This is a genomic window from Sphingopyxis sp. GW247-27LB (assembly GCF_002277025.1).
Classification (GTDB): domain Bacteria; phylum Pseudomonadota; class Alphaproteobacteria; order Sphingomonadales; family Sphingomonadaceae; genus Sphingopyxis.
In genome coordinates this window covers 350,748-405,636 of record NZ_NIWD01000015.1, presented here as the reverse complement: position 1 = coordinate 405,636, position 54,889 = coordinate 350,748, and the positions used below count along the sequence as shown (strand labels likewise).

Below are 54,889 nucleotides of genomic sequence, written 5' to 3'. Positions count from 1 at the left end.
GTTATGTCTCCACCCGAGGTCCGCGCCACCGCCAAGGAAGCAGGGGCGCGTCACGATTGGCAGGGGTTGGTGGCCAAGATGCCCGCACAAATAAAGCGCAGGGGAACGGGTAAGCATGAACCCGAGAGCGATCCCGAAAATGCTGGGATTCGCACCGAACCCGAACTGCCGATCCACGAGGACATCGCGCCACCGCCCAAACCGGTTGCCAAGGAGTTCGACTTTGATCGTGACGAGCAAACCGACGATGATGCCGTGCGGAACCGCCGCCTGCAGGACCGGATGCGCGGCAATGCACGGCGGGCGTCGCTCGATCCCGGCGACGGAATTGAGCTGTGAAGTCCGGCAACCGTATCAAACACACATTCCGCCTGCCGCCGGACATCTCCCGGCAACTCGCCGAATTTGCTATCCGCAAGCGTGCGACGCAGGCGTCGATTGTCGAGACCGCAATTGCGTCGTTCCTTTCGCCCGATGGCTCCGAACGCATGGAGGCGGCAGTCACTCGGCGCCTTGACCGGCTGACCAAGCAGAATGAGCGGCTGGAATTTCAGATCGAAGTGACGAATGAGGCCTTGGCGCTGTTTGTCAGGTTCTGGCTCACCGCCAACCCGCCGTTGCCGGAGTCCGCGATGGCGGCTGCGCAGGCCCAGGGTAAGGAACGCTATGAAGGGTTTGTCGAGGCGCTGGCACGAAAGCTGGAAACAGGCACCCGGCTCTTCAAGGAGGCTGCGCCGAAGGGACATAGGAGCTAATTCCAGATTTCTGGCTTTCCGGGTTGCAAGAAAGCCAGAAATCTGGGATTCTGGGAGAAAATCAAGGTCGGACTGGGCCGACCGCGAAGGTGAAGGGGGCTCGATGGCTAACAGACAAGCGGCTGCGCCCGCCAACGATGCAGGCACGGACTCCGGCAAAGGTACTTCCCTCAACTTCAAAGTCGATCCGGAGTTCAAGAAAGAATTCAAAGGGTTCGCCGTGGCCCAAGGGATAAGCATGACCGATCTTCTCCGGGAAGGTTACGCACTCTCGAAGAAGCAGCGGCAGAAATGATCATGCATGAGGGTCAGCCGAGGCACGCCGCACCAGCATTGTGGTGCCAGCTATGACATGGGAGGTAGCTGCTGCCACTCAGGGTACGGCCGATTGGCTGTTTTCAATCAGCGATGGTCGCGGTCTGCCCAGCCTTGATGGCTTGGTGGCAGTCGAAGATTATGATCGCAGCGGTCGACCGCCTGAAGAAGTCGCCATCATGGAGAAGGCGCAATCCTATGGCGCGCGAGCGGTATTCTTTGAAGCTGAGCGCCACGGGCGAGCGCCTGTGCCGCAGGCCTTCATCTACGATGCGAGCGATGATCTGGACGACAACAGCTTCGCAGAACTCCACAAGCGCCTCTGGAGCTGGGGCGGTGTTCCCCTCGTTTATCGCACCGTACCGGGGTGCATCCAGCTCTTCCGCTGCGCCCACGAGCCTGACTTCGCCGGGGCAGACGACGTACTGATCTGCAAGCCTATTCGAACGCTGCTGATTGGTGCCAAAATCGCCGCGCAGGACGTCTGGTGGGATGCTGCTCGCATCCAGAATGGAACAATCTGGGACGATCCCGGCGCCTGCAAGCTCATGCTCTCAGCCCAAAAGGCAGCGCATCGCACGCTTGTCGAAGAGGTGCGCGCGCTGGCCAAGCAGCTCACGGAACAAGAGCTTCTCACGCCGCGCCTTCGCCGACGCTTGCTGATCCTATCGTTGTTGATCGCCTATCTTGAAGAACGATCAGTTCTCTTGCCTGCAGATTTCGCAAGGGCCCGCGAAGGTGCTAGCCGTTTTTTCGAGGTCTTGGGCGACGGCGCAGCGCTGGTCAGCCTGCTCGAAGCGCTCGAAGAGCGTTTCAATGGCCACGTCTTCAAGTTGACAGACGAGGAACGCGCTGCCCTCGCGGTAAGCACCGAACTCACGAGCTACGCGCGTCTCGTCGAGGGCTATGAGGACAGCACGGGCCAGCTCAGCCTCTGGCGGCTTTATTCGTTCCGTGACCTGCCGGTCGAACTGATCAGCAATATTTACCAGCTTTTCGTGAAGGATGCTTCGAGTTCCATCTACACCCCACCCGCTCTTGTCCGGCTGATGCTGGAGGAGACGCTGAGCTGGGATCGGCTCGACAAGCTCATGGCTGGAGACGGTGTAATTCTCGATCCGGCCTGCGGGTCAGGCGTATTTTTGGTTGAAGCCTATAGGCGGCTCGTTCTGCATTGGCGTTGGCGGCATGACTGGGAACGGCCCGGCATCGACGAACTGCACCCGCTTCTCCAGCGCGTGCACGGCATCGATCTAGAGGACGGCGCTGTCGAGCTAGCTGCGTTCAGCTTGTGCCTCAGCCTCTGCGACGCGCTTCAACCTGAAGAAATCCGATCCAGCGTGAAGCTATTCCCACCGCTGGCCGACGTGACCCTGCACCATAGCTGTTTTTTCGACGCGAAGGCGAAAGGGTTGGTCAAAGCGCCGGTGGCGGCGATCGTCGGCAATCCGCCTTTTGAATCTTCTTTGGCGACGGATGGGTCGAAACGGAGCTATGCTGCCTACACGAAGGTGCATGGCGCGTTGGCAGACAAACAGCTCGCCTATCTTTTCCTGCACGATGCGATGGAGATGCTGGCGCCGAACGGCGTGCTGGCGATGGTCGAACCCTCGGGCTTTCTCTACAATCAGCACGCCCTCGCATTTCGCCGGACATTCTTCGCTCGCTGGAGAGTCCGGGAGGTTCTGGATTTCGTCTCTGTCCGCGGGCTGTTTAAGAAGGGCGAGGCTGACCCAAAGATTGTGGTGGTGATCGCCGAGGCTGAGAAGCCAGGCCCCAACAGCCGTCTGCTCCATGCGGTTTTTCGGCGTAATGGCCGTGCCACGGCGGAGCAAGGCTTCGACATTGACTATTACGACCTGCATTGGCTCAAAAACGAAGACGCCGAACGGTCACGAGACATTTGGCGTGCCAACCTACTCGGCGGCAGTCGTGTCCACGATCTGATCAAGCGGTTGCGCGGTTATCCGACGCTAAGGGACTTCGCGGCGGAACGGGGTTGGGACTTTGGGGAAGGATATATTGCCGGTCTCAAGGGCATTTCCCGACCGGCAGACCATCTCATTGGCAAGCCGCTGCTGCCGACGGAAGCGTTGTCCGAAGCTGGTATTGATGTTGAAGCGTTCGAAACCGTACCCAATCGACCGATTAAGGACACCAAGACAGCTGCGAGGTTCACGTCGCCATTTCTCTTGATCAAGGAAAATGAGGATCTTCATCACGCGATGTGGACTGGTCATTATCTGACCTACAAGCATCGCATTCTGGGCTTTGCAGCTGACCAAACTGACAAGGAACAGCTCGCGGCGATTGAGGCTTGGCTACGCCGAGAGCAAACCGTTCTCAGGGCATACGTCGCTGGCATCAGCGCTAGTCTGTTTGTCCAGCGAGCGACTGCGATATTGGGAGCTGACATTCTCGCCCTACCCTATCCGGAGGACGAGAATCTCGATCTCAGTCAAAACGAACGGATAATCGCTGAGGATATCGTCTCGTATCAACGTGAATTCATCCGGCTTGGGACTGCCGCTCCCGTGATGCAGGCGGCGCCCGCCGAAGCGCTCGACGGTTTTGACGAGGTTTTCACCAACCAGATCAATGCTATCTATTCGCGCAACCCGCTACGTACCCTTCAGTTCCAGCACTGGTCGGGCGCCATTTGCAAGGCCTATGCATTTGGTGACGGTGCCATCGACTGGTCAGGTGCCGACGAACTGCGCGATCGCCTTGATGCTCTTCTCCATGAGCGTCGCAGTTCCGGTCTGACGGTCACGCGCATCACCAGAATTTACGACAAGGGCTTCGTGTTCTTGCTGAAGCCTGACCGCCATCGGTTCTGGACACGATCGATCGCGTTGCGCGATGCGGATGACGTCCTCGCAGATCTTCGCGCACAGGGTTTCTAGCGTGCTCGCGGATGACGGCGATGGCCGAGCTCAAACGGGATCGCTTGATAGCGGAGTTCACCTTCCTGACGAATGGCTCTCGTCGCTTGTAGACTTCATCGGCAGCGTTCTCCCTGGTTGGCGGAACGATCCGGCCAGGCCTGCGCAGACTGGGGAAGTAGGATTGACCGCCCAGCTTTGTTCGCGCCTAACAAGTGCAAGCCGCCACGCTCCCGGCTGGGATTTTCTGCAATTCAGGCGAGAAGAACCGGATGAAACCGATGCTCGGCGTTCGATCGACCTTGTGGTAGCGCCAAGCGGATCAGTCATCTGGATCAACGGCCGTCAGTATACTGAATACCAAGCACTCCTCCCCATCGAATGCAAGCGGCTGCCGACGCCGATCGGAACTGGCCGTGACGAGCGAGAGTATCTCTACAGCCGCTTCAGCACGACGGGCGGCATCCAGCGATTCAAGGCGGGGCATCATGCCGCGAACCAAATTCGGGCCGCCATGATCGGCTATGTGCAGGCACGAAACATCGCTGCATGGGCCGTTCAAATCGACGAATGGATTGACGGGTTGGAAAGAGATGCCGTCGAAGGCTGGTCAGCCGCTGACAAGCTCAACATCGTGGAGCACAATACGGTCGCGAGAATTGCGTCATTGCAATCCAATCACGCACGGTTGGCCGGCCAAAACAGCATCCGGATCGACCATCTCTGGATCGAAATGTGAGCATTGAGTTCGCACCTAGCCAATATGCTGAAACAGCTGGGACGCTTGGCAGGCGAGCCTTAGCGAATCACGCGCCCGAAAGGTCGGCTGGCCCCAGATAAATGATGTCGATCTTGCTGACGTCTTGAGCAACCTGAGCGCGCAGCAATCCGGCTCGGCCTGGGTTGAGCGCACCTTGCACCGTACCAAGCGGGGTTCCGTCGGCCGAGAGCACCCGTGGTTGGCCTGTCCAATGGTGAACCTGGACCGGCGTGCCGGACGGTGGAGGGGCGTTCAGCCATGTTACGTTCGCCCAATATCGCCGGTCGGCCCAGGTGCGATTGTCACGCGGCGTGAAGCTTTGCACAAAGTCTATCCACATCGCTTTGGTTTCTGCGGTCGGCCAATCGGGCAGTGCACTCCATGCCTCGACTGCCTCGGAGTTCAGCCAATGCCGAAGCTCCTGCCCGGTATGGAAGGTTGCGCCGGTATCCGTGACGGCCTTGATTGCGGCGAGCCTCGAATTGAACCCCGCCTGGATCAGTATCGATGCAGAGCGATTCAGGGTCCCGGTTTCGACTGCGGGAACAGCAAGGCCAAGTTCGTGATCTTCGAGAGGAAGATCGAAGACGCCGATCGTATCGCCGTTGGCGGCTGCCCGAACTCGGATCGCCTCCATGGCCCAGGGAAGGCGGTACACGAGTCCGCCCTCAATGAACTGCAGCGTCTCTGATTCTTGACCGGCCGCGATCATCGCCATCGGCTGACCGAGTAGCCAGGCTCGCAGGATGTCCCGCCAATTTGCCGGCATGGAGTCTGGCATGAAGGGATAGAAGCCGAAGACCAGCTCGGCGAAAGCCGTGATCGCTACGATGGCCGCGTCCGCGTCGTTTTGGAGGATTGCACCGTTGGCCTGAACCAGAAGATTATTCGCGTCTGCGGCAATCGCGTCCAGTGCCTGGCCGGTCGAAAGGCCCACCCCGGCCAGGAAATAGCCCCGGCGGCGCTCGGCAGTGGATTGGCTCCAGATGAGCCGGCTACGCGAGACGAGACCCGCTTTGAGGGCCTGCTGCACTGGCTCGTTCTGCCGTAGAAGGCGGCGCTGCCAGAGGGAGGACTGAAGGATGGTGTCCAGCGCCGCTTCGATCCCCTCGTCCGGGATGTCGTTTTCACCGATCAGGCTGAGGACGGCCGTGTCGAGGGTCGCGACATGTCGCTCCCAGTCGGCAAGCGCGCGCGCACGGTCTTCTGGTTTCTCGTTCGCGACCTCGGGGAAAGTCCAGGCTGCGGCATTGTTGACCACATATTCGACGAGTAGATCGAGGTCGCCGCCGATACGTTCACGCATGCGAGCCAACAGGGCTGCAACAAGCCGGACCAAGCCACTCTCCATCTCCCGTGCGCCGAGGTCAGTGATAAGGGCTTCCCAGTTGCGCCGCTTTTTGGCGATGTCATCGAACATGGGAAAGAGCACCATGCCTTCGACATCGACATAGGCTCGGCCTGCCCGCCCGATGACATTCTTGAACTCGGAGACCTCAATCATCTCGCGGTTGCGGTGCAGCGAGTGCATGATGACGGCTGTCGCCGACAGGTTGAGGCCTTGCGCCAGGGTGGGCGAAGAGATTGTTACCTTGAGCACATTGTCGCGTAGAAGGCGCTCAACCTCTTTGCGATACGCGGTTGGCAGAGCGCCGTGGTGAAGGGCGACCCCCAGGCGCAGGCATTTGAGAATCGCGCTGTCCGGTCCCAGCCATTCTTCTCCGAGCGCGATTGCCGTGCCGAGAACTGCTGGGTCGGCTTCGAGCAGTGAACGCAGTGCGCCACGCTCATGAAGATCGACGATGACATCCGCGAAAGGCTCTACGCTTCGCCGTAGCGGGCAGAAGATCAGGACGGTCTGTCCATCCTCAATTAGTCGCCAAGCGGTGGCAAGGCACAGTTCACGCTGGTCACCGGGAAATAGCTTGGTCCGCCGTCGCTTCGGCGGAATCCAGTCGGGAGGGGCGAACCCGGTCAGGAAGCGTTGAACCCAGGGCCGTTCGTCCCCGACGCGAAGGTTGAGACGTGCCGTGGGCGATCCCCAGATCACCTCGCCAAAGCGCAAGCGGGTCGGGCGCCAGTCATTCTTGATCAGGCCGCCAGGATGATCCCGCCGTAGCCAACCAGCGAAATCGTCGAGTTGATTGCCGTCGGGCAGGATAGCGGAGAGGCAGACGATCCGCCGTTCGTGAGCATCGGGACGGCGAAGGAGCCGCTGGATCTGCACTTCATAGCGAACTTCGCGCTCATTCAGGCCGATCATGTGGCCTTCATCGAAGACGAGGAGTCCCACATCGTCGAGTAGGGACGGATCATTGCGCAGCGCGAAGTCGAGTTTTTCAGGCGTGGCGACGACAATATTGCGTTCGCGGATCGCGTCTTCGTCAAAACCGCTAACGCCGATGCTGCCGTAGAGCGCCGAAATCGTCTTCCCAAGCGGCCCGAAGGTTCTGAGCAGGGTCGTTTCGGTCTGGGCCGAAAGCGCGCGCAGCGGAGTTATGAAAAACACCCTCTTCCCACCGGCAAGGCAACGCAGGATGCACAGTTCGGCGATACGGGTCTTGCCAGCGCTGGTTGGCAGGGAGACGACGAGGTCATCTGACTGGTCGACAGCACGGGTAGCGGCCTCGATCTGGGACGGCCAGAGGTCGATTTCGGCTTTGGGCCGCCGCTGAAGCAAGGTGATGAACAGTTCACGAAGCTGGGGCCATTCGGCGGCTTCGCCGCCGATGGGGAGAAGCGGCACCTTTTCGTGGAAGCTGTTCGACCACAAATCGGACAGGAGATGAATCGCGATCCGGTGCGCCCACCATTGTGGCAGCAGGTTGAGTTCGCTGCAGATGGCAAGACTGACGTGCAGCCTTTCGAGCGCCTGATCGAGCAACACCCGCTCACCGCGTTCCAGAGCGAGGATGAACAGGGACATGGCGGCCAGGAAGGCATCAATTAGCGCTGTATCGAGGCCCTCGAAGAGAAAGTCATGGCCACCGTCAATGGGATCGGTTGCGTCCCCTATCTGCTCGAGCTTGGCCTGGATGGCAGCGGCAATGCGGGCGTCACTGCCTTCGCCTGAAGCTCGGTAGTCGAGGACACTTGCGCGAAGGGCCGCGAAATTCCGCCGCATCAACTGGGCGAGCACGCGCTCGATCGGCGAGAAATTTTCGTCGTCCTCCACGATTCCGAGCAGAGAATAAGCGCGGGCGGAAAGATGTGCGAGGTGGTAGCTCGATGCCGCCATGACGAAGTGGAAGTCACGATCGACCTCCTCGCGATTGCCCTTGGCGATAACGGCTTCAAGGGCAGTGGCCGCCTGCTCGAAAGCGACACGCGCGCGCGTCTCGTCACCGCCAAGCTCACGCAGTCGCAGACCAAGCCCGAGTAGCGCGTAACCATGGGAATGGAGGTCATAGCTGAGTTGGGGAGCAAAATCCGGCGCATCAGGCGGCAAGATACCGTCGCGCCAGATGATCGCGCGCGCCTGCCCACGGGCTATGAGGCGCCCACGGAAGCCGGCAGTGGCGGCTTCGGCAATGTCCGCGGCTATGGCTTCAGGGGTTGTTGGCATTGGCAATTACCTGATCATAAACGGCGCCGATGAAAGCGGCATGGCCCGCTACGCGCAGGCCAACCCCCCATTGGTTGAATTGGCCCGGATAGGCCTGAAGGGACGCGGCAAGCATGGCGTCAGGCGCGTTGCCAGAGAATGTGAAAAGCAGATGCCAAACGTTCTGCGGCGGGATGCCATGCTTGAGCAGCGCATCGTCAATCGCATCCGCAAGGGGAAGATTGTTAAGCTCGAGTAGACGTGCCGAAATGAACGAGAGGGCGTGGGCGGACGGCAGACCACCGTCCTTATCTAGGCCGGCGCGGGCTTCAACGAGAACTTGCGCGGTGAGTGCCACCCTGCTTTTCGCCTCGGTCTTGAGAAAATGCAGGCGCTGGGTCTGAGGGTCCTGGAGGATGCCGATCACATCCTCTCCGCGCATCGCCATGTTGCGATGATCTTTCCAGCGCAGGCGCTTGATCGGCGCACGATAGCCACCGCTATGTGCGTCGATCCATTCGGTAGCATATATCTCGCCAAGATCGCCGGAGCGGATTGCCTTGGTCGTCGGGAGCTTGCCCTGGATGAGCGCGGCCGCGGCCGGCTTGCCGAGACGGGCAAGCGCCCGCGCCACATGTTCCTCCGACGCGTAGTGCGCTGGGACGATTGCGGCGGTTGCCTGAATGCCAGTTGGGAGGTTCGCGGTCTGGCCGGTCATGACCCGGCGGAAGTGGTTTCCGACCGGTTCATCGACCGCAACGCACCAATCGTTGAACTGCGCCATGCCCCTCACTCCCAGTCAATGAAGCAACAGGTAACCTCTGAAAACGAAAGCGGAAAGGTCCATTGTCTGACACTGGGTCGATAACAAGGATCAGACTTCATTCTGGTTCTGCCGCAAAAACGCCTGCCAAGGCTGTCCTTGGGGCTTTTAACTTTGACAGAATAGCCCGCCGTTTCTTTCTGCTGCTTCGCTAGCCGACGCCGACAAAAACCACCTGTTGCCTTCCTACATTCTGATGCCTTTTTGCTCTGCCTCGTGAGCGCAGCCAGTGGTCGGCTGCCTCGCAGACACGAGGCAATTCATGAGCGTCATCCCGATCCAATCGCAAGCATCGGCGCGCGGCGCGCGCATGCTGCGCACGGCACTCGGGCCGGAGATCGCGGCCTGGCTTGAGGACGCCTCAGTCATTGAGGTCATGCTCAATCCCGATGGTCGGCTCTGGATCGACCGGCTGGGTGCCGGGATCGCCGATACGGGACGGGAGATGTCCGCTGCCGATGGCGAGCGGATCATCCGCCTAGTCGCGCACCATGTCGGTGCCGAGGTCCATGCCAAGGCACCGCGCGTTTCAGCTGAGCTTCCCGATACGGGGGAGCGGTTCGAAGGGCTGCTGCCGCCGGTCGTGGCCGCACCGAGCTTCGCGATCCGCAAGCCTGCTGTCGCGGTGTTCACGCTCGCGGATTACGTCGCGGCCGGGATCATGGCCGTGTGGCAGGCCGATGCGCTGGCTGAAGCGGTTGGCGCGAAGAAGAACATCCTCGTCGCGGGCGGTACCTCGACCGGCAAGACCACCCTTACCAATGCCCTGCTGGCCGAGGTCGCAAAGACCGACGATCGCGTCGTCCTGATCGAGGACACGCGCGAACTGCAATGCGCCGCGCCCAATCTCGTCTCGCTGCGCACCAAGGATGGCGTGGCGACACTGTCCGACCTTGTCCGCTCGGCCCTGCGGCTTCGGCCAGACCGCATTCCCATCGGCGAGGTGCGCGGTGCCGAGGCGCTCGACCTACTCAAGGCTTGGGGCACTGGCCATCCCGGCGGTGTCGGCACGATCCATGCCGGATCCGCACTCGGCACGCTGCGGCGCATGGAGCAGCTGATCCAGGAAAGCGTGGTCACCGTGCCGCGCGCGCTCATCGCCGAAACCATCAACGTGATCGCCGTGCTGGTCCGCGACGGCACCGGGCGGCGGCTCGCCGAACTCGCCCAAGTCACCGGGCTCGATGATCGCGGCGACTACCTGATCCTTCCCATCACCCCCCAAACCAAAGGAATTATCTCGTGATCCAGACCACTTCACGCGCCCGTGCCCGCATTTCTTCCGCCATGCTCGGCAGCTTCGTTACCCTTATCATCGCCACGCCCGCCCATGCGGCGGGTTCGTCGATGCCGTGGGAAGCACCGCTCCAGTCGATCCTCGAATCCATCCAGGGGCCGGTCGCCAAGATCGTCGCGGTGATGATCATCATCGCCACGGGGCTGGCGCTCGCGTTCGGCGACACCTCGGGCGGCGCCCGCCGAATGGTCCAGATCGTGTTCGGCCTGTCGATCGCGTTTGCCGCCTCGTCCTTCTTCCTGTCGTTCTTCTCGTTCGGCGGCGGAGCGCTGGTCTGATGGACGCTGCGCCGCCTGAAGCCGTGCCGGGCTACGTGGTGCCCGTCCATCGCGCACTGACCGAGCATATCCTGCTCGGCGGTGCGCCGCGCGGGCTAGCGATCGCCAATGCCACGCTGGCTGCGGCGATCGGGCTTGGTCTGCGCCTGTGGATCGCCGGCGTCGCGATCTTCGCCCTCGGCCACATGGTCTCGGTCTGGGCGGCGCGGCGCGATCCCCAGTTCGTCGATGTCGCGCGGCGGCATCTGCGCTTTCCCACCTATCTGAGGGTTTGAGCCAATGCTCTCGCTTCGCGAATACAGGAACAAGGCCGACCGGCTTGCAGACTTCCTGCCCTGGGCGGCGCTGGTCGCCCCCGGCGTGGTGCTCAACAAGGACGGCAGCTTCCAGCGTTCGGCGCGCTTCCGCGGCCCCGACCTCGACAGCGCCACACCCGCCGAGCTGATCGCAACGACCGCCCGGCTCAACAGTGCGCTGCGCCGATTGGGCTCAGGCTGGGCGATCTTCGTCGAGGCCGTGCGCCGCCCAGCGCATGACTATCCTGACAGCGACTTTCCCGACCCGGCATCGGCACTGGTCGAGCGCGAACGCGCGGCGCAGTTCGCCGAGGAAGGCGCGCATTTTGAGAGCGGCTATTTCCTGACGCTGCTGTGGATGCCGCCGGCCGAAGATGCCGCGCGTGCCGAGAGCTGGCTCTACGAGGGCAAGGCCGAGAAGGGCATCAACCCGAAGGAACTGCTCGACGGCTTCATCGACCGCACCGATCGGCTGCTGCGTCTGGTCGAAGGCTTCGTTCCCGAGGTCGCCTGGCTTGATGACAGCGAGACCCTTACCTATCTTCACAGCTGCATCTCGACCCGCAACCATCGGGTCCGCGTGCCCGAGACGCCGATGCACCTCGATGCGTTGCTCGCTGACGAGCCGCTGACCGGCGGACTCGAACCCCGTCTGGGTCGCGCGCATCTGCGCACGCTCACCGTGGTCGGCTTCCCGAGCGCTACCTTTCCCGGACTGCTCGACGAACTCAACCGGCTCGCCTTCGCCTATCGCTGGTCGACCCGCGCGATCATGCTCGACAAGACCGATGCCACTCAGCTGCTCGGCAAGATCCGGCGGCAATGGTTCGCCAAACGCAAGTCGCTGGGCGCGATCATCAAGGAGGTGATGACCAACGAGGCTTCGGTCCTGGTTGACAGCGATGCCTCCAACAAGGCGGCCGATGCTGACGCGGCGCTGCAAGAATTGGGCGCGGATCATGTCGGCCAGGCCTATGTCACCGCAACCGTCACCGTCTGGGATGAGGACGCAAGCCTCGCAGCCGAGAAGCTGCGCTTGGTCGAGAAGGTCATCCAGGGCCGCGATTTCACGGTGATCGCCGAAGGCATGAACGCGGTCGAAGCCTGGCTCGGGTCGCTCCCCGGCCATGTCTACGCCAATGTTCGGACACCCCCAATCTCCACGCTCAACCTTGCCCACATGATCCCGCTCTCGGCGGTGTGGGCCGGGCCGGAATGGGACGAGCACTTCCGCGCACCCCCGCTGCTCTATGCGCGGACCGAAGGCTCGACCCCGTTCCGGTTTTCGCTCCATGTCGGCGATGTCGGCCATACGCTGATCGTCGGGCCGACCGGAGCGGGAAAATCTGTGCTGCTCGCGCTGATGGCCTTGCAGTTCCGCCGCTACGCGTCCGCCCAGGTCTTCGCCTTCGATTTCGGCGGTTCAATCCGGGCAGCCGCACTCGCCTGCGGCGGCGACTGGCAGGATCTGGGCACCAGCCTGGCCGATGACAGCGCTGGCGCTGTGCTGTTGCAACCGCTGGCGCGGATCAATGAACCTGCCGAACGCAACTGGGCAGCCGAATGGCTGCAGGCGATCCTGGCAGCCGAGGGCGTCACGGTCGATCCCGCCACCAAGGAGCATCTCTGGTCGGCGCTGTCTTCGCTTTCGACCGCGCCGGTTGGAGAGCGGACGCTGACAGGGCTTACCGTGCTGCTTCAGTCGCAGGCCCTGAAGCAAGCGTTGGCGCCCTATTGCATCGGCGGGCCGTTCGGACGGCTGCTCGATGCCGAGAGCGAGCATCTGGGTGAAGCGAGCTTCCAGGCCTTCGAGACCGAAGGGCTGACCGGTTCGGCGGCAGCGCCCGCCGTGCTGTCCTACCTGTTCCACCGGATCGAGGGGCGGCTCGACGGCTCGCCGACGATGATCATCATCGACGAGGGCTGGCTGGTACTCGACAGCCCAGCATTCACCGCGCAACTGCGCGAATGGCTGAAGACGCTGCGAAAGAAGAATGCGAGCGTGGTCTTCGCGACCCAAAGCCTTGCCGACATCGAAAGCTCCGCGATCGCGCCCGCCATCATCGAAAGCTGCCCGACCCGCATCTTCCTGCCGAATGAGCGCGCGGTCGAGCCGCAGATCCTCTCCATCTACCGCCGCTTCGGCCTCAACGACCGGCAAATCGAGATCGTCGCCAGGGCAACGCCAAAGCGCGATTATTACTGCCAGTCGGCGCGCGGCAACCGCCTGTTCGAGCTGGGCCTGGGTGAGGTCGCACTCGCCTTCACCGCCACCTCGTCGAAGACCGACCAGCTCAGCATCGCAGAACTGACCGAGGCCCACGGCACGGCGGGCTTTGCCGCTGCCTGGCTGCGCCATCGCGGCCTCGTCTGGGCTGCTGACATGCTTCCCCCAGATCACGTTCCCCCCGCCCAAATGGGCAAACCCAAGGAGTAGCAGCCATGAAGTCCTCCCGTATCCGAAATGCGCTCGCCGCCGGTGCTGCCGTGTTGTCGATGACCGCTTCCGTCCTGGCCCCGGCACCCGCCTATGCCCAGTTCGGCGGGATCGTTTACGACCCCAGCAACTATTCGCAGAACATTCTGACCGCGGCGCGCACGCTCGAGCAGATCAACAACCAGATCCGTGCATTGCAGAACCAGGCGACCTCGCTGATCAACGAAGCGCGCAATCTGCAATCGCTGCCGCTGACCATGCTCGCGCCGATCCAGCAGCAGCTCCAGCAGACCCAGCAGTTGATCGGCCAAGCCCAGCGCATGGCCTACGACGTCCAGGACATCCAGACGAAGTTCGGCCAGCAGTACAAGTCGATCGATCTCACCCAGTCCGATCGGGCTCTGGTCCAGGGCGCGGAGAGCCGCTGGCAGAACAGCGTTGCCGCCTTCGAAGACGCACTCAAGGTCCAGGCTGGTGCCGTCGGCAATATCGAAGGCGCGAGGACCGCGGTGCAGAGCCTCGTTACCGCGAGCCAGTCGGCGACGGGAGCACTGCAGGCGGCACAGGCAGGAAACCAGCTGCTCGCGCTGCAATCGCAGCAGCTTGCCGATCTCACAGCGACCATTGCTTCGCTCGGGCGCGCCCAGACGCTCGATGCCGCAAATGCTGCCGCTGCCAAGGTGCAGGCGCGCGAACAGCTTCGCCGCTTTCTCGCGCCCGGCCGCGGCTATGTGCCGACCTCGGCCCAGATGTTCCGGAACTGAGCCGATGGACACCAAGCTCTTCGCGCGGGTCGGAGCCATCGCCTTCGTCGGCGTGGCCATCACGATGACCGCGCTCCAGCTGCGCGAAGAGCCGGTCCGGGCGGTGCCCGAGGTGATCGACGTCACCGATCCCGACAGCGATCCGCTCCCCGAATTGCTGCGCCAATGCAACGCGATGGGTGAGGCGGCAGCGCGCGATCCGATCTGCCACGCAGCCTGGACCGAAAAACGCCGCCGTTTCCTTGGCAAGGACAGGCATGCCGCTCCCGGCCTGGGATCGTCCGGCGACGGTTTCAGTCCGCCCCTGCCGGCGGTCTCGGGCACCGCGCAAGCCGGAGAACAGTGACATGGGTGGCACCGGCGTCGTCGACCGCTTCCTCGACATATTCTCGCGCTACATCGACAGCGGGTTCGGCCTGCTTTCGGGCGAGGTGGCGTTCATCGCGACCACGCTGATCGTCATCGACGTGACGCTGGCCGCGCTGTTCTGGTCATGGGGCGAGAACGAGGACATCATCGCCCGCCTCGTCAAGAAGACGCTGTTTGTCGGCGTGTTCGCCTATATCATCGGCAACTGGAACAGCCTGGCCAGGATCGTGTTCGAGAGCTTTGCTGGGCTCGGACTCAAGGCGAGCGGGACAGGCTTTTCTACGGCCGAACTGCTGCAGCCAGGACGTGTCGCGCAGGTGGGCTTGGATAGTGCGCGCCCGCTGCTCGATTCGATCTCCGACCTCATGGGGTTCATCAGCTTCTTCGAGAACTTCCTGCAGATCGTCATCCTGCTGATTGCCTGGGCGATTGTCATCATCGCCTTCTTCATCCTGTCGATCCAGCTGTTCATCACGCTGATCGAGTTCAAGCTGACCACGCTTTGCGGCTTCGTGCTCATTCCCTTCGGCCTGTTCGGCAAAACCGCCTTCATGGCCGAACGGGTGCTCGGCAACGTCGTATCGAGCGGCATCAAGGTGCTGGTGCTCGCGGTCATCGTCGGCATCGGCTCGACCATCTTCAGTGAGTTTACCAGCGCGATTTCGGGTGAGCCCACCATCGAGGACGCCTTGTCGATCATGCTGGCGAGCCTGACGCTGCTTGGCCTTGGCATCTTCGGCCCCGGCATCGCCAATGGCATCGTCTCGGGTGGACCGCAGCTTGGCGCAGGGGCCGCAGCTGGAACCGCGCTGCTCGCAGGTGGTGCCGCCGCAGGCGCCGTTGCTGGCGCCAGGCTTGCCGGCGGCGCGGTGGCCAGCGCTGCTTCCAACGTCGCGCACGGCACCTCGCGCGCCGCCGGCGGCGCGACAATGGCCTATGCCTTGGGCTCGGCGGGCAAGTCGGGCGCAGCCGCAGTTGGTTCAGGGATGGCGGCGGTCGGCGATGCCGCTGTCGGTGCCGCGACGTCGCCACTGCGCAAATCCGCTGACGGCATGAAGCAATCGTTCCGCGAAGGTAGCCGCGCCGCAATCACCAACACTGGCGGCAGTATTACGTCTTCTGGCACGCCCGGACCCAATTCCTCGGCACCGTCACCGGCTGAAGCCAATGCCGGCCAACCTGCTTGGGCCAAAGCAATGAAGGACCGGCAGACCATCACCCATGGCGCAAACATCGCCGCCCACACGCTGAAGGCTGGCGACAGCCATGGCGGCGGCAGTTCCATCGACGTTAGCGAAAAGGACTGACACACATGTTTCGACGCCCCTCGATCCGCTACGGCAAGACCCCCGAACCCGACACACCCTATCAGCGCGCCGCCCAGGTCTGGGATGACCGCATCGGCTCGGCCCGCGTCCAGGCACGCAGTTGGCGGCTCGCCTTCTTCGGCGCGCTCGGTCTTTCGACCTGTCTGACCGCCGGGATCATCTGGCAGGGCGCGCGTGGAAGCATCGTGCCCTGGGTAGTCCAGGTTGACCGGCTCGGCGAAGCGCAGGCCGTGGCCCCGGCGGACGCAGGCTATAACCCCAGCGACCCCCAGATCGCTTTCCACCTTGCGCGGTTCATCGAGCAGGTTCGCGCCGTGCCCGACGACGCAATCATCGTCCGCCAGAACTGGCTGCGCGCCTATGATTTTGCGACCGACAAGGGCGCGCTGGCTTTGAACGACTATGCCCGAACCAACGATCCGTTCGCGCTGATCGGACGAGAGCAGGTCGGGGTCGATGTGACGAGCGTCATCCGCGCTTCGCCGACGAGCTTCCGCGTCGCCTGGGTCGAGCGGCGCTACCGCGACGGCAGCCTTGCCGAGACGAGCCGTTGGACGGCGATCCTGACCATCGTCGTCCAGACTCCGCGCGCCCCCGATGCCTTGCGCAAGAATCCGCTCGGCATTTTCGTCAACGCCATCAACTGGTCGAAGGAACTCGGATCATGATCAGCACCCTCCCAGCGGCAGGCCGCCGCATCGCCATCGCCTTGCTCATCGCGAGCACCGCGCTTGCTTCCCCCACGCAGGCCCAAACACAAGCCACGCACCAGCCTGCACCGCTTGGCGAGCCCAACGAGGTGCCGCAGGCGGCCTATCCTACCGACAGGGTCGTCGTCATCCCGGTGCCGCTTCCGCTTCCCGGCCAACTCAAAGCCTTTCCGCAGCGCGTTCCTCCCCGCGCCGCGGGCCGCTCCCGCCCGTCCTTGCCCCGGGACAGGGTGGGAGCGGCAAACGATGCCGCGCGCGTCGAGCCCGATCGCACCGGGTTCGTCAACGCAATCCAGCAATACCCATACGCCGATGGTGCACTCTATCAGGTCTATGCCAAGCCCGGACAGGTGACCGACATCGCGCTGCAGGAAGGCGAACAACTGGTCGGCTCAGGCCCGGTCGCTGCCGGAGACACGGTGCGCTGGATGATCGGCGATACTGTGAGCGGTATAGGGTCGGCTTCGCGCGTCCATATCCTGGTGAAGCCGGTCCGGCCCGATATCGCCACCAACCTCGTCATCAACACCGACCGGCGAACCTATCATCTCGAGCTGCGCGCCAATCCCAGCGTCTACATGGCTTCGGTCTCGTGGAACTACCCGCAGGATGAACTGATCGCGCTCCGGCAATCGCGTGCGGCAGCAGATCGAGCCGCGCCGGTGGCGGCAGGCATGGATCTCTCCAGCCTAAACTTCCGCTACGCGATCGAAGGCGACCGGCCCGACTGGCGACCGCTGCGCACGTTCGATGACGGAACCCGGGTGTTCATCGAGTTTCCGGAAAGCGTCGCCCGGGGCGAACTGCCGCCGATGTTCGTCATCGGACCCAAAGGCGAGGCCGAGCTGGTCAACTACCGCGTCTCGGGCCGCTACATGATCGTCGACCGGCTCTTCGCCCAGGCCGAGTTGCGGCTTGGCGGGCGCAAGGGCCAGGACAAGGTGCGGATCGTCGCCAACCGGAGGGCGCGGTGATGACCTCAAACGCTGCTCAAGAACCCGCCGACGCACCGCTCGCCGATCCCGACAGCGCAGTGCGCTTGCGCGGCGATCCACCGCGCGTGATGCGGCTTTCGCGCAAGGCCATCGGCATGGCCTCTGCTTGCGGTTTTGCGCTGGTCGGCGGCGCGCTGATTTATGCGTTGCAGCCCCAGGGCCGCAAAGGCACGGAGGAACTCTATAACACCGATGGCGTCGCGGTGGCCGACAACCTTGCCGGTGCGCCCAAGGATTACGGCCAGGTGCCCAAGCTCGGCCCCGCGCTGCCAGGCGATCTCGGAAAGCCGATCCTCGACGCACAGCGACGCGGCGACATCGCGGCCTTGCCGCCTGTTGGCACGCCGCAGCCTGTACCTCCCAATCCCGCAGCCAATGCCGCAGAAGCCGCGCGCCAGCGCGCAGAACAGGAACGCGAGGCCGCGCGGGCGAGTCGCCTGTTCTTCGGAGGCGGGACGCCGGGGAATTCCGGCGCGGGCTTCGCCAGCCTGCCAGCGCCTGCCGAAAATCCCGCTGCAGCGCCAGCTGCGGCACCGCAAAACGATGCCGGGCGCAAGCAGGCCTTCTTGGAACGCGCGAGCGACCGGCGCACTGTCTCGGGCGAGCGGCTCACGGGTCTGGCTTCGCCGTCGATTCTGCAAGCCGGCTCGGTCATCCCGGCAGCGCTGATCACCGGCATCCGCTCCGACTTGCCCGGGCTTGTAACCGCGCAGGTGACGCAGAACGTGTATGACAGCCCGACCGGACGGATACTACTGATCCCGCAAGGCTCGCGACTGATCGGCGACTATGACGCCGATGTCGCGTTCGGCCAGAGCCGGATACTGCTCGCCTGGAACCGGCTGATCCTTCCTGATGGCCGCTCGATCGTGCTCGAACGCCAGCCCGCGTCTGACCCACGCGGCTTTGCCGGACTACAGGACGGTACCGACTATCATTGGGGCGGCGTGTTCAAGGCGGCGCTCGTATCGACGCTGCTGGGCGCTGGTTCCGAGCTGGGCTCTGGTGACGACGGCAATCTCGCCCGCGCATTCCGTCGCGGCACGCAGGACAGCATCAACCGTGCCGGCGAGCAGATCGTCAGTCGTGAACTGAATGTGCGGCCGACGCTGACGATTCGACCGGGGTTTCCGGTGCGGGTGCTGGTGACGCGCGATCTGGTGCTGGGAGATGGGCAGTGACACGGTTGAAATTGGCCGACCTTGCCGATCAGAAGCCGGTGCGGCTGACGGTGGAGGTATCGGTGAGGTTGCACCGTGAGTTGCTGGCCTACGCCACCGCTCTCAATGGCGGCGATGCCAAGGGTGCGCCACCGCCCGAACGCCTGATCCCGCCTATGATCGAGCGGTTCATCGCGACCGACCGCAGCTTTGCCAAGACGCGGCGCGGCGCTCAGCCCGGATAGCGTTCCTCGATCAGCTTGAAGAAGCGCTTGAGCGCAGGGTTCTCGTTTTCCTCGCGCCAGTAGAGGGCGTATTCCAGACGGGCCGGACCATTGGGGTCGTAGATCTCGCGGAAATGCAGGTCCGGCCAGGTCACGCCCTGAGAGGCTTCCGTGGCAATGGTCACAAAGCGCTTGGCCGTGATCATGGCGAGCACGCTTTCGAGACTTGTGTCCTGATAGATGATGTTGGGGCGATAGCCTTGTTCGGTCAGCCGCGCCGAAAGCAGATTGCCGAGGATCGGTCCAAGGCCGCCGCTGGGAACGACGAAGACTTCCCGGCGCAAATCCTGCCAATAAATGCGCTCATTCCCGGTCAGCCGGTTGTCGCCGAGAAGCACAACCATGAGCCTCTCAGACCAGAGCGGTCGTGAGAGGACACCCGAATCCTCCAGTCCGGCCGGTGCAACAGCTACGTCGATCATACGCGACTGGAGGCTGTGGAGCAGCTTCTCGGGACCGGCTTCGACTCCATCGAACTGCACATCGGTATAGCGGGTCAAGTAGTCCGTGAAGGCGTGTTTGAGATGCCCACCCATGAGTGTAGAGCTGTACCCGACAGCAACGCGGCCCTGTTCGCCGTAGCTCACAGCCCGCGCGGTGGTCTGGAGGTTTTCAACGTCGGTGACAATGCGCCGGGCTTGTTCGATAAAGACCCGGCCGTTTTCTGTGGGCTCGGCGCCGCGAGTGGTGCGTTCGAACAGTTTGACTCCAAGCCGATGTTCCAGCTGCATGACGCGGCGGCTCAGCGTGGACTGCTTGACATTGAGCGCGGCTGCCGCGCGCGAGAAGCTCTGCGTGTCGGCGGTCATCACCGCATACCGCAATTGGCGAATTTCTATGCCCATGTGTTACCGCGCCTCCTCTCACCAGCGGTGATCAGTCGCGGCAGGCGCCCTATCCTTACAGCGACGGCTCACATTAATTGTCGTGCGCCTGATGGTGCAGCAGCAGTGGGAGGGCCTCGCGTAAATTAGTATTGAACGATCATTCCAAACAAGCTAGATGGTTGTTCATGCCTTGGGAAAAACGATTCGATATCGATGAGACGCTGACACGCGCCATGCAGACGTTCTGGACGCATGGCTATGAAGCGACCTCGATGCAGGACCTGGTCACTGCGACCGGGGTGAACCGTGCCAGCTTGTATGCAACCTACGGTGACAAGCGCGAGCTTTTCCTGACTGCGCTTCGCAAATATGACGGCGAAGTGCGTCAGCGTACTCTGGCCGAGCTTGGTCAGACTCTGTCACCCTCCGGTGCGATCCGCGCCATCTTCGACAAGTTCATTGGCCAGACGCAGGTGACCAACGGCAACTGGGGCTGCTTCTTGGTCAATACCGCGCTTGAACTGGCGGCGCATGACCCCGAGCTGGCCGAGATGGTCAACCGTGCGCAGGACGAGATCGAGGCATTTCTTCTCGCCATGATCCGCAAGGGACAGGCCAGCGGCGAGTTCAGCGCCCAGGGTGATGCTGCGATGTTGGCGCATCAGGCGCTCGCGGCATTCCTGGGCATGCTGGTGATGATCCGCAGCCGGCCAAAGCCCGAATATCTTGAGGCTATCAGGGACGGAGTGCTCAAATCGCTGGCCTGAGCCGCGTCCCCTTTTTTGTCCAGTTTGGAATGATCGTTCAACACTATAGGAAGGAGTACAACAGTGCCATTGGTCCAGATCAAGGGAGTGGGCGGCTACCTCTCGCTCGAACAGAAGCAGGAACTCATCCGCCGCGTCACGGATGCGGTGGTCTCCGTCGAAGGTGAGGGCCTGCGCAAGGTCACCTGGGTAACCATCGAAGACGTCTCTCCCGGCGCCTGGGGCGTCGGCGGTCAGCCGGTCACTGCTGACGATCTGCGGGCCATGGCTGCAAGCGTCGAAGCCGCCTGAACCAACAACCCCCAACGAAAGGAAAACTGTATGTCTGAAGTCTTCAAGACGAGCCTCCCGCTCCGCACCGCCGAGGATGCCGATCCGGCTGTGAGCGCTCCGCTCAAGGCGGCGCAGGCAGGGATGGGCATGGTGCCCAACATGTATGCAGCGATGGTCAACCTGCCTGCGCTGCTCGACACTTACAATCATGGTTATGGCAAGTTCCGCGCCGAGGCGGGCTTCACGCCTGTCGAGCAGGAAGTCGTGTTCCTCGCGATCAGCAGGTTCAATGGTTGCCACTATTGCGTTGCCGCGCACAGCTTCGTTGGCGACATGATGTCGAAGGTACCGGCCGAGGTGACCGACGCTATTCGCGATGGCCGTCCAGTGCCGGATGCCAGGCTTGAGGCCCTGCGAACTTTCGCGCACCAGATGACCGAAAGTCGCGGCAACCCGACGCCCGAGCAGGCCCAGGCCTTCCTCGCAGCGGGCTACACCGAAGAGCACATTCTCGGGATTGTCCTTGCGATCAGCGTCAAGGTGATCTCGAACTACTCCAATCACATCTTCCATACCGAGCTCGATCCTGGCTTTGCCGCTCGCGCCTGGTCGGCTGCCGCCTGACTATAGTGCTCCCCCTTGGCCCGGCGTCGTGACAGCCGGGCATGGCCGGCGAACCCACCCCCCTGCCTCGCCGGCCGGGGCCGCGTCGCCCTTCGGGTCGCCCACCGAATGACGCGGCCCCTCCGGGTGCCAAAAAATACGATTGTCTCGTGTAACCGATCGCTCCCTTTCGCCGAATTATGACGAGAGGGAGTTGGTCCTTCTGCGTGGATAGCAGACTCAGGGCTATCGCGCTCACTAAGGCCAATCCCCCTCACTCCGCTGGCCGGGATCGTCCGGCCGGGCTTCGCCTGTCTACCGGATGCGGCAGGGTGAAGGGGGAAGTCTTGCGTGTCCGATAATGACGAGGGGGTCTGACCCATGAAGAAATCCAAACTTGCTTCCATGCTTGCCGTGATGGGTGGCCTGACAATGGCCACCGCTGCCTGTTCGAAGGAGGCCGAAGCTCCCGCCGATGCTCCTGCTGGCGCTGCCATGGCCGATCAGTCCGCGGGCGGTTGCGCCGCGAAGCCGTGTGCCGCCGCCTCCTGTGCGCCGAAGGGATGCGAAGCCAAGCCCTGCGCACCAAAGCCCTGCGCTCCTAAGGGCTGCGGCGCGAAGCCTTGTGCCCCCAAGCCTTGCGCTGCCAAGCCCTGCGCGGCAAAACCCTGAATCCCTGCAGGGGTTTGCCGATGTGGCCGGCGGCGCGGGAGTGGACCCGCCGCCGGCCATGACATTCTTGCGTGAGAGAGCGATGACCGAACGCGATGCGGCCGAGGTGGTCGTCGAAACCATCACGCGAATGGCGCTGGAGCAACGCCCGCTCATGCTTCGCGTCTTGCCGGCGGACGACGTTCACTTCTGGGCGCATTACCCCGACGACGATGCGCGCGACGCGATGACGCGCTCACGCTGGTACTACCACGTCCATGCACCCGGAGATCGGGATCCATCCGAACACGGGCATTTCCATCTCTTCCTACACCGCACCCAGCTTGATGACCCGGATGCGGTGCTCGCCGCGCCTGCCGAGGGTGAAGATGCGCCTGCCCATGTGACCCACATCGCCGGTCTATCGGTCGATCAGAGCGGCGTGCCGCTGGCGTGGTTCGCGACCAACCGCTGGGTAACCGACGAATTCCTCTATCCGGCCGATACGATGATCGCCCACCTTGATCTCTACAATGTCGATGCGACGCCGGAAGACGATTTGGTCAACCGGTTCCTGACAGCCATGGTCGCGCTCTATCGCATCGAGTTGGCCGATCTGCTCCGGACAAGGGACGCGGCGCTCGCCGCACTGGTCAAGGTCAGTGGTCCCGAAGCCTATGAGGCGGACAGCGATATCCTGGCCACCTGTCCGATCGATCTCGACGCCAAGATCGAGAGCCTCGGCATCGCATAGCCGTCAATCGGCCTCCGCGATTCCCCACATGCTCGCCAGACGGGTGTAGCTCCGCTCGCCGCGATGCGGATCGTCTGTGGCACCGCCCATCCGCGCCATGCGTGCATCGAGTTCGGCCTGGTCGGCATCGAGCGGATTTGCCTTGATGCCCGAACCCTCGACGATACGGTTCATGAAGTTGAACAGGGCGCAGACGCTGACCGCGTCGAACAGCGCCTGCTCGTCCCAGCCTGCCGCATAGACACGGGTCGCATCGGCCTCGATCATCATGCTCGGCGTTTTGGTGAGCTTTCCGACATAGGCCAGGATCGGTTTGAGCTTGTTATCGACCCTGCTGGTTTCAAGATCCGCCATGAGTCCGTCGAACAGGTCCGGATCGACCCCAAAGGCACGTGCGGCGACGACATGGGCACCGTGGCAATATGTGCAGGAGTTGATCCCCGAGACATAGGCAGCGATCAGTTCGCGCTCGGCTACGGTCAATGGTGAAGGATCGCGGAGCAGGCGGTCATGATACTCGAGCAGCGGCATGACCGTGTGGGGGAACCGGCGAAAGACCTTGTCGAGGCCCGGCTCGCCTTCGATCGATGGGAATACGGGCATGGTCTCTCTCCTCGAAAACGGCCTCAATCTGGCGTGAATATTCGGCGGGCCAGCAGGCTGCGCTGGACCACCGTCAGCAGGCAAAGCGCGGCAAAACCGATGGCGATGGCTGGGAACTGCGCGGGCCACAGGCACATGGCGATGAACACCGCGATGGTTTCTGCACCCTCGGCCAATCCAGTCGAATAAAAGAAGCTCTTGGCCCCATGTTTCGTGGATTCCTCGCCGCGTCTGGCGGCAATGGCAGCGAATACGAGAAAGCTTGCGCAGGTCAGGGTAAAGCTGGCGATCAGCAGCATGGCGACGGCGGTGTTTTCAGTGGCCGCGAGGCCAAATCCTACGGGCACCGCGACATAGAAGACATAGTCGGCAAGGGTATCGAGATAGCCGCCGAAGTCGGTAAGTCCGATTTCCCGCGCCACCGCACCGTCAAGGCCGTCGATCAGGCGGTTGAGGAGGATCAGAGCCAGCCCGGCGAGATAATGATGGTGGGCTATCGCGAAGGCCGCCGCCAGCGCCGGAACCAGCCCCGCCAGAGTCACGGCGTTGGCGCCGATGCCCACGCCCGCGAGCGCCCGGCCCATTGCATTGAGCGGGGGATCGATCAGCGGGCGGAGCTTTGCATCGAACATCGTTATACCGATATCACGTCAAGGGAGTCACAAGGCCAATCATCGCCCCGCACATCGCCGAGGCGAGGTTGCCGGCGATCCAGCTCTTCATGCCAAGCTGCGCCGCCTCGCGCCGCCGTTTCGGGGCCAGCGTACTGATCGTTGTGACCAGCAGGCCGACGCTGGCGAGATTGGCGACACTGCAGAGCGCATATGTGACGATCAACTGGCTGCGTGCGCTGAAGGTGCCCAGCGGCACCTTCGCGAACTCAAGGTAGGCGACATATTCGTTGAGAATGGTCTTGGTGCCCATCAGCGATCCGGCGGCGGGAGCCTGGTCCCACGGCACGCCGATCGCCCACATGGCGGGGGCGAATAGCCAGCCGAAGCTGCGCTTGAGCGTGATCGGTTGGCCATCGACCAGTGGCAGATTGGCCAGGATCTGATCGCTGAGATTGACCAGCGCGAAGATGACGATGATGATCCCGATCACCGCGAGGACCAGTGTCACGCCCTCCATGGTGCCGCGCAGGATCGCATCCATCGTGCCGTCGTAGTGCACTTCTGGTTCTACCTGGGTGCTGTCGGCCTCGTCTGCATTCCCTGGCACCATCATCCGCGCGATGAGAATGGCGGCCGGCAGCGAGAGGAACGAGGCCACGATCATGTGCCCTACGGCATCGGGCAGGACCGGAGACAAGGTGGTGGCGTAGAGCACCAGCAATGCGCCCGAAATGTTGGCCATCGAGAGCACCATCACCGCGAACAGTTCGGCGCGCGACATGGTGGCGCACCAACTCCGCACGATCAGCGGCGCCTCGACAACGCCAAGGAAGATATTGGCGCCCGCGTTGAGACCGACCACGCCGGTCACGCCCAGCGTGCGGCGCAATATCCACGACAGCCCGTTCACGAGCCAGCGCAGAATGCCCCAGTGCCAGAACAGGGCGGTCAGCGCCGAAAAAACGATGATCAGGGGCAGGATCTGGAAGGCGATCACGGTCGGTGGCTCGACCCCCGGCTTGAGTGCGAAGGGCAGTGCCGCCCCACCCAGATAGCCGAACATGTAACTCGATCCGGCCAAGGTTGCCTTTTCGATTGCTTCAACCCCCTGGTTGATTACGCCCACGGCGCGCCAGACCGCAGGTATGCGGACGAAAGCTAGCGCCATGCCGATCTGCATGGCCAGTGCGCCAGCGATCCATTTCCGGCCTGGCATGGCCTTGCGGTTTTCGGAAATCGCCCAGGCGAGCAGCAGGATCAGCGCAATGCCGATCAGCCCCTGTCCTTGCTGCAAGATCACCATTGTCCCTCAGTCTCCCCTCAGAACTTCCAGGCCGCGCCGAATTGGAACTGGCGCGGCGTCCCGGCATTGCGCTGCACGAAGGGTGCGCCGCCACCGAACTGCACCTGATTGGATGTGGTCGCTGCGTTGGCAAAGCCGGATTCGTTGTTGGCGTTGAACAGATTGAACACGTCGGCGCTGAGTTCGAACCTGCCGCCAAGGCCGGGGATCGCGTAGCGCAGTCCGACATCGACCGTGACCGACCAGGGCAGCCGTGCGGCATTGCGCTTTGAGCCGGGGTAACGGTCGGAATTGCCGACGAAGTTCTCGCCGAACGAAGCGCCGTCGCCGTTGAGGTCCTGGGTGCCGAAAATGCGCGCATCGGGCACCAGATTCACCGGCTGCCCCGACTGGAACAGGCCGGCCACGCTCAGCGTCAGGCCATCGAGCGGGTAGAGATAGCCGACGGCCGAAATCACATGACGCCGATCATTGGCGGATGGCCCCCATTCGGTGCTGAAGTCGTTTGAATTGGCAGCGCGGAAGTTGATGTCGTCGGTATCATTGGTGAGCTTGGAGAGGGTGTAGCTCAGCCGGAACGCGTAGCTGTCACTCCCGCGCGCTTTGCTCACCTGCAGGATCAGGGCCTTGTACTCTGCTTCGCCAGCAGTCTCCGAGACCGTGATTTGCCGGGCGCCGCCGGGCACAAGGGCAACAGGGCGTGTTGCATCTGCATCGGCTACCGAACGCACGAGGCCCAGGCTTTGCGCGAGCGCGAAGCGGGCTGCGTTGTCGCCTTGGCCCTGGAGCAGCGCGATATTTGCTGCGGTCAGGTTGGCGAGGTTCGGGGTGAACGAGGTCGGCGCGTTGAGATCGCGCAGTCGGACCAGATTGTGCGACCGACTGTAGATCAGGTCAGCCGAGAGCGTCAGCGTATCGCTGGCCTGAAACTGGTAGCCACCGCTCAGTTGCAGGCTCCACGGGCTCTGGTAGCCGGCAGGATTGAGGATGCGCCCTTCGCCCAGCGTGGCCGTGTCGCGCAAGGCCTGGACTTGTGCGGGCGCAGGACAGGCCGTGACGGTGCCGCACGATGGTGAAGCTGTCAGGTTGCCATCGAATGTCACCTTCGAAAGGTCCGTGCCCGCAGGAATTATGCCCAGCGACTGAAGCTGGCCGAGTTGCGCGAGAAAGCCTGGCGAGGTGGTGTTGCGCTGGAGCGCGTCCGAGATGACGGCGTAGGAGAGCTTGCCGTAGAACAATCCCGCCCCGAATCGCAGCGTGGACCGCGCATCCGGGCGATAGTTGAGCGAGAAACGCGGGGCGATATTGTCATAGTCGCCGCCTTTTCCGCCTTTCGCAGTCAAACTGTCGTAGTCCCAGCGCAATCCCAGCGTCGCGGTCAGCCTGGGGCTGAGTTGCCATTCATCCTCAAGGTAGAAGGCAAGCTGAGTCTGCCCGGTGCCGAAGCTCTGCGGGCGCAACTCGACCGAATAGTTGGCGACTGCCGGATTGAGCGCGAGGACGTCCTGTGCCGTCAGCCCCAGTCCCTTGCCGCCAGCGGCCAGACTTGCGAGTTGTCCCGCGGTCAGGTCGACTGTGAAGTTCCCATCCGGATTGCCGCCGCCGAGCAGCGCGAAGTCCGAGCGGATCACATCGGCGCCCAGACTCAGCTTGTGGCTGCCGAGCTTGCGCTGGAGGCGGTGCGTCGTCTGCCAGGTCTCTTCGAGATCGTTGAAGACGAAGCCCGGATGCCCGACAATGCCCACGGTCAACCCGCTCGGATCGCGGATCACGACTTGCGGCCCGGCAGGCCCCTTGGGCTTGCCGTAGTCCCAGCGGAAACGGCTGAACTGAACCGCGCCGTCGTAGCTCCATTCGTCGCCTGAATAGCTTGCTGTTGCCGCGACAAGCGTCGAGAACCGGTCCTGGTCCGACCCGGCCGACGGGAAGGTCACATTGCCGCCGCCAAGCCCGCCGCCCGGCCGGTCGATAGTGACGCGGCCGAAGTTGGCGCGCAGGCCCAGCGTCCAGTCCTCGGTCAGGCGATGATCGAGCCGGACCGACCCGAGGTGAAACTCGTTGTTTCCGGTGACATTGGCGACGGTTCCGAGAGCAGGAGCATCGACGATCTGGAGATTGCGGTCGCGGGTGTATTCGAAGTTGGCGTAGAAGAAGGTCTTGTCGCGCACCAGAGGCCCACCAATGGCAGCGCCCGCCTGGTAGCACTCGAAACTCTCGCCGACAGCGTTCCCGGAAAGGTCGCGGCGGGGGAACGGTGACTGCGCATCGAGCGGGCGGCCAGGTCGCACCAGCGCATAGACTTCACCGGACAAGTCGTTGGTGCCCGACGGCGAGGTGTAATTGACGATGCCATTGGCGGTGCGCCCGTAGGCGACCGAATAGGAGTTCGCGAGCACCGTCACTTCGCGGGTGAAGCCCAGCGGAACCGGAAACTTGAGGCCGCCGAGGAAGTTCTCATTGTTGTCGAGGCCGTCGAGCAGATAATTGGTATCGAGACCGTTCGATCCGTTGATCGAGATCGAGGGCGCTTCGGGAAAGAAGCCGGTCGATGCCACCACACCCGGCAGGCGGACGAGCGAGCCCAGCACGTCGCGCCCCTCGATCGGCAATGCGGCCAGTTCTTCCCGGCCGAGCGAGGCGGAAACCTCCGCATTGACCGTGTTCAGCTTCGTGATCCCGCGGGCGCCGGTGACAACAATAGTCTGCGCTCCTGCCGGCGACAGGCGCAGGGTGACGCTGCTGGTGAAGTTCGCGCGCAGCGTAACGCTTGCCTGCTGGCCGCTTTCAAAGCGGCCGCCCGCCAGCGTAGTGACGCGATAGCTCCCCGCCGTGATCAGGCCCTCGACCCGGACGAAACCTTGCTCGTCGGAACGCACGGTGCGGGAAAATCCGATGCCCTCGTTTTCGATTCTAACCTCGACATTCGCGGCGGGCTCATCGGTCACAGCGTCCACCAGCGCGATCTGAATGCCGGCCTGCTGCGCCTGGGCGGGAGCGGCGAGGGCGGCGGCAACAACAACACTCGCGGACAGGAAGAGGCGGGAGGGAAGCAAGCAGGTTCTCCAATTTCATGATGAGGCCAAAATCAGGACAGGAAAGGCGTCGGGTTCGGTTGATGGGATCTTTGTCGCCGGACGAGAGACAATGCTTACAGGCCGGTCGGAATTTCCTGCTGCCGGCGGCGATGTAACCATTCGTCTCGCTTGCGCGAATAGTCATCGAAGGAGGCGCTCGCGTGAGACTGGCCCATCGCCTGATTGTTGGCGCAGTTGCCGCCGCGTTGCTTGTGCCTGTCGCGGCGAGCGGGGAAAGTGCTCGCTCGCTCCAGAAGGAATTCCCGAAGCTCGATGTCGCGCGGAGCGTGGTCGATCTGAGGGAACTTCAGTTGGGCGGTGTCCCGCGCGACGGTATCCCTGCGATCCTTGCGCCCGATTACCTTCCCGTGCGCGAATTGACGGGACTGGGGGACGACGAGCCGGTCATCTTCCTGTCGGGTAGCTGCGGTGCCTTTGCCTTCCCCTATCGCATCCTGATCTGGCACGAGATCGTTCACCACGACCAGTGCGGCCTGCCGGTCGCGGTTACCTACTGCCCCTTGTGCAACACCTCGATGGTCTTCGACCGGCGGGTCGATGGAGCGGTGCTGAGCTTCGGCACATCGGGCCGCGTGCGCCATTCCGACCTCGTGATGTACGACCACCAGACGGAAACGCTCTGGCAGCAGTTCACCGGCGAGGCGATCGTCGGCAGCCAGGTCGGCAAGGCGCTGACCGTAGTCCCTGCTCGGATCGAATCCTGGCGCCATTTTCGCGAAGAGTTCCCGGATGGCCGCGTGCTGGTGCCGCCATCATGGGGACGAAGCGCCTACGGCCGCACCCCTTATGAAGGCTACGATTCCGCGCCTGCTCCCTTCCTCTATCAGGGCAGGATGCCGCGCGGTATCGATCCCATGGCCCGGGTCGTCCGGGTCGGAGCGCGCGCGTGGTCGCTCGTCTGGCTCCGCAAGAACTCGCCGGTCGAGACCAGTGACGGCCTGCGCGTAGAATGGCGCGAAGGCCAGAACTCGGCGCTCGACCGTGCCGTGATTGCGCGTGGCAAGGACATCGGCAATGTCCGGGTGACGCGGGGCGGAGCCGACGTGGCATACAGCGTCGACTTCGCCTTTGCCTATCGGGCGTTCTACCCCGAAGGCGAGCTCGTCAAATGAGGTGGGGAACAACACTCCGGCTTGCGGTGCTTTTCCTTGCGGCGTTCCCGTTGCAGGCCGCCTTGGCGGCAGCTCCGGCCGAATTCAGCGATACAGCCTTCGCAACCGCACAAGCCCAGGGCCGGACAATCGTCGTTGAATCCTATGCCTCCTGGTGCCTGCCTTGCAGGATCCAGTCACCGATCCTCGACAGTCTCCGCTCCCGGGATCCGTTCAAGCAGGTGTTGGTCTTACGGATCGGCGAACGGACGCCCTCTCCGATCTGGAAACGGCTGCGCCTGAATGGGTACGGCACCCTCATCGTCTACAAGGGAGGCCTTGAAATGGGGCGCGGCAACCCGACGAGCGAAAGCGCGGTTGTCGATCTGCTGCGCAGGGGTCTCTGACAGGCTTGAGGCCGCGACTGTAACCGTTGGCCAATTCTCACCGAATTCCATGTGGGGGCGCCCATTGGAGTGCCGAGCATGAAGATCGCCAGCATCGTGAACCGCAAGGGAAAGCACGTCGAATCCGTTTCGGAAACCGCCCCACTCGCACAGGTGGTGGAAACCATGCACCGCAGCAAGATCGGCTCGGTCGTTGTGCTCGACCGCAGGTCCAATGCGGTTCTCGGTATCGTCTCGCAGCAGGAGCTTGTCGCCGCAACCGCCGCACGGGGCGGCAACGCGCTGCAACTGCCAGTCCTGATGTTCATGCGCAAGCCGGTGCTGTTCTGCGCCTGCCAGGACGACGCAGCGACCGTGATGCGTGCCATGACCCGCGAGCGGAGCCGGCACGCCGTCGTGCAGACCACAGGAGCGGTCTTGGCCGGGCTCGTGTCCCTGGGCGATCTGGTCGCGGCCCTGCTCGAGGAAGCACAGCTTGAAGCTGGCGTCCTGCGGGACATGGCTCGCTCGCGCCTACTGTCATTGCCGGGGTGAGCGGTGGGTGTTCTGCTTGTCATCGGGCGGCTTCTGGCCGGCTATCTGACCGGGCCGTCGCGAGCGCCCTACGCCAATGCGCCAACGGACGAGACCGCGCTCGCACGAACCGTCAGGCCGGGAGACATTCTGCTCGTTGACGGCAAGCAGCGGATCAGCACCGCGATAAAGTATCTCACCCAGTCAACCTGGTCGCATGCGGCGCTGTGCGTCGAGGCGACCGGAGACGCCTCGGGCGAGCCACCGCGCTTCGTCGAGGCCGACGCCATCGAGGGGGTTCGCATCGTCTCGGTTGCCGAGTTTGCCGGGCTGCATACCCGCATATGCCGCCCGGTTGGCCTGAGTGAGGGTGAAATCCGCTCGGTCATCGACTTCGCCCTGGCCCACGTCGGCGATGAATACGATCTCGCCAACGTCGTCGATCTTGCCCGCTACCTGTGCCCGACGCCGCCCGTGCCTTCAGGCTGGCGTCGGCGGATGATCGCGCTTGGCAGCGGCGAGCCGACCAAGGCAATCTGTTCAACTCTGGTCGCCCAAGCGTATCAGTCGATCCGCTACCCCATACTTCCCGAAATAACCCGGGAAATGATCGACGATCCCGACTGTCGCGGATGCGTGCGCGATATCCTTCATATCCGGCATCACAGCCTGTTCGCCCCGCGCGATTTCGATGTGTCGCCTTATTTCGAGGTGGTGAAGCCAACCCTTGCTAGCGGATTCGATCACCGCCTGTTGCACTGGGATACCCGGCTGAACCCTGTGGTTACGTGAACGCCGTTTAACCCGCGCAGCAAGACAGCTTTGCTACATCCATATCGAATGTCTGCGCCGCCAATTTCAAGCCTTCGACTGTGGTGAGGTATGGGAAGATTGTCGCGCCAAGATCGGCTGCGGTCATTCCGTATTTGATCGCCAGGACCAACGTCTGAATCGAGTCCGCGCCTTCGGGCGCCATGATTTGACCGCCCAGCAGGCGGTCGCTTCCATTGTCGGCAATTAGCTTGATGAGGCCGCGCGTATCGCGTGCCGCCAATGCCCGCGGCACCGCATCGAGCGGAAGGAGCGACACCTTGACATCCAGTCCTTTCGCTCGCGCCGCCGTTTCAGTCAGACCGACGCTGGCAACTTGCGGATCGGTGAACACAACCGACGGCATGGCGCTATTGTCGTAGCGGTGTTGATTGCCTTCGACAGCATTGCGTGCAGCCAGCTTCGCGCCATAAGCGGCCATGTAGACGAATTGGTCTCGGCCCGTGACATCGCCCGCAGCGTAAATGCCTGGGACGGTCGTTTCGAGGTAGTCGTCAACAATGATCCCGCCATTGCGGCCAAGCGATATGCCGCGCTCCTCCAACCCGAGCCCGTCACTGTTGGGCCGCCGCCCGGTGGCGATCAGCACTTGCTCCGCGACAATGGTCTGAACCGCCGCAACGGTGTCACAATGGCCTTCGCTGTCGCAGGACAGGCTTTCGCAGGTGAGTTCAACTCCGCCGGCAGCTTGCGCAATGCGTTGGTAGCCGACGCCCGTGCAAACCCGCACACCTTCGGCTTCCAGATAGGTTTGCAGCGCGGTGCCGACTTCCAGGTCCATCTCGGGCAGCAGGCGGCTGCGGCAGCAGATGGTAACAGCAACACCCAGACGGGCAAACATCTGACCTAGTTCGACACCGATGACACCGCCGCCGATGACCAGCAGCGACCGAGGCAGATGGTCAAGTGCCAATGCCGAGGTGCTGGTGAGATAGGGTATGCTGTCCAGCCCCGGAATCGACGGCACGGCAGCACGTGCGCCCATCGCCAATATGACCTTGCCGACTGTCAGCGGCGCATCGCCGATAATCAGTGCGCCGTCGGCAAAGCGCACTTTCTGCTCGATGTAGCTCACTGCGGGGTAAGCGGGCAGCAGGTCGATGTACTTCTTCTGGCGGAGTCCGGCGACCAGTTCGTCCTTTGATGCGACGAGTCTAGCCCAATCCCTGAGCTGAATGTTACCACTCAGGCCAGGAAAGCGCGTGGCGGCGCGTCCGCCATGAACCGCCTCGGCAGCGCGGATCAGCGTCTTGGACGGAACGCACCCGACATTTACACAGGTGCCACCGATCGTGCCTTGGCCGATCAGCGCGACTTTCGCACCCAGCTCGGCAGCGGTGATCGCGGCGGAAAAACCCGCCGAGCCCGCGCCGACGACCGCCACGTCGAATCCATCCCGCGCAGGGCGGTTGAAGCAATCGTTCATAATGTCTCGTTTTCTTGAGGCGCGGCTAGCGCCTTCATTATTCAGTTTTGAACGGCACGGGCTGGATAACCCGCATTGGTCGATGCAGCGCCAATCGCAGCAGCATTGGTGCGGCGCGGGTCATAAGTGGCGCGCGCGGTTTTGGCCGCGAAATCGACGCTGACCGCAGTCACCCCGGTCACGCCTTCCATCGCCTTCTTCACCGTGATCGGGCAGGTGGCACAGGTCATGTTTTCAATGGCGAAGGTGGTTTGCTTCTGAGCGATGGCGGCGGCCGCGGGACGATCCTGTGCAGAGCCGCTAAGCGCCAAGGCAACGCCACCGCTGGCCATTACCAGCACGGCCAGCCCGATGAGGATAGTCTTTTTCATGGGTGGATCCTTTCAATAGAACCAGGGTGCCCACCAATCGATGGTGAGCGCGAGGATGACGATGGCAAGGCCCAGCCACAGCACCGCTTTGGTGGTGCGAGCCGATTGCGGACGGGCGCAGTATGACCCGTCTTCGCAAGGAGGCTTCGGTTTGAAGTAGACATGCCAAAAGCCGAGCCCAAGCAGCGCGAGCGTCACCGCCGTGACGTAGGGCTTGTAGGGTTCGAGTGCCGTCAGATTGGCAATCCAAGCACCGGAAATGCCAAGCGTGACGAGCAGCAACGGCACGACACAGCAAGCCGAGGCCAGCCCCGCGCCGATCAGAGCGCCCGTGGCAATCCAATTCGCGCGCTCCGGTTTTGCGGTTTCAGCAATGGTGGGATGTCCCGATTCCGGCGCAGAGGCCACGTCACAAATCCTTTCTTCCGACTTTGTGATTCGCAGTGTAATCTCTGTAGTAACTACAGACTCAAGAGGTAATTTCATGGAACCGCAAGGTGGGATTTTGCGTGCCCAGCTCGCCCGGAAAACCGGCTGCAATCTCGAAACCATTCGCTATTACGAAAAGGTCGAATTGCTCCCAGCGCCGCCGCGCAGCAGCAACGGCTACCGGGTTTATTCGCCCGAACTGGTGCAAAGGTTACAGTTCATCCTGCGCGCCCGTGACCTTGGGTTTGCGATGGAAGAAGTACGGTCCCTGCTGTCTCTTGCGGACAAGGGTGAGCAGACCTGCGCGTTAGTTATGCAGAAGACCAGAATCCATCTCGAGGACGTCCGCCGCCGTATCGCCGAACTGCAGCGCATAGAAGCGATCCTGGCGGCAACCTTGGCCGAATGTTCGGGCAAGAATGTCCCTGACTGCCCGATCATCGATGCCCTCAATCGACATTGATGATGGCCGCAAGTCTCACCCCCGACGCCAGGTGTGGTAGCGCCCCACGAGCTTGAGTAGGCCTTCAGGGGCATGGCGCTTCTTCCATTCGCCCGCTGCATATTTGTTGGCCTCGGACATGGTCGGATAGGTGTGGATCGTTGCCATGATCTTGTTCAGGCCAAGGCCGTGTTTCATCGCCAGCACATATTCGGCGAGAAGTTCCCCGGCTTGTTCGCCGACGATGGTGGCGCCCAGGATCCGGTCCTTCCCTGGAGGGGTGAGAACCTTGACGAAGCCCTTGGTCGCGCTGTCGGCGATGGCACGATCAAGTTCATGCATTGGAAAGATGGTGACCTCGTGCGGGATGCCCTTCTCGCTCGCTTCCTGTTCGTTCAACCCCACACGGGCGACTTCGGGATCGATGAATGTCGTCCACGGAATGACGCGGTAGTCAGCCTTGAAGCGTTTGAACTGACCGAACAGCGCGTTCACGCTGGCGAACCAGGCTTGGTGGGCGGCTGTGTGCGTGAACTGATAAGGGCCGGCCACGTCGCCTGCGGCGTAGATATTGGGATAGATCGTTGCGAGATATTCGTCCGTCACGACGGTCTTTTGCGTTTCGATGCCGAGTTCCTCGAGTCCATATCCCGAGAGCCGGGCCTTGCGGCCAACCGCTACGATCAGGGCGTCGAAACCGATGGTTTTCTCGTGGCCGTCACCGGACACGACAAGGCGCTTGTCCTGCCCGTTTTCCACTCGCAGCGCCTCATGACCTGTCAGCACGGTCACGCCGGAGGCTTCCTGAGCGGCGCGGGCCAGTTCGGATACGTCGTGATCCTCGCGCGGGAGCAGCCGCTCTCCGCGCTGGACCAGCGTCACTTCGGCCCCGAGCCGGGCGAAGGCTTGGGCCAGTTCCGAACCGATCGGGCCGCCGCCGAGCACCACAATGCGGCCGGGCATCTCGTCCAGGCGCACAAACTCCTCCCACAAGGTGTCGCTTGTGAGATAGCCCGATTCCGCCAGCCCCGGCAGGTCAGGTACAAAGGGTTCGGCACCTGCCGCGATGACGATCGAACGGGTGGTGAGACGCTGCGAGCTTCCATCTTCGCGCGCGACCTCGACCGTCCAGGGATCGACGATCCGGGCATAGCCTTTGACCACGTCGACCCCAAGCGCAGTGTACCGCTCGACGCTGTCGTGCGGTTCGACTGCAGCGATCACATCATGGATGCGGCCCATCACCGCTTTGAAGCTGAAGCGCGGGTCGGTGCCCTCCAGCCCGTACCGGTCGGCATGACGCATTTGCTCGGCGATGCGCGCGGATTTGATCAGGGCTTTGGACGGTACGCAGCCATAGTTGAGGCAATCGCCACCCATCTTCGAGGCTTCGACCAGTGTGACCTTGGCGCGGACGGTCACCGCGATGAGCGAAGACACGAGTCCGGCAGCGCCGGCACCAATCACCACGAGATTGCGATCGAAGCGCCTTGGCCTGTGCCAGCGAGCGTAAACCCGGCGGCGCAGAATCGCGGCTTTGATCCACTTTCCCAGCCAGGGCAGAAGGCCCAAAGCTGCGAAGGAAATCAACAGACCCGGTGATGCGATGTCACCGAGCGTCTCGATCCGCGCCAGTTGCGTGCCCGCGTTCACATAGACGACAGTGCCCAGCAGCATGCCTGCCTGGCTCACCCAGTAATAGGTCCAGGTCCGGATCGGGGTCAGTCCCATCAGCAGGTTCACCGCGAAAAATGGGAAGACCGGAACAAGCCGCAGCGAGAACAGGTAGAACGCGCCGTCGCGGGCGACACCGTCGTTCACTGGCTTTAGCCGTGTGCCGAAGCGCGCCTGCACGGCATCATGGAACAGGTAGCGTGACGCCAGGAACGCCAGGGTCGCGCCGATTGATGAAGCAAAGGAGACCACGACCGTACCGGTGGTCACGCCGAAGATTGCGCCCGCAGCCAAGGTCAGGATCACGGCACCAGGCACGGAAAGCGCGGTCAACGCGACATAAACAAGGAAGAAGATCGCCAGAACCCGTAGCGGGTTTGCACGGTAGAACCCGTCGATTGTCGCCTGCTGCGCCTTGAGCGCATCAAGGGTAAGGTACTGCCCGAGATCGAGCAGGAACCAGGCGGCAAGGCCAAGCAGAAGCAGCCCGGCAACGGCAGTGCGTTTCAACAGATCGCTCCTTGGCTAGATAGCTGTTGGCCGTTGGTCGGTTGGAAGCTCGGTGTTCTTACACATCCTTGTCTTCTGAGTTTGTCGCATAGGCCTTTGCGGCATCGCCAAGCCGCGGCAACTGCCGTTCGAAATTCGTGCATCCACGGCACATGCCGACATGAAGGCGCAATTTCATGCGCTCCGAGAATGTCAGTGTGCGCTCTCGGCGCTGCGACAACAGGAACGTCGCGTCATGGCAGTTCATCATGGTCAGGCCCCCTCGTGGAACCAGTGAAGTTGCAGACATGCGCGCAGGGCCAGGCGAGCGCGGTGAAGGATGACGTGGACATTGGAGATCGACAGGCCGAGTTCGGCGCAGATCTCCTGCGTCCCTAGTTCGACAACCTCGCGCATCATGAAAACCCGGCCTTGCTGCGGCGGTAACCGGTTGAGGCAGGCATCGAACACAGCCAGAAACTGGCTGCTGTGCAAGTCCGCCTCCGGGTCTTCCCAGCGGGCCGGACGGTCGGCATCCCGCCACATGCCCTTCCGGTCGAACAGTGCCGGCAGTGCACCTTCCTGGTCCAATGTTTGCATCTGGCTTACAGGTGTAGGTCGCCTCTGTCGTTGCCGAAGGACATCGGCCACCTTGTTCTTCAGGATGGCGATGATCCAGGTTTTGAGCGCTGCCTCACCCCGGAAGTTCGCAGCATTCTTGAGCGCCCCGGCAAGCGCCTCCTGAACCGCGTCTTCCGCTTCGTCGTCATGTCCGAGTTGCAGGCGCGCAAACCGGAGCATGTCGATGCGAACGCGGGCAAGGAATGCCGGATCAGCGGCAGCGAATGCAATTTCCGGGCTGGCGGACTGCGCCATTCAGCCCTCCAGGCCCTTGCGCGCCTTGGCAGCACTGTAGCTCGCGACGAGATACGGGACGACGTAGTTCAGCATCACCTTGCCCCACTCCACCCCTACACCTTGCCATATGGCAGTGCCCTGATTGATGGCATTGAGGCCGGTTCCCACAAACAAGGACACCTTGATGGCGTTCCTCGCGACAGGCCTGGACAGCATGTGTGCCAATAGTCCTGCCATGTTCCCCCTCATTGCCCGTTCCGCGCAGGATTGGTGTAACGACTGACAAAGTATCGGTCGATCCAATCCTTTATCCTCCAGGCCCAATGTCCGACAGCAACAAAACGGCCCCATGAGACTATGGCCCGTTTATCGCCAGTCGCGAGCAGGTAAAGCGTCCGACTTCGCGGCTGGTATTGGCTGCGCCTCGCCCCGCTCAAGGCAGCGCGAAGATTTGCCGCAAGCACCGGACCAGCTTTGACGGCATGGACCCCGGATCGTTCCAGACTTCGGTCGACCCGGTCGATGATGTCCCCGGCCGCGAAAATCGAGCCATGGGAAATGCTGCGCAAGTCTGCTCCGACAGCGACCAACCCGGCTTCGTTGCAGGCGAGGCCGGACCCTGCGAGCCAGCGTGGCGGACGGCTGCCCGTCGCGGCAATGACGCAGTCGATGGGCAGGAAGTCGCCATTGGAAAGTAACAGGCCGCCTTCCGCGCCCACCGCTTGGGCAAAATGAACGGCGATGCCGCGTCTTGCCAGCTCCGCCAAAGCCCGTTTGCGCACCTGCGGGGCATGGCCTGACAGGAAACCGTCCTCTGGCGCTACAAGTGAAATCCGGGCATTCCTGAACAAGCGGCGGATCGCAACTTCGGCGCCCAATGCGAGTTCCACACCCGCCGCGCCTCCGCCTGCGACTGCAATGCTGATGGTTGAAGCGAGCGCGTTCCGGTCCAGGAAATTTGACCACCGTTCCATGAACGCGCCAACCGGCCTTACCGACAAGAGGCTGTCGCCAAGCGCCGCCAGGCTGGAGATGTCCGTCTCGCCTCCGGTCGCCAGGGACAGCAGATCGAACCCGATCTCCTCGCCCGATGACAGACTCAGCGTCTGGCGGGCAGCGTCGAGCCCGACCACATCCGCGACAACCAGTTTTGCCCCGGCCTTTTCGGCCAGTGGCCCCAGATCGATCAGCAGGTCGCTTGCCCGGTAATGCCCGGCTAGCCAGCCCGGGAGCATCCCGGAATAGGCGGTATGGCGCGAGGACGTGACGAGCCATCGCTCCGTGCCGGGCATGGGCCGCGAGGCCCAGTCCGCAAGGACGGCCAGATGCGCATGGCCGCCGCCTGCCAGGATAACGCGTCGTTTCATTCTTGTGCCAGACTTCCGAACTCGGTGTGCACTTGTCGCGCGAACCTGCCGAACCTTACACGCCGCCCGGCAAAAATTGCTCGGCGATTGACGCTGCACTGCTTTCCTGCTGACTTCGCGTTCATGGCACTGGAGGATCCAGACATCGCAAAGCGGGCGGGCTGGGCTACACGCCTTGCCCTGTGGTCGCTGCGCATCGCGATGGTTTCGTTGGTTGTTGCTGCGGTCGGGCTCACGCTGGCCCGCTATGACGAGATCGCCAAACTGGCCGGATTTTCCGCGTTGCTCGGCGGCGGATTGGTCGCATTGGTCGCGCTCATCCTCGGTTTTGCCAGCCTTTTTGTCGGGCGCGGGGCAGTCTGGCCGTCTCGCCGAAAGGCCTGTGTCGGCATCGCCCTTTCGCTGCTTTATGTTGGATTTCTGGGCAGTCGGCCGCTTGTCGCCGGCGACGCGCCGGCCATTCACGACGTCACCACCGATCTCGCAAGTCCGCCTCAATTCGAGGTCCTGCCGCTCAGGTCCGATAATCTTGCCGGTGTCGGCACGGTCGAAAACTGGCGGCGGATCCACGGACAAGCATACGGCGACCTCGGTCCCGTCACGATTCGGAAGCCGGTGGCTGTCGTGACGGCAGATGCCGTTCGCCTCGCTGAAGAGGCTGGCTGGAAGCTCGCCAAGGTCGATCCGGCGCGAGGCCATGTCGAAGCCACGGCCAGCGTTTCCTACATCCGCTTCCATGACGACGTGGTGCTCCGGATTGTTCCCGCGCAGGACGGCAAGAGCAGCCGTATCGATATGCGCTCGGTCAGTCGTGTCGGGGTTGGCGATCTTGGCGTGAACGCGCGGCGAATTCGCGAATTCCTAGCCGCTTTGGCCGCGGCCTGAGCCGAACCGGATCAGTGTCTACCAGCGAATAAGCTGCGGCACCGCAATCCTTCCGACCGCCGCGCTTACCACCACGACTGCGCTGTGCCACAGCCCGATGTGGACGATGTCGCTATAGACGCAGTGGAACGAGAAGGCGAAGATGCCGAAGCTGCCCGCTGCTACGCCGGTAAGGAGACCGGCGCGCTCGGGTGAAGTCGGTGCGCCCCGCCGCAGCCACCAGACCAGGACCGCGAAAGTCAGGATGGCGAACGCGCTGCCCATCGTCAGGCAATCGAGGCCATGCTCGGCAGCGGTAGCCGAGAAAGCGCTTGCCCCCCGGCCGATCCCGATGATCGCGGCTGCCGCGGGCAAGAGCGCAGCCATGGCTGCCGCCCAGACCCATCCGCCATGATCGCTGCCCACGCGGGGTCGGCTCATGACGATGACCGTGACTGCCGAGGAAAGACCCAGCAGCAGGAACAGGCCCGTTGCCAACAGGAACACAGGATCGAAATGTCCTGCGATCACATCGGGACGGATACCAAACAGCAAAGCAACCGTTGCCACGGTCACTCCGAGCCCGGCCAGGGCGAAGCCCAGGCCGCTCGACAGGCGCAGCGGCCTGACCGGCTCAAGGCCATCGACCAGTTGGGCAATAAGGGCGCCAGTGGATTTTGGGGTATCACGGGACATGGACTTCACGCTTTCTCGATCATCGCGGTGAGCTTCTTGAGCCCCCGGTGAATGTTGACCTTTATCAGGCTCTCGCTCTGCCCGCAGGCCCGGGAAGCCTCGGACACGGAGAGGCCCTCGATCTTGACCAGTTCGATCGCCCGGACCTGGGCGTCGGGTAGCTTCGCGAACAGCCGTTCCAGGCTGATCCGGGCCGCGATGGCTGGCTCCTCATCGACTCCCATCAGTTCATCGACAAGTTCGGTTTCATCGGCCCGGTATATCCGCCGCAGGTGATCGACCCAGCGGTAGCGTGCGATCGCCGCGAGCCAGGGCAAGAAGGCCCGTGCCGGATCCCATGTCGCCAGCTTGTGATGGAGCGCCAGCAAGGTTTCCTGCACGAGGTCGTCCAACTGCGAAGGCGCAACCCTCCGCCCGAAATAGCTCCGCAACCAGTGCTGGCATTCGCCCAGCAGCGCGGCGTAGGCCTGCTTGTCGCCCGCCTGCGCCATCGCCATCAGGCGGGCCAATGAAGGTTCGTCGGCCTTCATGCCGTCCGCCGGCGTACCAACGGTGCATCAAGGCTGATGCTTCCGCCGCCGCGCACGATCAGCACCAGCGCCATCGCCACCCACAGGGAATGGACCTGCCACCAAGCCTCGGGATAGACGAAGATCTGGATGACCAGGGTCATTCCCAGCAGGGCCAGCGCGGAAAGCCGCGTGAACAGACCGAGCACCAGCAGGACCGGGAACAGGTGTTCCGATACCGTTGCCATGACTGCGGCAAGATCGCTGGGCAGCGGCACACCCTTGTATTCCTCCTGGAACAGGAAGCGCGTGTTGTCGCTGATCAAAAACCAGCTGCCCTCGTCCACCTTGGTGCGTCCCGAGCGCCAGAACACGCCCGCGAGGACGATGCGGGTGAACAGCAGCGTCAGGTTCTGAAGCTTGCAGTTGCTGGCCAGTGCAACGGCGCGATCATACATTGCGAAAACCTGTTGCATTCAATCCACCTGTTGCAGGGCGCCCGCTTCGAGCAGCGCGATCAGCGCCGGCATGAAGTCGTCGGGCGACTGTTGTTTCTTACAGTCAGGTTCTCTCAGGCTGGCCAAAAGGTTACCGATGGTGACGGGAATTTCCGTGGCGCAGAAGATCACTCGCATGTCTGCGGTTGCCGGTGAGACCAGAACTTGCGCCTCAGGCCGGGTGAGCAGGATTGCATGTGCATCGGCCATGCCGGGTACTTCCTCGCCGATCAGGCGTTTAACCACGGGATCGAAGCGGCCTGACGAAGCGGCGGGATGCGCCTTTATCGCCAAGTCCATCAGCGCTTGCGGTTCGATCCCGGCCAGATCGGTGAGGTTGAGCCATGGCGCTTCGGCGGCGTGGTAGGCTTCGAGCCAAAGCCACTCAAACCTGGCTATATCGATTGCCATGCGAGACTCGCCGCGACTGGCAAGATGGCCCGGGAATTGATCGCCGATGCGCGCCAGCGTTCGCGTGGTCACTCCCGGCTGTTCAAGGTACAACCGGGAGTGTTCGTTGAAGAGGTCATGCCCTAGCCATTGCCTGGTGCGCGGAAAAGTATCTTCCAACGCGACCAGCCGTGCATGCGAGATCGTGTTGGCGTGGACCTTCATGCCGGTCAAAACTCGTGCGCGGGTTCCTGCGAACAGGTGATCCGGCAGGAAATCGGGGCCGCGGTCCAGCGCCTTCATCACTGTGGTCTGAAGCTGGTCAAGCGCAAGCATGGGCTAGATCCTGCGGCGAGAAACTCGCCTGTTCGCGCATGATCGCCTCGGCCTTGGCGGCCTCGGCGAGAAGGACGCAATAGTCCGGCACATCGGTGTCCCATTCGATCAGAACGGGCCTGCGCCCGGCGCGCCAGACGAAGCGGGCGAACAGCGCCCAGGTCACGTCGGAAACCGCCGAACCGTGATCGTCGATCAGCAGCACGCCGTCGGCATGGTCCTCGCGGGTGTGTCCGGCGAGATGCACTTCGCCAACCAGACTGGGGTCGATTGAATCGATCATCGCGACCGGATCGAGACCGAGGTTGGTGGCTGATACTTCGATGTTGTTGACGTCAAGCAGTATGCCACAGCCCGTGGAATCGCAGAGCAGGTGAAGGAACTGGGCCTCACTCATGTCGTCGTCCGCGAAGGCCAGATAGCGCGAGGGGTTTTCGATCATGATCGGCCGCTTGAGGCGATCCTGCACGTGCCCGACCTGCTGCGCGAAATGTTGGAGCGCTTCTTCGGTGTAGGGTACGGGCAGGAGGTCGGGATAGCGGTTATTGGCGCTGCCGCTCCAGCTGAGATGATCCGAAACCGAGGCCGGCTCGTAGCGGGCGCACAAATCGGCCAGCCGATCGAGTTCTTCTGCATCGACGCCCCCGGCACTCCCCAGCGAGAGGCCAACCGAGTGGAAGCTCAAGGGATAGGCCTCGGCAATGGCCGTCAACCAGCGATGTGGCGGGCCGCCTGCGCCGAAATAGTTCTGCGGATGCACCTCGAGCCAGGCGGGTGCGGCTAAGGATGTGGAAATACTGGCTGACACGGACTGAAGCGCTTGAGCGTAGTGCTCTGGCTTCAGGCCAATTCCCGGCAGGGGGGGCAGTTGTGCCTGGAGTTTCATGTCAGCCAGCATCCGTGCGACCCGAGGGCTTCAGCCCTTCTGGGCGGCGGGAGGGGTATTTCCGGCGCGCTCGATCAACGAACCGCCCGATGCCTCGCAGCTTCCGGTATCGACATACTTCCAGGCGTTGCCCTGGTAATCGACAGTCGCGGTGCCAGCGCAGGTGGTCCCGGGGCCAGCCTTGCAGTCGTTGTGGCCCTTCAGCGCCACGCCGAAGCATTTCTCGCGTGTGGCGATTTCAGTGCCTTTGCCGTTTGCCTCGGTCGTCGGCTCCTGTACGACCTTGCCGCCTGAACCGCACGCCGCGAGCATCGCGGCACCAGCGAGCGCCGCAGCGAAACCCGGAAGCGGAAGTGGATGTCTGCTCATGTCATGGTGCCTTCGTCTGTATCAGCTGTGCTGCGGGACAGGCTTGGCGTTGCTGGCCTTGGCAGTCAGCGAACCACCTTGCTGCACGCAGGTGCCCGCAGCCACGAACTTCCAGGCGTTGCCCTGGTAGTTGACAGTCGAGGTGCCGGCGCAACTGGTGCCCGGGCCGGCGGCGCAGTCATTCTTCCCTGCAAGCGCAACGCCGTAGCACTTCTCTTTGGCACTAGCGTTCTCGCCGGCCGCCGAGGCGGGCGAAGCGGCCAGCAGGGCAGCAGCAGCAAGCGTGGCTGCGGCAGCAGCGATACCGGTCGTGGACTTCATGTCGGTTCCTTTCAAATCTGGTGTGAGGCTTACTGCTCTCACAAAGCCCAGTTCGAACGGCCCACGCGTTTGGTTACAGGGGGAGGCGATTTTTCGATTGTGCCTCTCTGAAAAGGCCGACAGTCGGCTTGCCACTATTTGCCTGGAGTGGCCTCGTTGATAAGCTTGATCGCTATGGCTTTCGCATCAAGGGCCGGAGTGCCCCCCCGGCCCATGGTGGCAAGCACAACAGCGCCCTCCTTCAGCAGGGCCAACTGACGGGCCAACTCGCTAGGCTGCCGCAATCCCGCTCGCCCGGCGATGATTGCAAGTTGCGCCGAAATCCGGGCGACATGATCCGTGGCTTCCCGATTGATGGGATGCTCGGGATCCTGGTACTCAGAACATGCCTTGGCAAACATGCAGCCGTGAAAGTCTGGCTGATGGAACCACTCGTCGAGTGCGTCGAACATGGCGATGAGCTGTTCCAACGGAGTCGCGGCGAGTTCCTCCATTCGCCGAAACAGCCAGCCGCGTATGAAGGTGTCGCGCAACTGGAGTGACGCAATGATCAGATCGTCCTTGGTCTTGAAGTGCTTGTAGATCGAAGTCTTCGAGATGCCGGTTTCCGTCACCAGCCTGTCCATTCCGGTCGCCTGAAACCCATTGCGGTAGAAGATCGCGGTCGCCTTCTCGACCAGTTCGTCACGTTTGGTTTGCCGCATCAACTGGCCCTCCCGGTCAGCCTGACGCAATTCCAGGCGCTGTTTAGAAGCATGAATTCAAAGCCTTGGAACAGACCAAGCATCAAACGCTGGGTCAGGGGTTGACATGGTTTACCGATCAGTACACCTAATAGAGTACCGATCGGTAAACCTTTTAACACTCTCGCTACCAATTCCAAGCTTTGAAAGGATTCATGATGAAAATTTCCGCTGCCGCCCGGATACGCCGGGCGCTGCTGATCGGCGCCGTTGCACTAGCCAGCCTCGCTCCGCTGACATCGGCTCATGCTGATGGACTGCCAGATCCCGGCTTCGAGATCGCACAGGGCCAGACGGCGTTGCTGGTAACTGATCCGCAGAACGACTTCCTTAGCCCCAACGGCGTGGCGTGGGGTGTCGTCGGCAAAAACGTCGAAGCCAATGGGACCATCGGTCACATCGACCAGCTCTTCGCGGCTGCCAAGGCGGCAGGCATGCCGGTCTTCGTATCTCCGCATTACTATTACCCGCATGACCACGGCTGGCGCTTTGAAGGCGCGCTTGAAGCGCTCATGCACAAGATCGGAATGTTCGACCGCAAGGGGCCGCTGACGACCGACGGCTTTGAAGGTTCCGGCGCCGACTGGCTCGCCCAGTACAAGCGTTACATCAGCGATGGCCAGACCATCGTTACCAGCCCGCACAAGGTGTTCGGCCCCGAGACCAACGACCTGGTCCTCCAATTGCGCAAGCGCGGAATTTCCAAGGTCATCATCGCTGGCATGTCGGCCAACCTGTGCACCGAAGCGCACATGCGCGAGCTGATCGAGCAAGGCTTCGAGGTCATGGTCGTGTCAGATGCGACTGCCGCCGCACAGCTTCCCGGTCTGGACGGCTATGCCGCAGCGATGGCTAACTTTCGGATGATCGCGAACCATGTCGCCGATACCGGAACGGTCGTCAGCGCGATCCGAGCCAACCACCACAAGTAGTCGCAATCTCGGAAGGGCCGGTCCTGGACCGGCCCCCGTTCGGAGAAACAAGATGCCTGATTCTGATGATTTCGTGTTCACGGCGGAGACGGCCCGCGCGAAGGTTCGCGCTGCCGAAGACGCATGGAACACCCGCCAGCCCGCGCGGATTGCCCTGGCCTATTCGCCCGACAGCCGCTGGCGGAATCGCGGCGAGTTCGTCACAGGCCGCGCCGAGATTGAGGCCTTTTTGACGCGCAAGTGGCTGCGCGAGCTCGACTACCGCCTGATCAAGGAATTCTGGGCGTTCGAGGGCAATCGCATCGCAGTGCGCTTCGCCTACGAATGGCACGACGATTCCGGAAACTGGTTCCGCTCCTATGGCAACGAGAATTGGGAGTTCGATGCGGCGGGCCTGATGCGCCAGCGTTTTGCAAGCATCAACGATCTGCCGATCAGCGAAAGTGGGCGGAGGTTCCATTGGCCGCTCGGGCCGCGACCTGTCGACCACCCCGGACTATCTGAGCTCGACCTGTAACCATCCGGGAACTGACGACGAAAGAGGCAACGATGACAAAATTCGTGACCTATGAACTGTCCGGGGAGATCGCCCGGATCGGCATCGACGACGGCAAACGCAACGTGATGAACGAGCGAATGCTGGCCGGGCTCCATCAGGCGCTCGACCACGCCGAACAAGAGGCAAGGGCCGTTCTGGTCGCGGGCCGAGAAGGAATCTTTTCTGCGGGTTTCGATCTCCAGGTTTTTGCCCGGCGTGACCCACAGGAAATACACGCCATGATGCGGCTTGGTGCCGAGTTGGCGCTTCGCCTTTTTTCGTTCCCGTTGCCGGTTGTTGTCGCGTGCACGGGTCATGCCTATCCCATGGGGGCATTCCTCATCCTGGCATCCGACTACTGTGTAGGTACCGACGGGCCCTATCAGATCGGGCTGAATGAGGTCGCAATTGGCATCGCCATTCCAGCCTTTGCGATCGAGCTCGCCCGTACGACACTGGCGCCACACTTTTTCAATCGCATCGTTACCGGCGAACTTCTTGATCCGGACGATGCCCAGAGGGCGGGCTATCTTGATCGACTGGTCGCCGCTGCTGATATCGACGTCGTGGCAAAGGCTCGGGCCGCCGACCTCGCCTCGCACGATCTCGCGGCCTTCCGGCTGACAAAGTCACGCGTGCGCGGTGAGGCCACTGCGCGAATCAGGCGGGCCATCGACGACGAAATCACAATCGAAAACTACCGCCAGCTTACGAGCAATAAGGGTTGAGGACCATGTTGATCCATGCTGACCTTACGCGCCGGGCAACGAGCCACGCCGCAACATCTACTTGGACGGCCTCGCCGAGCGGCGGGGTCGAGCGACGCATGCTGGACAGGATCGGCGGTGAAATTGCCCGCGCGACAACGATTGTCCGTTTCGCACCGGGAAGCGCATTTCCGTCCCACGGCCATGGTGGTGGGGAAGAATACTTCGTGCTTCAAGGCGACTTCGTGGACCAAGAGGGATCGCACAAGGTTGGCAGCTACGTTCGCAATCCACCCGGATCGCAACATGCGCCTTCGGCCCCTGAGGGAGCGACCATCTTTGTGAAACTCTCGCAATTCCAACCGGGCGATCTGCAAGCGCTATCGATCGACACCACCCAGGCGGAAGCACCGTCAAACGACAAGCGCGCGGCCGTGCGGAGCTTGCCACTACATGCTTACGGGAAAGAAACCGTCCGCATTGAAACCTGGGAACCCGGGGTCGAGATCGACAACTGGGGCCATGGCGGGCTTGAGGTGCTGGTTCTCGAAGGTGATTTTATTGAGGGTCAGGAACTCTTCGTCGTTCATTCCTGGCTTCGCTTGCCGCCGTCCGAACCGTTCGTCGCCCGCGCGGGAATGAACGGGGCGCGGCTTCTGGTGAAGTCAGGTCACCTAGTCGAAGCTGAAACTGGTCCAGAAGTTCGCGGGGATCGGGAATGCATTGTTGCGGCGTGAACGGCTCGATTACCCACTCAGTTACCCTTTTGTAGCCGTTCGATCTGCGCCTTGAGCTCGGCGATTTCCCGATCTCGCTCCGCCAGCATGGCATCGACTTCATCGGCGTCGATCTTGCGCGGGATGTGCTGCGGGCAATTCGGGTCCCAGGCGGTGACCTTGAACAGCAGAACGCGTTCCGGCGCGGCGGCATAGCCTTCGGGCATGACGGTCTGAAGCAATGCCTCGTCACCCTCGATCATCCACGCCTCGCCCCATATCTTGATGCGGCGGCGGTTGGCGTAGTCCATGAGGAAGATGAATGCCTTGCGGCTTTCGAGCAGGTTGCCCTGCGAGATGAACTGCCGGTTTCCCCTGAAATCGGCCATGCCAAGGGTGCGATCGTCGATCGGCTTGAGGAAGCCGCGTGGTCCGCCGCGATGCTGGATATAGGGTTGTCCATCCGCATTGACTGTCGCGAGGTAGAAGCTGTTCTGCCGAGCGATGAAATCGGCCAGTTGGGGCGTGATGCGGTCGGACCAGCCGCTGCCGGCCTCCATCTTGGCATAGGCCTCTCGCGATCCATTGCGGGTCTGAAGCTGCTTCACCGTCTCGGTGAAGGCAATGTCGCTCGTAAAGCCGTGATCGTCCATGCTTGTACTGCCTTGAGAAACGGGATGCCGGTGCCCGGCCGTCGGGTCGGGGGGGGCGTTGCGGCCGGGCACCGGACCCGGGTTAGAAGGTCACCAGGTTGTAGCCGTGGTCGAGGTAGGTCGAGATATCGAGAATGCCCGGTGTTCCCGGAATCGCCTTCTCATAGTCGAGTTTGAGACCGGTCTTGCGAGCGTCCTCGGTTGCGCCGAAGACATCTGCGCAGCCGCCGCAGACGCCGGCCACGACATCCTTGACCGCTTCGTAAAGCCCGTGCGCCGGGTGATCGGCCTTGACCAGTTCGGCTGGCCAGCGCGTTCCCGCACCCTGGAAGATGATGGCAACTTCCTGCTGCTTTTCCTTGAGTTCGTAAGCGAGGAACAGGGCGTTGAAGAGGCGGCCAAGCGCTTCTTCGGACCCTGCTTTCGGATCGGAATAGATGATGATGGCGGCCTTGCTCATGGGGGTCTCCTTTTGCTGTTTGCGAATCATTACCGAACGAACGGTAAAATTGAACTAGGGGCTCGACAGAAAGCCGTCAAGCTATTAAACCGATCATTCGGTAAATATGGAGATCCGCCCGCATGGCCCGCAAGGCGCTGATAGAAAATGACGCTCTGATCGATCGTTTGAGCGCGACGTTCCGTGATGTCGGCTATGAGGCGGCATCGCTCGCGCTGCTGTCGGAAGCCACCGGCCTCAAGAAGGCCAGCCTCTATCACCGCTTTCCAGGCGGCAAGGAGCAGATGGGTCTGGAGGTTCTGCAGGAGGCAGGACGCTGGCTCACCAAGCATGTGCTGGAGCCGCTTGCCGGTGGGGGCAGTCCCCGCGAGCGGATTACCGCGATGACGCGGGAACTCGATGCCTTCTACTGTGGTGGCAAGCAGGCCTGCCTGCTCAACCTGCTGTCATCGACGATCGGTGAGGCAAGCCCGTTCAAGGCGTCGATCCGCCAGATGTTCGAAGCCTTCGTCGAAGCGCTGGCCAGCGTCGTCGCCGAGGCAGGCTACTCCACCACCACGGCGCGTGACCGCGCCGTGCGCGGCGTGGCGCTGATTCAAGGCAGCCTTGTGCTCGCAAGAGGGCTGGAGTCGACCGAACCCTTCCGCAAGGCGCTTGATGCGCTTCCGGGCGAACTGCTCGCAGACATGGGAGAACGTGCGTGAAACTCTACTACAGCCCCAAATCAGGGCATTCCCACCGCGCGCGTCTGTTCCTGTCCCTGCTTGGCGTCGAGTTCGACCTGGTCGAATTCGATCTCGCGGCGCGCCAGCACAAGAGCGCTGACTTCCTCAGGTTAAATGCATTTGGACAGGTTCCCGTGCTGGAGGACGACGGTTTGGTGATCGCGGATTCAAACGCAATCCTCGTCTATCTCGCCGGGAAGTTTGGCCGAACCGACTGGTATCCGGACGACGCTCTTGGCTCGGCGCGGGTGCAGCGCTGGTTCTCCGTCGCAGCCGGTCAGCTCGTTCAGGGCCCCGCAAGCGCGAGACTCGTCACCCTGTTCGGTGCGAAGATCGACGCCCAGACTGCCATCGATCGCGCGCATGTCCTGCTCACGGTGATCGAGACTGAGCTCGATCAAACGGGATGGCTTGCTGCGGATCGTCCGACGATCGCCGACATTGCGCTCTACAGCTATGTCGCTCGAGCGCCCGAAGGCAATGTAGTTCTCGACAACTATCCGCGCGTCCGGGCGTGGCTCGAGCGGATCGAGGCGCTTCCCGGCTTTGTCCCGTTCGCGGTGCATCCGGTCGGCCTTTACGCCCCGGGTGCGCCGCTCGCGCATCTTGCGACTGCGTGAGGACCTCGGCACGGCTTGCAGATATGGCCGAGTCTGGGTTCAGGTCGAAACTGGCCGTTACGTGCCAGATTTCGCGATCTTCGTGATCATTCCGGCCTTGCCATCCCAATCAATCTCGAAGTCCACCTTGTCGCCAACACTGATACCGGAGAGCAGTTCCGGCTTGGTCGTGAAGCCCATCGTCATGGCGGACCAGCCGAGGCCGCTCATGGCACCGTGATCGAGCGTGATCGTGCCTTTGGCGGGATCGATCGCGGTGACCGTGCCGGCCGCCATGCCGTGCATCATCTTACCGGCCATGGGCATGTTCGCCATGGGGCCCGATGCGGCGCTGCTTTCGGCGGGTTTCGGCGCTTCGGCCTGCTTGCAGGCGGCGAGCGAGACCACGGCCAGGAGGCCGGACGCAATCATCAGGGTTGTCTTCACTTCACTTCTCCTTCGGGTTGAACAGGGGGTTTTGACCGCCGGCGCATCAGCAGGTAGGCGGCAGGAATGACGAGCATCGAGAGCAGCGGCGCGGTCAGCATGCCGCCGACCATCGGGGCGGCGATGCGGCTCATGACCTCGGAACCGGCGCCGCCGCCTACGAGGACCGGAAGCAAGCCGGCGAGGATCACCGCCACCGTCATTGCCTTGGGCCGCACGCGCAGCAGCGCGCCATCGCGCACCGCAGCGGCGACATCGCCATCGGTTCGCGCTTCGAGCGCCTGCTTGAGGTAGATCAGCATCACCACCCCGAACTCGGCGGCGACCCCGGCGAGTGCGATGAACCCGACCGCCGTGGCGACCGACTGGTTGTAGCCCAGCCAGTAGAGCAGCCACAGCCCGCCGGTGAGCGCGAAAGGCAGCGTGCCCATGATCAGCAGCGCCTCATCCCAGCGGCGGAAGGTCAGGTAGAGCAGCGCGAAAATGATCGCGAGCGTCACTGGGATGACGAGCTTCATCCGCTCCTTGGCGCGGACCAGGAACTCGTACTGGCCGGTATAAGAAATGCTGACGCCGGGAGGCAGGGCAACCTTGCTTGTGATCGCGCGGTTGATGTCGCCTACCAGCGTCTGCATGTCGCTGCCGCGTCCGTCGACGTAGATCCAGGTGACCGGCCGGCCGTTTTCGCTCCTCAGCATCGGCGGGCCATCGCTGATACGCACGCTGGCGACCGTTCCCAGCGTGATCTGCTGGCGCGAAGGGGTCAGGACGGGCAGGTTTGCGAGCTTGTCGATGCTGTCGCGCAGTTCGCGAGGGTAGCGCACGCTGATCGGGTAGCGCGCCAGCCCTTCGACGGTCTGGCCGATGGTCTCGCCGCCGATCGCGCCGGAGACTACCGCCTGCACATCGGCGACATTGAGGCCATAGCGCGCCGCAGCGGCGCGGTTCACATCGACGTCGATATAGCGCCCGCCGGTGAGCCGCTCGGCCAGTGCCGAGGCGACGCCGGGCACGGTCTTCACCACGTGCTCGATCCACTTGGCAGTTTGGTCGATCTCGGCGAGGTTCGATCCGGCAACCTTGATTCCGACCGGGCTCTTGATGCCGGTGGCCAGCATGTCGATCCGGTTGCGGATTGGCGGGATCCAGAAGTTGGCGAGGCCGGGTACCTTGACCCTGGCATCGAGTTCATCGCGCAGCTTGTCGGGCGTCATGCCAGGGCGCCATTGGTCGCGCGGTTTGAACCGGATTGTCGTCTCGAACATTTCGAGGGGAGCGGGGTCGGTCGCACTGTCGGCGCGGCCCGCCTTGCCGAACACGCTCTCGACCTCGGGCACGGTCTTGATCAGCCGGTCGGTCTGCTGGAGCAGGCGGCCAGCCTCGGCCGCTGACAGGCCCGGCAGCGCCGAAGGCATGTAGAGCAGATCGCCCTCGTCCATCTGCGGCAGGAATTCGCCGCCGATCCGTGCCATCGGCCACAGGCTGGTGGCGAAAACCAGGGCGGTAATCATCAGCGTCTGCTTCGGCCGCGCCAGCACCCAGTCGATCACCGGGCGGTAGATACGCGCCAGCCAGCGGTTGATCGGGTTGGCTTCTTCGCTGGGGATGCGGCCCTTGATCAGGAGCCCCATCAGCACCGGGATTAGCGTGATCGAGAGGAATGCAGCCGCCGCCATTGCATAGGTCTTGGTAAAGGCAAGCGGCGCGAATAGCCGGCCTTCCTGGCCCTGCAGGGTGAAGATCGGCAGGAACGAGAAGGTGATGATCAACAGGCTGAGGAACAGCGCCGGGCCGACCTCTGCCGCGGCATCGGTGACGAGCCGCCAGCGTGTGGGAGCGTCCGGCTCTGCATCGGGATTGTCATGACGCCAGCGTTCGAGATGTTTGTGGGCGTTCTCGATCATCACCACCGCCGCATCGACCATCGCGCCGATGGCGATGGCGATGCCTCCCAGCGAGAGGATATTGGCGTTCAGCCCCTGCAGCCGCATGACGATGAAGGCGATCAGGATGCCCAGCGGCAGGGTGAGGATCGCCACCAGCGCCGAGCGCGCGTGCCAGAGGAACAGGGCGCACACGAGCGCAACGATGACGAATTCCTCGACTAGCTTACCGGTCAGGTTCTCGACCGCGCGGTCGATGAGCCCTGAGCGGTCGTAGGTGGTGACCACCTCGACGCCGGCGGGCAGGCTCTTCTTCAGTTCGTCGAGCTTGCCTCGAACGCCCTCGATCACTGCCCGCGCGTTCTGCCCCTGGCGCATGACGATGACCCCGCCCGCGACTTCGCCCTCGCCGTTGAGTTCGGCCACGCCGCGCCGCATTTCGGGGCCGACTTGTACGCTCGCGACATCGCCCAGCGTCACCGGCACGCCGCCTGCTGCCGTGCGGACCGGAACGCTGCGGAAATCGTCGAGCGTCTTGAGATAGCCGCTGGCGCGCACGGTATATTCGGCCCCGGCCATCTCGACGCTGGCCCCGCCGGTCTCCTGATTGGCGCGCTTAAGCGCCTCGGCGACATCCTCGCCAGTCACGCCATAGGCGGCGAGCTTCTGCGGATCGACCACGACCTGGTACTGCTTGACCATGCCGCCGATGCTGGCGACTTCGGCGACGCCGGGAATGGTTTTGAGCTCGAAGCGCAGGAACCAGTCCTGCAAGCTTCGGAGCTGGGCGAGATCGTGCCGCCCGGTCCGATCGACCAGTGCATATTCGTAGATCCAGCCAACACCCGTGGCATCGGGGCCGAGCGAAGCCTTCGCCCCCTCGGGCAGGCGGCTTTGCACCTGACTCAGATATTCCAGCACCCGGCTGCGCGCCCAGTAGAGGTCGGTGCCGTCGTCGAACAGCACATAGACAAAGCTGTCGCCGGTGAACGAATAGCCACGCACCACCCGCGCGCCCGGCACCGAGAGCATGGTCGAAGTGATCGGATAGGTGACCTGGTTCTCGACGATCTGCGGTGCCTGCCCCCGCCAGCTCGTGCGGATGATGACCTGCACGTCGGAGAGATCGGGCAAGGCATCGACCGGCGTGGTCCGCACCGCCGCCACGCCGATTGCCGTGAGCACCAGCGCGGCTGCGATGACGAAACCGCGCGCCTTGACCGAGGCGCGGATGATCGCGGCGATCATTGGCTGCCGCCGATCGGCCGCGCGGCGATGCCGGTCAGGCTCGCTTCGGAATCGAGCAGAAACTGGCCGGAGGCGACGAGCTTTTCGCCCGCAGCGAGCCCGGCGAGAATTTCGGTCTTGCCGCCACCCTCGCGGCCGGTGCGTACTTCGGCCGGACGGTAGCGGCCATCCGCGAGCGTCAGCATGACGAGGGCGCGCGTGCCGGTACGGATCACCGCTTCGCTTGGCACCAGCAGCGCCTGCCCGCCGTCGCCCCCCAGGGCAACAGCAGCGAACATGCCCGGCCGCAGCCGTCCGCCGGGATTGGCGAGTTCGATCCGCACTGTCAGCGTGCGGCTGTCGGCCTGCGCGGCGGGCAGGATCGCGGAGACCCGTCCGGCAAAGCTCTCGCCCGGAAAGGCGGCGAGCGTGGCGCTTGCACCCTGGCCCACGCGGACCATGCCCGCCTGCGCCTCGGGCACGGCGGCGTTGAGCCAGACCGTGCCGATGCCGGTGACTTGTGCGAGCGTCTGGCCCGCGCCGAGCGTTACACCCTGCCGCGCGTCGAGCGACTGGATCACGCCCGCGATCGGCGAGCGGATCGTCACCGTGCCATTGGTCCGGCCCGTCCGTTCGACCTCACCGATCAGCGTATCGGACATGCCCAACAGCCGCAGCCGCTGGCGCGCGGCGGCGGTCAGCTCGGGCTTGCCGAGCCTCTTCACGGCAAGGAACTCGGTCTGCGCGCCGCCCCATTCGGGCAGCTGGAGGTCGGCGATGGGCGCGCCCGCGCCGATCACATCGCCGGGCGCGCGGGCGTAGACGCGGGTGACGAATCCCCCGGAACGGGCCTGGACAATCGCCACGTCGCGCTGGTTGAAGTCGATCGTGCCGGTAACCGTAAGGCCTGAGGGTAATGTGCCCATCTCCGCTGCGACCACGCGCATGCCGAGATTCTGCCGCGCGGCGGGATCGACGCTGACACCGGGCAGGGCGTCGCCCGCAGGAGCCTCGTCGGCATATTTGGGGATGGTCTTCATCCCCATCGACGAAAGCGAATTGGGGTTGTCGTAGTGCTCGGCCGGCACCATCGGATCGTACCAGTAGAGGACCTTGCGATTGGCTTGTGCCGATCCGGCTTCGCTCGCCGGGCCGTCTTGCTGTCCCAGCCAGTAACCGCTGCCGCCCGCGACCAGTGCAATCGCCAACACCCCGGTGCCCCACCGCGCCACTTGTCTCGCGTCCATGCTCATGGCCGCATCTCCCCATAGGTAAAATTGATCCGGATCGCGTCGCGCGCGACATCGGCTTCGCGCGACAGCGCATCGACTTCGGCTTCGGCCAGCGCCAGGCTCGAGAGCAGCGCGCTGCCGAGATCGAGCTTGCCCGCAGCAAAGCTCGCCATGTCCAGCTCGGCGCGGCGCTTTGCGAGCGGCACCAGGACATTCCGCGCGTTGGCGAGCCGCTGCATGTGCATGGCATGGTCCGCCAGATCGCCATCCAGCGCGGCCAGAAGCTCGCGTTCGCCGGCGGCACGCAGCAGGCGGGCCTGGGTCTCTTCGCTCGCGCGGGCCGCGATCTTGGGATCCTGACGCTTTTGGGCAAACAGGGGCAGGTCAATACTGACACCGACCGACACCATGTCGCCAAAAGCGGGATCGCGGCGCCCATAGTTCGCGCTCACCCGCCAGTCCGGCCGCTTGTCGGCGCGGGCGAGCGCACTATCGGCCTCGGCACCGCGAATACCGGCATCGAGCGCGACAAGTCGCGGCAACAAGGGAAGACCCGCAACAAGGCCGGCTTTATTGACTTCGATCATAGGCGGATCGCCCGCAACATCGGCCTCAACGTCGCCGGTGAAGCGCGCCAGACGAGCTTTGGCCCTCGCGACATCGGCGGCCAGCTCGCTGCGCCGGTCGCTGACGGCAGCGCGTAACTGCTCGGGCTCCAGCGCCGCGGCGGGGCGGGCTGAACCGGCCGCGAGGCGCGCGGATACCGTCGCT

At 63.0% G+C, this 54,889-nt stretch carries 61 protein-coding genes (2 of these 61 only partly in view); 32 read left to right on the top strand and 29 right to left on the bottom strand.

All coding sequences use genetic code 11. The annotated features are described in order from the left end of the window. The 5 genes from CD928_RS21085 to CD928_RS21065 all read left to right on the top strand — a co-directional run. Positions 1 to 339 carry the end of a conjugal transfer protein TraG gene (locus tag CD928_RS21085; RefSeq protein WP_095389043.1) on the top strand. Its footprint begins 1,656 nt before the window's first position, so the window shows 339 of its 1,995 coding nt (coding positions 1,657-1,995); the start codon falls outside the window, past its left edge; it ends in the stop codon at positions 337 to 339. Beyond that, positions 336 to 755, top strand: a complete 420-nt coding sequence (locus CD928_RS21080; RefSeq protein ID WP_095389042.1) for a CopG family transcriptional regulator — start codon at positions 336 to 338, stop codon at positions 753 to 755. Before CD928_RS21085 ends, CD928_RS21080 begins: the two co-directional genes overlap by 4 nt. 103 nt (positions 756 to 858) lie before the next feature. Continuing rightward, positions 859 to 1,050 carry a hypothetical protein gene (locus CD928_RS21075; RefSeq protein ID WP_095389041.1) on the top strand — a complete coding sequence of 64 codons (192 nt, stop codon included), beginning with the start codon at positions 859 to 861 and terminating at the stop codon, positions 1,048 to 1,050. A gap of 52 nt (positions 1,051 to 1,102) precedes the next feature. Beyond that, the gene (locus CD928_RS21070; protein ID WP_095389040.1) at positions 1,103 to 3,976 is read left to right on the top strand and encodes a class I SAM-dependent DNA methyltransferase; all 2,874 of its coding nucleotides are present in this window, start codon (positions 1,103 to 1,105) and stop codon (positions 3,974 to 3,976) included. Between the two features lie 163 nt (positions 3,977 to 4,139). Beyond that, on the top strand, positions 4,140 to 4,694 hold the full coding sequence (locus CD928_RS21065) for a hypothetical protein (RefSeq protein WP_217983801.1): 555 nt from the start codon (positions 4,140 to 4,142) through the stop codon (positions 4,692 to 4,694). 67 nt (positions 4,695 to 4,761) lie between these two features. Here the strand turns inward: CD928_RS21065 and CD928_RS21060 are convergent, their stop codons facing one another. After that, entirely contained in the window at positions 4,762 to 8,280 is a 3,519-nt protein-coding gene (locus tag CD928_RS21060; RefSeq protein ID WP_095389039.1) for a DEAD/DEAH box helicase, read from the bottom strand. Next, entirely contained in the window at positions 8,264 to 9,043 is a 780-nt protein-coding gene (locus CD928_RS21055) for a Hachiman antiphage defense system protein HamA (protein WP_095389038.1), read from the bottom strand. The genes CD928_RS21060 and CD928_RS21055 overlap by 17 nt, the downstream gene beginning before the upstream one ends. 301 nt (positions 9,044 to 9,344) lie before the next feature. On the opposite strand from CD928_RS21055, the gene trbB reads away from it, so the two are divergent. The 11 genes from trbB to CD928_RS21000 are packed head-to-tail and all read left to right on the top strand — an operon-like array spanning position 9,345 to position 18,961. Continuing rightward, complete coding sequence (trbB, locus tag CD928_RS21050; RefSeq protein WP_095389037.1) at positions 9,345 to 10,328, top strand: P-type conjugative transfer ATPase TrbB; 984 nt, start codon at positions 9,345 to 9,347, stop codon at positions 10,326 to 10,328. Then, positions 10,325 to 10,657, top strand: coding sequence for a TrbC/VirB2 family protein (locus tag CD928_RS21045; protein WP_095389036.1), 333 nt, complete (start codon positions 10,325 to 10,327; stop codon positions 10,655 to 10,657). Before trbB ends, CD928_RS21045 begins: the two co-directional genes overlap by 4 nt. Continuing rightward, complete coding sequence (locus CD928_RS21040) at positions 10,657 to 10,932, top strand: VirB3 family type IV secretion system protein (protein ID WP_095389035.1); 276 nt, start codon at positions 10,657 to 10,659, stop codon at positions 10,930 to 10,932. The genes CD928_RS21045 and CD928_RS21040 overlap by 1 nt, the downstream gene beginning before the upstream one ends. 4 nt (positions 10,933 to 10,936) lie before the next feature. Next, positions 10,937 to 13,390 (top strand): conjugal transfer protein TrbE, encoded by a 2,454-nt coding sequence (gene trbE / locus CD928_RS21035; protein ID WP_095389034.1) that lies wholly within the window; start codon positions 10,937 to 10,939, stop codon positions 13,388 to 13,390. Between the two features lie 5 nt (positions 13,391 to 13,395). Then, entirely contained in the window at positions 13,396 to 14,154 is a 759-nt protein-coding gene (gene trbJ, locus CD928_RS21030; RefSeq protein WP_095389033.1) for a P-type conjugative transfer protein TrbJ, read from the top strand. 4 nt (positions 14,155 to 14,158) lie between these two features. After that, positions 14,159 to 14,500 carry a putative entry exclusion protein TrbK-alt gene (trbK-alt, locus tag CD928_RS21025; RefSeq protein WP_095389032.1) on the top strand — a complete coding sequence of 114 codons (342 nt, stop codon included), beginning with the start codon at positions 14,159 to 14,161 and terminating at the stop codon, positions 14,498 to 14,500. Position 14,501: 1 nt separating this feature from the next. Beyond that, the gene (trbL, locus tag CD928_RS21020) at positions 14,502 to 15,830 is read left to right on the top strand and encodes a P-type conjugative transfer protein TrbL (RefSeq protein ID WP_095389031.1); all 1,329 of its coding nucleotides are present in this window, start codon (positions 14,502 to 14,504) and stop codon (positions 15,828 to 15,830) included. Between the two features lie 5 nt (positions 15,831 to 15,835). Continuing rightward, the gene (trbF, locus tag CD928_RS21015) at positions 15,836 to 16,519 is read left to right on the top strand and encodes a conjugal transfer protein TrbF (protein ID WP_095389030.1); all 684 of its coding nucleotides are present in this window, start codon (positions 15,836 to 15,838) and stop codon (positions 16,517 to 16,519) included. After that, on the top strand, positions 16,516 to 17,535 hold the full coding sequence (gene trbG / locus CD928_RS21010) for a P-type conjugative transfer protein TrbG (RefSeq protein ID WP_095389029.1): 1,020 nt from the start codon (positions 16,516 to 16,518) through the stop codon (positions 17,533 to 17,535). The genes trbF and trbG overlap by 4 nt, the downstream gene beginning before the upstream one ends. After that, a complete protein-coding gene (locus CD928_RS21005) occupies positions 17,535 to 18,737 on the top strand; it encodes a TrbI/VirB10 family protein (protein WP_095389028.1) in 1,203 nt (400 codons plus the stop codon). Before trbG ends, CD928_RS21005 begins: the two co-directional genes overlap by 1 nt. Further along, positions 18,734 to 18,961: a DUF2274 domain-containing protein gene (locus CD928_RS21000; RefSeq protein ID WP_095389027.1), complete on the top strand. Its 228-nt coding sequence runs from the start codon at positions 18,734 to 18,736 to the stop codon at positions 18,959 to 18,961. Before CD928_RS21005 ends, CD928_RS21000 begins: the two co-directional genes overlap by 4 nt. Here CD928_RS21000 and CD928_RS20995 read toward each other — a convergent pair. After that, on the bottom strand, positions 18,949 to 19,845 hold the full coding sequence (locus CD928_RS20995; protein ID WP_095389026.1) for a LysR family transcriptional regulator: 897 nt from the start codon (positions 19,843 to 19,845) through the stop codon (positions 18,949 to 18,951). The genes CD928_RS21000 and CD928_RS20995 overlap by 13 nt on opposite strands. A gap of 131 nt (positions 19,846 to 19,976) precedes the next feature. On the opposite strand from CD928_RS20995, the gene CD928_RS20990 reads away from it, so the two are divergent. The 4 genes from CD928_RS20990 to CD928_RS20970 all read left to right on the top strand — a co-directional run bounded on the left by CD928_RS20990 (position 19,977) and on the right by CD928_RS20970 (position 22,875). Next, positions 19,977 to 20,594 carry a TetR/AcrR family transcriptional regulator gene (locus CD928_RS20990; RefSeq protein ID WP_141237222.1) on the top strand — a complete coding sequence of 206 codons (618 nt, stop codon included), beginning with the start codon at positions 19,977 to 19,979 and terminating at the stop codon, positions 20,592 to 20,594. A gap of 63 nt (positions 20,595 to 20,657) precedes the next feature. Then, complete coding sequence (locus CD928_RS20985) at positions 20,658 to 20,885, top strand: 4-oxalocrotonate tautomerase family protein (protein WP_095389024.1); 228 nt, start codon at positions 20,658 to 20,660, stop codon at positions 20,883 to 20,885. Between the two features lie 30 nt (positions 20,886 to 20,915). Further along, entirely contained in the window at positions 20,916 to 21,491 is a 576-nt protein-coding gene (locus tag CD928_RS20980; RefSeq protein WP_095389023.1) for a carboxymuconolactone decarboxylase family protein, read from the top strand. Positions 21,492 to 22,224: 733 nt separating this feature from the next. After that, positions 22,225 to 22,875, top strand: a complete 651-nt coding sequence (locus tag CD928_RS20970; protein WP_095389021.1) for a hypothetical protein — start codon at positions 22,225 to 22,227, stop codon at positions 22,873 to 22,875. 3 nt (positions 22,876 to 22,878) lie between these two features. Here CD928_RS20970 and CD928_RS20965 read toward each other — a convergent pair whose 3' ends face one another. From CD928_RS20965 to CD928_RS20950, 4 genes are read right to left on the bottom strand one after another with little or no spacing between them, the layout of a single operon-like run. Then, complete coding sequence (locus tag CD928_RS20965) at positions 22,879 to 23,478, bottom strand: carboxymuconolactone decarboxylase family protein (protein ID WP_095389020.1); 600 nt, start codon at positions 23,476 to 23,478, stop codon at positions 22,879 to 22,881. Positions 23,479 to 23,501: 23 nt separating this feature from the next. Next, a complete protein-coding gene (locus CD928_RS20960) occupies positions 23,502 to 24,110 on the bottom strand; it encodes a CDP-alcohol phosphatidyltransferase family protein (RefSeq protein ID WP_095389019.1) in 609 nt (202 codons plus the stop codon). Between the two features lie 13 nt (positions 24,111 to 24,123). After that, entirely contained in the window at positions 24,124 to 25,395 is a 1,272-nt protein-coding gene (locus CD928_RS20955) for a NupC/NupG family nucleoside CNT transporter (protein ID WP_095389018.1), read from the bottom strand. A 17-nt stretch (positions 25,396 to 25,412) separates the two neighbouring features. Further along, positions 25,413 to 28,448 (bottom strand): TonB-dependent siderophore receptor, encoded by a 3,036-nt coding sequence (locus CD928_RS20950; RefSeq protein WP_095389017.1) that lies wholly within the window; start codon positions 28,446 to 28,448, stop codon positions 25,413 to 25,415. A gap of 182 nt (positions 28,449 to 28,630) precedes the next feature. Here CD928_RS20950 and CD928_RS20945 point away from each other — a divergent pair, with 182 nt between their 5' ends. From CD928_RS20945 to CD928_RS20930, 4 genes are all read left to right on the top strand, one after another. Beyond that, on the top strand, positions 28,631 to 29,602 hold the full coding sequence (locus CD928_RS20945) for a DUF3179 domain-containing protein (RefSeq protein WP_217983800.1): 972 nt from the start codon (positions 28,631 to 28,633) through the stop codon (positions 29,600 to 29,602). After that, entirely contained in the window at positions 29,599 to 29,988 is a 390-nt protein-coding gene (locus CD928_RS20940; protein ID WP_095389016.1) for a thioredoxin family protein, read from the top strand. Before CD928_RS20945 ends, CD928_RS20940 begins: the two co-directional genes overlap by 4 nt. Before the next feature lie 78 nt (positions 29,989 to 30,066). Beyond that, complete coding sequence (locus CD928_RS20935; RefSeq protein ID WP_095389015.1) at positions 30,067 to 30,522, top strand: CBS domain-containing protein; 456 nt, start codon at positions 30,067 to 30,069, stop codon at positions 30,520 to 30,522. Positions 30,523 to 30,525: 3 nt separating this feature from the next. Then, positions 30,526 to 31,293: a YiiX/YebB-like N1pC/P60 family cysteine hydrolase gene (locus CD928_RS20930; protein WP_095389014.1), complete on the top strand. Its 768-nt coding sequence runs from the start codon at positions 30,526 to 30,528 to the stop codon at positions 31,291 to 31,293. A 7-nt stretch (positions 31,294 to 31,300) separates the two neighbouring features. On the opposite strand, the gene merA is transcribed toward CD928_RS20930, so the two are convergent. From merA to CD928_RS20915, 3 genes are read right to left on the bottom strand one after another with little or no spacing between them, the layout of a single operon-like run. Next, a complete protein-coding gene (gene merA / locus CD928_RS20925; RefSeq protein ID WP_176473658.1) occupies positions 31,301 to 32,758 on the bottom strand; it encodes a mercury(II) reductase in 1,458 nt (485 codons plus the stop codon). Positions 32,759 to 32,799: 41 nt separating this feature from the next. Then, entirely contained in the window at positions 32,800 to 33,129 is a 330-nt protein-coding gene (locus tag CD928_RS20920) for a heavy-metal-associated domain-containing protein (protein WP_095389013.1), read from the bottom strand. 12 nt (positions 33,130 to 33,141) lie between these two features. Continuing rightward, complete coding sequence (locus tag CD928_RS20915) at positions 33,142 to 33,537, bottom strand: mercuric transporter MerT family protein (protein ID WP_095389012.1); 396 nt, start codon at positions 33,535 to 33,537, stop codon at positions 33,142 to 33,144. A gap of 76 nt (positions 33,538 to 33,613) precedes the next feature. Here CD928_RS20915 and CD928_RS20910 point away from each other — a divergent pair, with 76 nt between their 5' ends. Next, positions 33,614 to 34,021, top strand: a complete 408-nt coding sequence (locus tag CD928_RS20910) for a helix-turn-helix domain-containing protein (RefSeq protein ID WP_095389011.1) — start codon at positions 33,614 to 33,616, stop codon at positions 34,019 to 34,021. Between the two features lie 15 nt (positions 34,022 to 34,036). Here the strand turns inward: CD928_RS20910 and CD928_RS20905 are convergent, their stop codons facing one another. From CD928_RS20905 to CD928_RS23170, 5 genes are read right to left on the bottom strand one after another with little or no spacing between them, the layout of a single operon-like run. Continuing rightward, positions 34,037 to 36,184, bottom strand: a complete 2,148-nt coding sequence (locus CD928_RS20905) for an FAD-dependent oxidoreductase (RefSeq protein ID WP_095389010.1) — start codon at positions 36,182 to 36,184, stop codon at positions 34,037 to 34,039. 58 nt (positions 36,185 to 36,242) lie between these two features. Further along, a complete protein-coding gene (locus CD928_RS20900; protein WP_095389009.1) occupies positions 36,243 to 36,434 on the bottom strand; it encodes a zf-HC2 domain-containing protein in 192 nt (63 codons plus the stop codon). 2 nt (positions 36,435 to 36,436) lie between these two features. Continuing rightward, the gene (locus tag CD928_RS20895; RefSeq protein ID WP_095389008.1) at positions 36,437 to 37,039 is read right to left on the bottom strand and encodes a sigma-70 family RNA polymerase sigma factor; all 603 of its coding nucleotides are present in this window, start codon (positions 37,037 to 37,039) and stop codon (positions 36,437 to 36,439) included. After that, positions 37,040 to 37,258 carry a nitrate/nitrite transporter NrtS gene (gene nrtS / locus CD928_RS20890; RefSeq protein ID WP_095389091.1) on the bottom strand — a complete coding sequence of 73 codons (219 nt, stop codon included), beginning with the start codon at positions 37,256 to 37,258 and terminating at the stop codon, positions 37,040 to 37,042. 8 nt (positions 37,259 to 37,266) lie between these two features. Beyond that, a complete protein-coding gene (locus CD928_RS23170) occupies positions 37,267 to 38,388 on the bottom strand; it encodes an FAD-dependent oxidoreductase (protein ID WP_141237221.1) in 1,122 nt (373 codons plus the stop codon). Here CD928_RS23170 and CD928_RS23165 point away from each other — a divergent pair. Beyond that, the gene (locus tag CD928_RS23165) at positions 38,347 to 39,273 is read left to right on the top strand and encodes a DUF1499 domain-containing protein (protein WP_176473657.1); all 927 of its coding nucleotides are present in this window, start codon (positions 38,347 to 38,349) and stop codon (positions 39,271 to 39,273) included. The two genes, CD928_RS23170 and CD928_RS23165, sit on opposite strands and share 42 nt — an antisense overlap. Positions 39,274 to 39,291: 18 nt before the next feature. Here the strand turns inward: CD928_RS23165 and CD928_RS20880 are convergent, their stop codons facing one another. The 8 genes from CD928_RS20880 to CD928_RS20845 form a co-directional block, all read right to left on the bottom strand. Further along, on the bottom strand, positions 39,292 to 39,948 hold the full coding sequence (locus CD928_RS20880; protein WP_095389090.1) for an NrsF family protein: 657 nt from the start codon (positions 39,946 to 39,948) through the stop codon (positions 39,292 to 39,294). 5 nt (positions 39,949 to 39,953) lie between these two features. After that, on the bottom strand, positions 39,954 to 40,478 hold the full coding sequence (locus tag CD928_RS20875; protein ID WP_095389006.1) for a sigma-70 family RNA polymerase sigma factor: 525 nt from the start codon (positions 40,476 to 40,478) through the stop codon (positions 39,954 to 39,956). Further along, positions 40,475 to 40,933, bottom strand: a complete 459-nt coding sequence (locus tag CD928_RS20870; protein ID WP_095389005.1) for a DoxX family protein — start codon at positions 40,931 to 40,933, stop codon at positions 40,475 to 40,477. Before CD928_RS20870 ends, CD928_RS20875 begins: the two co-directional genes overlap by 4 nt. Next, positions 40,934 to 41,680 carry a putative DNA-binding domain-containing protein gene (locus CD928_RS20865; RefSeq protein WP_095389004.1) on the bottom strand — a complete coding sequence of 249 codons (747 nt, stop codon included), beginning with the start codon at positions 41,678 to 41,680 and terminating at the stop codon, positions 40,934 to 40,936. Continuing rightward, positions 41,667 to 42,566, bottom strand: a complete 900-nt coding sequence (locus CD928_RS20860) for a DUF692 family multinuclear iron-containing protein (protein WP_095389003.1) — start codon at positions 42,564 to 42,566, stop codon at positions 41,667 to 41,669. Before CD928_RS20860 ends, CD928_RS20865 begins: the two co-directional genes overlap by 14 nt. 30 nt (positions 42,567 to 42,596) lie before the next feature. Then, positions 42,597 to 42,935, bottom strand: coding sequence for a DUF2282 domain-containing protein (locus CD928_RS20855; RefSeq protein ID WP_095389002.1), 339 nt, complete (start codon positions 42,933 to 42,935; stop codon positions 42,597 to 42,599). Between the two features lie 21 nt (positions 42,936 to 42,956). After that, positions 42,957 to 43,256: a DUF2282 domain-containing protein gene (locus CD928_RS20850; RefSeq protein WP_095389001.1), complete on the bottom strand. Its 300-nt coding sequence runs from the start codon at positions 43,254 to 43,256 to the stop codon at positions 42,957 to 42,959. A gap of 134 nt (positions 43,257 to 43,390) precedes the next feature. Next, positions 43,391 to 43,960 carry a TetR/AcrR family transcriptional regulator gene (locus tag CD928_RS20845; protein WP_095389089.1) on the bottom strand — a complete coding sequence of 190 codons (570 nt, stop codon included), beginning with the start codon at positions 43,958 to 43,960 and terminating at the stop codon, positions 43,391 to 43,393. Between the two features lie 197 nt (positions 43,961 to 44,157). Here CD928_RS20845 and CD928_RS20840 point away from each other — a divergent pair, with 197 nt between their 5' ends. The 4 genes from CD928_RS20840 to CD928_RS20825 are packed head-to-tail and all read left to right on the top strand — an operon-like array spanning position 44,158 to position 46,913. Then, complete coding sequence (locus tag CD928_RS20840; protein WP_095389088.1) at positions 44,158 to 44,931, top strand: cysteine hydrolase; 774 nt, start codon at positions 44,158 to 44,160, stop codon at positions 44,929 to 44,931. A 52-nt stretch (positions 44,932 to 44,983) separates the two neighbouring features. Continuing rightward, on the top strand, positions 44,984 to 45,448 hold the full coding sequence (locus tag CD928_RS20835; protein ID WP_095389000.1) for a nuclear transport factor 2 family protein: 465 nt from the start codon (positions 44,984 to 44,986) through the stop codon (positions 45,446 to 45,448). A gap of 32 nt (positions 45,449 to 45,480) precedes the next feature. Beyond that, positions 45,481 to 46,197, top strand: a complete 717-nt coding sequence (locus tag CD928_RS20830; RefSeq protein WP_095388999.1) for a crotonase/enoyl-CoA hydratase family protein — start codon at positions 45,481 to 45,483, stop codon at positions 46,195 to 46,197. Positions 46,198 to 46,202: 5 nt separating this feature from the next. Continuing rightward, positions 46,203 to 46,913: a cupin domain-containing protein gene (locus tag CD928_RS20825; RefSeq protein WP_095389087.1), complete on the top strand. Its 711-nt coding sequence runs from the start codon at positions 46,203 to 46,205 to the stop codon at positions 46,911 to 46,913. A 17-nt stretch (positions 46,914 to 46,930) separates the two neighbouring features. Here the strand turns inward: CD928_RS20825 and CD928_RS20820 are convergent, their stop codons facing one another. Together CD928_RS20820 and CD928_RS20815 are read right to left on the bottom strand one after the other, a co-directional pair. Next, positions 46,931 to 47,617, bottom strand: coding sequence for a pyridoxamine 5'-phosphate oxidase family protein (locus tag CD928_RS20820; protein WP_255247283.1), 687 nt, complete (start codon positions 47,615 to 47,617; stop codon positions 46,931 to 46,933). Between the two features lie 10 nt (positions 47,618 to 47,627). Further along, positions 47,628 to 48,005, bottom strand: coding sequence for a DsrE family protein (locus tag CD928_RS20815; protein ID WP_095388997.1), 378 nt, complete (start codon positions 48,003 to 48,005; stop codon positions 47,628 to 47,630). A gap of 122 nt (positions 48,006 to 48,127) precedes the next feature. Here CD928_RS20815 and CD928_RS20810 point away from each other — a divergent pair, with 122 nt between their 5' ends. Both CD928_RS20810 and CD928_RS20805 read left to right on the top strand, forming a co-directional pair. Then, a complete protein-coding gene (locus CD928_RS20810; RefSeq protein ID WP_095388996.1) occupies positions 48,128 to 48,709 on the top strand; it encodes a TetR/AcrR family transcriptional regulator in 582 nt (193 codons plus the stop codon). Next, positions 48,706 to 49,350 (top strand): glutathione S-transferase family protein, encoded by a 645-nt coding sequence (locus CD928_RS20805; protein ID WP_095388995.1) that lies wholly within the window; start codon positions 48,706 to 48,708, stop codon positions 49,348 to 49,350. Before CD928_RS20810 ends, CD928_RS20805 begins: the two co-directional genes overlap by 4 nt. 57 nt (positions 49,351 to 49,407) lie before the next feature. On the opposite strand, the gene CD928_RS20800 is transcribed toward CD928_RS20805, so the two are convergent. The 4 genes in view from CD928_RS20800 to CD928_RS20785 are tightly spaced (each overlapping or abutting the next) and all read right to left on the bottom strand, a layout consistent with a single transcriptional unit that may run on beyond the window. Then, entirely contained in the window at positions 49,408 to 49,776 is a 369-nt protein-coding gene (locus tag CD928_RS20800) for a copper-binding protein (RefSeq protein ID WP_255247282.1), read from the bottom strand. Beyond that, positions 49,773 to 52,907, bottom strand: a complete 3,135-nt coding sequence (locus tag CD928_RS20795) for an efflux RND transporter permease subunit (RefSeq protein WP_095388994.1) — start codon at positions 52,905 to 52,907, stop codon at positions 49,773 to 49,775. The genes CD928_RS20800 and CD928_RS20795 overlap by 4 nt, the downstream gene beginning before the upstream one ends. After that, positions 52,904 to 54,139 carry an efflux RND transporter periplasmic adaptor subunit gene (locus CD928_RS20790; protein WP_095388993.1) on the bottom strand — a complete coding sequence of 412 codons (1,236 nt, stop codon included), beginning with the start codon at positions 54,137 to 54,139 and terminating at the stop codon, positions 52,904 to 52,906. The genes CD928_RS20795 and CD928_RS20790 overlap by 4 nt, the downstream gene beginning before the upstream one ends. Further along, on the bottom strand, positions 54,136 to 54,889 hold the 3' portion of the coding sequence (locus tag CD928_RS20785; protein ID WP_255247288.1) for a TolC family protein. The gene runs 365 nt beyond the window's last position; the window shows 754 of its 1,119 coding nt (coding positions 366-1,119); the start codon falls outside the window, past its right edge; it ends in the stop codon at positions 54,136 to 54,138. Before CD928_RS20785 ends, CD928_RS20790 begins: the two co-directional genes overlap by 4 nt.

What these genes read in the sequence shown, in the direction of transcription:
- trbF (WP_095389030.1), top strand. Translation starts at nt 15,836, where the DNA reads ATGTTTCGACGCCCCTCGATCCGCTACGGCAAGACCCCCGAACCCGAC.
- trbJ (WP_095389033.1), top strand. Translation starts at nt 13,396, where the DNA reads ATGAAGTCCTCCCGTATCCGAAATGCGCTCGCCGCCGGTGCTGCCGTG.
- CD928_RS21040 (WP_095389035.1), top strand. Translation starts at nt 10,657, where the DNA reads ATGGACGCTGCGCCGCCTGAAGCCGTGCCGGGCTACGTGGTGCCCGTC.
- CD928_RS20860 (WP_095389003.1), bottom strand. Translation starts at nt 42,566, where the DNA reads ATGAAACTCCAGGCACAACTGCCCCCCCTGCCGGGAATTGGCCTGAAG.
- CD928_RS20850 (WP_095389001.1), bottom strand. Translation starts at nt 43,256, where the DNA reads ATGAAGTCCACGACCGGTATCGCTGCTGCCGCAGCCACGCTTGCTGCT.
- CD928_RS20880 (WP_095389090.1), bottom strand. Translation starts at nt 39,948, where the DNA reads ATGTCCCGTGATACCCCAAAATCCACTGGCGCCCTTATTGCCCAACTG.
- CD928_RS20870 (WP_095389005.1), bottom strand. Translation starts at nt 40,933, where the DNA reads ATGCAACAGGTTTTCGCAATGTATGATCGCGCCGTTGCACTGGCCAGC.
- CD928_RS20965 (WP_095389020.1), bottom strand. Translation starts at nt 23,478, where the DNA reads ATGCCCGTATTCCCATCGATCGAAGGCGAGCCGGGCCTCGACAAGGTC.
- CD928_RS20875 (WP_095389006.1), bottom strand. Translation starts at nt 40,478, where the DNA reads ATGAAGGCCGACGAACCTTCATTGGCCCGCCTGATGGCGATGGCGCAG.
- CD928_RS23170 (WP_141237221.1), bottom strand. Translation starts at nt 38,388, where the DNA reads ATGAAACGACGCGTTATCCTGGCAGGCGGCGGCCATGCGCATCTGGCC.
- CD928_RS20895 (WP_095389008.1), bottom strand. Translation starts at nt 37,039, where the DNA reads ATGGCGCAGTCCGCCAGCCCGGAAATTGCATTCGCTGCCGCTGATCCG.
- CD928_RS20960 (WP_095389019.1), bottom strand. Translation starts at nt 24,110, where the DNA reads ATGTTCGATGCAAAGCTCCGCCCGCTGATCGATCCCCCGCTCAATGCA.
- CD928_RS21060 (WP_095389039.1), bottom strand. Translation starts at nt 8,280, where the DNA reads ATGCCAACAACCCCTGAAGCCATAGCCGCGGACATTGCCGAAGCCGCC.
- CD928_RS20835 (WP_095389000.1), top strand. Translation starts at nt 44,984, where the DNA reads ATGCCTGATTCTGATGATTTCGTGTTCACGGCGGAGACGGCCCGCGCG.
- CD928_RS20940 (WP_095389016.1), top strand. Translation starts at nt 29,599, where the DNA reads ATGAGGTGGGGAACAACACTCCGGCTTGCGGTGCTTTTCCTTGCGGCG.
- CD928_RS21070 (WP_095389040.1), top strand. Translation starts at nt 1,103, where the DNA reads ATGACATGGGAGGTAGCTGCTGCCACTCAGGGTACGGCCGATTGGCTG.
- CD928_RS21005 (WP_095389028.1), top strand. Translation starts at nt 17,535, where the DNA reads ATGACCTCAAACGCTGCTCAAGAACCCGCCGACGCACCGCTCGCCGAT.
- CD928_RS20935 (WP_095389015.1), top strand. Translation starts at nt 30,067, where the DNA reads ATGAAGATCGCCAGCATCGTGAACCGCAAGGGAAAGCACGTCGAATCC.
- CD928_RS20810 (WP_095388996.1), top strand. Translation starts at nt 48,128, where the DNA reads ATGGCCCGCAAGGCGCTGATAGAAAATGACGCTCTGATCGATCGTTTG.
- CD928_RS20790 (WP_095388993.1), bottom strand. Translation starts at nt 54,139, where the DNA reads ATGAGCATGGACGCGAGACAAGTGGCGCGGTGGGGCACCGGGGTGTTG.
- CD928_RS20845 (WP_095389089.1), bottom strand. Translation starts at nt 43,960, where the DNA reads ATGCGGCAAACCAAACGTGACGAACTGGTCGAGAAGGCGACCGCGATC.
- trbL (WP_095389031.1), top strand. Translation starts at nt 14,502, where the DNA reads ATGGGTGGCACCGGCGTCGTCGACCGCTTCCTCGACATATTCTCGCGC.
- trbE (WP_095389034.1), top strand. Translation starts at nt 10,937, where the DNA reads ATGCTCTCGCTTCGCGAATACAGGAACAAGGCCGACCGGCTTGCAGAC.
- CD928_RS20980 (WP_095389023.1), top strand. Translation starts at nt 20,916, where the DNA reads ATGTCTGAAGTCTTCAAGACGAGCCTCCCGCTCCGCACCGCCGAGGAT.
- CD928_RS20865 (WP_095389004.1), bottom strand. Translation starts at nt 41,680, where the DNA reads ATGCTTGCGCTTGACCAGCTTCAGACCACAGTGATGAAGGCGCTGGAC.
- CD928_RS20900 (WP_095389009.1), bottom strand. Translation starts at nt 36,434, where the DNA reads ATGATGAACTGCCATGACGCGACGTTCCTGTTGTCGCAGCGCCGAGAG.
- CD928_RS20825 (WP_095389087.1), top strand. Translation starts at nt 46,203, where the DNA reads ATGTTGATCCATGCTGACCTTACGCGCCGGGCAACGAGCCACGCCGCA.
- nrtS (WP_095389091.1), bottom strand. Translation starts at nt 37,258, where the DNA reads ATGGCAGGACTATTGGCACACATGCTGTCCAGGCCTGTCGCGAGGAAC.
- trbG (WP_095389029.1), top strand. Translation starts at nt 16,516, where the DNA reads ATGATCAGCACCCTCCCAGCGGCAGGCCGCCGCATCGCCATCGCCTTG.
- CD928_RS21075 (WP_095389041.1), top strand. Translation starts at nt 859, where the DNA reads ATGGCTAACAGACAAGCGGCTGCGCCCGCCAACGATGCAGGCACGGAC.
- CD928_RS23165 (WP_176473657.1), top strand. Translation starts at nt 38,347, where the DNA reads ATGCGCATGGCCGCCGCCTGCCAGGATAACGCGTCGTTTCATTCTTGT.
- CD928_RS20910 (WP_095389011.1), top strand. Translation starts at nt 33,614, where the DNA reads ATGGAACCGCAAGGTGGGATTTTGCGTGCCCAGCTCGCCCGGAAAACC.
- CD928_RS20830 (WP_095388999.1), top strand. Translation starts at nt 45,481, where the DNA reads ATGACAAAATTCGTGACCTATGAACTGTCCGGGGAGATCGCCCGGATC.
- CD928_RS21055 (WP_095389038.1), bottom strand. Translation starts at nt 9,043, where the DNA reads ATGGCGCAGTTCAACGATTGGTGCGTTGCGGTCGATGAACCGGTCGGA.
- CD928_RS20855 (WP_095389002.1), bottom strand. Translation starts at nt 42,935, where the DNA reads ATGAGCAGACATCCACTTCCGCTTCCGGGTTTCGCTGCGGCGCTCGCT.
- CD928_RS20955 (WP_095389018.1), bottom strand. Translation starts at nt 25,395, where the DNA reads ATGGTGATCTTGCAGCAAGGACAGGGGCTGATCGGCATTGCGCTGATC.
- CD928_RS20920 (WP_095389013.1), bottom strand. Translation starts at nt 33,129, where the DNA reads ATGAAAAAGACTATCCTCATCGGGCTGGCCGTGCTGGTAATGGCCAGC.
- CD928_RS20840 (WP_095389088.1), top strand. Translation starts at nt 44,158, where the DNA reads ATGAAAATTTCCGCTGCCGCCCGGATACGCCGGGCGCTGCTGATCGGC.
- CD928_RS20995 (WP_095389026.1), bottom strand. Translation starts at nt 19,845, where the DNA reads ATGGGCATAGAAATTCGCCAATTGCGGTATGCGGTGATGACCGCCGAC.
- merA (WP_176473658.1), bottom strand. Translation starts at nt 32,758, where the DNA reads ATGAACGATTGCTTCAACCGCCCTGCGCGGGATGGATTCGACGTGGCG.
- trbB (WP_095389037.1), top strand. Translation starts at nt 9,345, where the DNA reads ATGAGCGTCATCCCGATCCAATCGCAAGCATCGGCGCGCGGCGCGCGC.
- CD928_RS20795 (WP_095388994.1), bottom strand. Translation starts at nt 52,907, where the DNA reads ATGATCGCCGCGATCATCCGCGCCTCGGTCAAGGCGCGCGGTTTCGTC.
- CD928_RS20815 (WP_095388997.1), bottom strand. Translation starts at nt 48,005, where the DNA reads ATGAGCAAGGCCGCCATCATCATCTATTCCGATCCGAAAGCAGGGTCC.
- trbK-alt (WP_095389032.1), top strand. Translation starts at nt 14,159, where the DNA reads ATGGACACCAAGCTCTTCGCGCGGGTCGGAGCCATCGCCTTCGTCGGC.
- CD928_RS20970 (WP_095389021.1), top strand. Translation starts at nt 22,225, where the DNA reads ATGACCGAACGCGATGCGGCCGAGGTGGTCGTCGAAACCATCACGCGA.